General features: G+C 70.1%; 43 protein-coding genes and 1 riboswitch. Of the genes, 38 read left to right on the top strand and 5 right to left on the bottom strand.

The features are described 5' to 3' along the window. Positions 1 to 191 precede the first annotated feature (191 nt). Positions 192 to 377, top strand: coding sequence for a 50S ribosomal protein L28 (gene rpmB / locus U9R90_RS09170; RefSeq protein WP_030195073.1), 186 nt, complete (start codon positions 192 to 194; stop codon positions 375 to 377). 143 nt (positions 378 to 520) lie between these two features. Beyond that, entirely contained in the window at positions 521 to 1,387 is an 867-nt protein-coding gene (gene mutM, locus U9R90_RS09165; protein WP_411055899.1) for a bifunctional DNA-formamidopyrimidine glycosylase/DNA-(apurinic or apyrimidinic site) lyase, read from the top strand. Between the two features lie 70 nt (positions 1,388 to 1,457). On the opposite strand, the gene U9R90_RS09160 is transcribed toward mutM, so the two are convergent. After that, positions 1,458 to 2,411 carry a CAP domain-containing protein gene (locus tag U9R90_RS09160; RefSeq protein WP_411055898.1) on the bottom strand — a complete coding sequence of 318 codons (954 nt, stop codon included), beginning with the start codon at positions 2,409 to 2,411 and terminating at the stop codon, positions 1,458 to 1,460. A gap of 131 nt (positions 2,412 to 2,542) precedes the next feature. Here U9R90_RS09160 and U9R90_RS09155 point away from each other — a divergent pair, with 131 nt between their 5' ends. From U9R90_RS09155 to U9R90_RS09140, 4 genes are all read left to right on the top strand, one after another. Then, entirely contained in the window at positions 2,543 to 2,824 is a 282-nt protein-coding gene (locus U9R90_RS09155) for an acylphosphatase (protein WP_411055897.1), read from the top strand. A gap of 415 nt (positions 2,825 to 3,239) precedes the next feature. Then, positions 3,240 to 3,449 carry a hypothetical protein gene (locus U9R90_RS09150; protein ID WP_411055896.1) on the top strand — a complete coding sequence of 70 codons (210 nt, stop codon included), beginning with the start codon at positions 3,240 to 3,242 and terminating at the stop codon, positions 3,447 to 3,449. 248 nt (positions 3,450 to 3,697) lie between these two features. Continuing rightward, positions 3,698 to 7,912 carry a chromosome segregation SMC family protein gene (locus U9R90_RS09145; protein WP_411055895.1) on the top strand — a complete coding sequence of 1,405 codons (4,215 nt, stop codon included), beginning with the start codon at positions 3,698 to 3,700 and terminating at the stop codon, positions 7,910 to 7,912. A gap of 228 nt (positions 7,913 to 8,140) precedes the next feature. Then, complete coding sequence (locus U9R90_RS09140; protein ID WP_411055894.1) at positions 8,141 to 9,568, top strand: sugar porter family MFS transporter; 1,428 nt, start codon at positions 8,141 to 8,143, stop codon at positions 9,566 to 9,568. Positions 9,569 to 9,646: 78 nt separating this feature from the next. Here the strand turns inward: U9R90_RS09140 and U9R90_RS09135 are convergent, their stop codons facing one another. Beyond that, positions 9,647 to 10,630: an LLM class flavin-dependent oxidoreductase gene (locus U9R90_RS09135; protein ID WP_411055893.1), complete on the bottom strand. Its 984-nt coding sequence runs from the start codon at positions 10,628 to 10,630 to the stop codon at positions 9,647 to 9,649. A gap of 138 nt (positions 10,631 to 10,768) precedes the next feature. Further along, the gene (locus U9R90_RS09130; protein ID WP_411055892.1) at positions 10,769 to 12,208 is read right to left on the bottom strand and encodes a cytosine permease; all 1,440 of its coding nucleotides are present in this window, start codon (positions 12,206 to 12,208) and stop codon (positions 10,769 to 10,771) included. 200 nt (positions 12,209 to 12,408) lie between these two features. Here U9R90_RS09130 and ftsY point away from each other — a divergent pair, with 200 nt between their 5' ends. Continuing rightward, positions 12,409 to 13,623 carry a signal recognition particle-docking protein FtsY gene (gene ftsY / locus U9R90_RS09125; RefSeq protein ID WP_411055891.1) on the top strand — a complete coding sequence of 405 codons (1,215 nt, stop codon included), beginning with the start codon at positions 12,409 to 12,411 and terminating at the stop codon, positions 13,621 to 13,623. A gap of 64 nt (positions 13,624 to 13,687) precedes the next feature. Here the strand turns inward: ftsY and U9R90_RS09120 are convergent, their stop codons facing one another. Then, positions 13,688 to 14,353: a bifunctional DNA primase/polymerase gene (locus U9R90_RS09120; protein WP_411055890.1), complete on the bottom strand. Its 666-nt coding sequence runs from the start codon at positions 14,351 to 14,353 to the stop codon at positions 13,688 to 13,690. A 441-nt stretch (positions 14,354 to 14,794) separates the two neighbouring features. On the opposite strand from U9R90_RS09120, the gene U9R90_RS09115 reads away from it, so the two are divergent. From U9R90_RS09115 to ftsH, 6 genes are all read left to right on the top strand, one after another. Next, the gene (locus U9R90_RS09115) at positions 14,795 to 16,270 is read left to right on the top strand and encodes a hypothetical protein (protein WP_411055889.1); all 1,476 of its coding nucleotides are present in this window, start codon (positions 14,795 to 14,797) and stop codon (positions 16,268 to 16,270) included. Between the two features lie 305 nt (positions 16,271 to 16,575). Then, positions 16,576 to 17,865 (top strand): ammonium transporter, encoded by a 1,290-nt coding sequence (locus U9R90_RS09110; RefSeq protein WP_411055888.1) that lies wholly within the window; start codon positions 16,576 to 16,578, stop codon positions 17,863 to 17,865. Continuing rightward, complete coding sequence (locus U9R90_RS09105) at positions 17,862 to 18,200, top strand: P-II family nitrogen regulator (protein WP_411055887.1); 339 nt, start codon at positions 17,862 to 17,864, stop codon at positions 18,198 to 18,200. The genes U9R90_RS09110 and U9R90_RS09105 overlap by 4 nt, the downstream gene beginning before the upstream one ends. A 68-nt stretch (positions 18,201 to 18,268) precedes the next feature. Continuing rightward, entirely contained in the window at positions 18,269 to 20,740 is a 2,472-nt protein-coding gene (locus U9R90_RS09100) for a [protein-PII] uridylyltransferase (RefSeq protein ID WP_411055886.1), read from the top strand. 218 nt (positions 20,741 to 20,958) lie between these two features. Then, positions 20,959 to 22,509: a signal recognition particle protein gene (ffh, locus tag U9R90_RS09095; RefSeq protein WP_411055885.1), complete on the top strand. Its 1,551-nt coding sequence runs from the start codon at positions 20,959 to 20,961 to the stop codon at positions 22,507 to 22,509. A gap of 116 nt (positions 22,510 to 22,625) precedes the next feature. Next, positions 22,626 to 24,542: an ATP-dependent zinc metalloprotease FtsH gene (gene ftsH / locus U9R90_RS09090; protein ID WP_411055884.1), complete on the top strand. Its 1,917-nt coding sequence runs from the start codon at positions 22,626 to 22,628 to the stop codon at positions 24,540 to 24,542. Positions 24,543 to 24,678: 136 nt separating this feature from the next. On the opposite strand, the gene U9R90_RS09085 is transcribed toward ftsH, so the two are convergent. Further along, positions 24,679 to 25,551, bottom strand: a complete 873-nt coding sequence (locus tag U9R90_RS09085; protein ID WP_411055883.1) for an SAM-dependent methyltransferase — start codon at positions 25,549 to 25,551, stop codon at positions 24,679 to 24,681. Positions 25,552 to 25,782: 231 nt separating this feature from the next. Between U9R90_RS09085 and proS the strand changes: the two genes are divergently transcribed. From proS to U9R90_RS08960, 25 genes are all read left to right on the top strand, one after another. Then, on the top strand, positions 25,783 to 27,195 hold the full coding sequence (proS, locus tag U9R90_RS09080; RefSeq protein WP_411055882.1) for a proline--tRNA ligase: 1,413 nt from the start codon (positions 25,783 to 25,785) through the stop codon (positions 27,193 to 27,195). Between the two features lie 260 nt (positions 27,196 to 27,455). Continuing rightward, the gene (locus U9R90_RS09075) at positions 27,456 to 28,049 is read left to right on the top strand and encodes a hypothetical protein (RefSeq protein WP_411055881.1); all 594 of its coding nucleotides are present in this window, start codon (positions 27,456 to 27,458) and stop codon (positions 28,047 to 28,049) included. A 202-nt stretch (positions 28,050 to 28,251) separates the two neighbouring features. Then, positions 28,252 to 28,683: a 30S ribosomal protein S16 gene (gene rpsP / locus U9R90_RS09070; protein ID WP_411055880.1), complete on the top strand. Its 432-nt coding sequence runs from the start codon at positions 28,252 to 28,254 to the stop codon at positions 28,681 to 28,683. A gap of 2 nt (positions 28,684 to 28,685) precedes the next feature. Then, a complete protein-coding gene (locus U9R90_RS09065) occupies positions 28,686 to 28,925 on the top strand; it encodes an RNA-binding protein (protein WP_033321114.1) in 240 nt (79 codons plus the stop codon). Positions 28,926 to 29,005: 80 nt separating this feature from the next. Further along, entirely contained in the window at positions 29,006 to 29,560 is a 555-nt protein-coding gene (rimM, locus tag U9R90_RS09060; RefSeq protein ID WP_411055879.1) for a ribosome maturation factor RimM, read from the top strand. Beyond that, positions 29,560 to 30,381 carry a tRNA (guanosine(37)-N1)-methyltransferase TrmD gene (gene trmD / locus U9R90_RS09055; RefSeq protein ID WP_411055878.1) on the top strand — a complete coding sequence of 274 codons (822 nt, stop codon included), beginning with the start codon at positions 29,560 to 29,562 and terminating at the stop codon, positions 30,379 to 30,381. The genes rimM and trmD overlap by 1 nt, the downstream gene beginning before the upstream one ends. 131 nt (positions 30,382 to 30,512) lie before the next feature. Further along, complete coding sequence (rplS, locus tag U9R90_RS09050) at positions 30,513 to 30,863, top strand: 50S ribosomal protein L19 (RefSeq protein ID WP_411055877.1); 351 nt, start codon at positions 30,513 to 30,515, stop codon at positions 30,861 to 30,863. A gap of 45 nt (positions 30,864 to 30,908) precedes the next feature. Beyond that, on the top strand, positions 30,909 to 31,628 hold the full coding sequence (gene lepB / locus U9R90_RS09045; RefSeq protein WP_411055876.1) for a signal peptidase I: 720 nt from the start codon (positions 30,909 to 30,911) through the stop codon (positions 31,626 to 31,628). Beyond that, positions 31,621 to 32,646: a signal peptidase I gene (gene lepB, locus U9R90_RS09040; RefSeq protein WP_411055875.1), complete on the top strand. Its 1,026-nt coding sequence runs from the start codon at positions 31,621 to 31,623 to the stop codon at positions 32,644 to 32,646. Before lepB (U9R90_RS09045) ends, lepB (U9R90_RS09040) begins: the two co-directional genes overlap by 8 nt. Further along, positions 32,594 to 33,682 carry a signal peptidase I gene (gene lepB, locus U9R90_RS09035; protein WP_411055874.1) on the top strand — a complete coding sequence of 363 codons (1,089 nt, stop codon included), beginning with the start codon at positions 32,594 to 32,596 and terminating at the stop codon, positions 33,680 to 33,682. Before lepB (U9R90_RS09040) ends, lepB (U9R90_RS09035) begins: the two co-directional genes overlap by 53 nt. Positions 33,683 to 33,790: 108 nt before the next feature. Further along, on the top strand, positions 33,791 to 34,534 hold the full coding sequence (gene lepB, locus U9R90_RS09030; protein ID WP_411055873.1) for a signal peptidase I: 744 nt from the start codon (positions 33,791 to 33,793) through the stop codon (positions 34,532 to 34,534). Beyond that, entirely contained in the window at positions 34,524 to 35,051 is a 528-nt protein-coding gene (locus U9R90_RS09025; protein WP_411055872.1) for an NUDIX hydrolase, read from the top strand. Before lepB (U9R90_RS09030) ends, U9R90_RS09025 begins: the two co-directional genes overlap by 11 nt. A gap of 55 nt (positions 35,052 to 35,106) precedes the next feature. Further along, complete coding sequence (locus U9R90_RS09020; protein WP_055510545.1) at positions 35,107 to 35,415, top strand: DUF2469 domain-containing protein; 309 nt, start codon at positions 35,107 to 35,109, stop codon at positions 35,413 to 35,415. 116 nt (positions 35,416 to 35,531) lie between these two features. After that, positions 35,532 to 35,909 (top strand): YraN family protein, encoded by a 378-nt coding sequence (locus tag U9R90_RS09015; RefSeq protein WP_411055871.1) that lies wholly within the window; start codon positions 35,532 to 35,534, stop codon positions 35,907 to 35,909. Between the two features lies 1 nt (position 35,910). Then, positions 35,911 to 37,533, top strand: coding sequence for a YifB family Mg chelatase-like AAA ATPase (locus tag U9R90_RS09010; RefSeq protein WP_411055870.1), 1,623 nt, complete (start codon positions 35,911 to 35,913; stop codon positions 37,531 to 37,533). 47 nt (positions 37,534 to 37,580) lie between these two features. Beyond that, positions 37,581 to 38,726 (top strand): DNA-processing protein DprA, encoded by a 1,146-nt coding sequence (gene dprA, locus U9R90_RS09005; RefSeq protein WP_411057687.1) that lies wholly within the window; start codon positions 37,581 to 37,583, stop codon positions 38,724 to 38,726. A gap of 233 nt (positions 38,727 to 38,959) precedes the next feature. Next, on the top strand, positions 38,960 to 39,796 hold the full coding sequence (gene whiG, locus U9R90_RS09000) for an RNA polymerase sigma factor WhiG (protein ID WP_411055869.1): 837 nt from the start codon (positions 38,960 to 38,962) through the stop codon (positions 39,794 to 39,796). 64 nt (positions 39,797 to 39,860) lie between these two features. After that, positions 39,861 to 40,418 carry a TetR/AcrR family transcriptional regulator gene (locus tag U9R90_RS08995; RefSeq protein ID WP_411057686.1) on the top strand — a complete coding sequence of 186 codons (558 nt, stop codon included), beginning with the start codon at positions 39,861 to 39,863 and terminating at the stop codon, positions 40,416 to 40,418. Positions 40,419 to 41,091: 673 nt separating this feature from the next. After that, positions 41,092 to 42,039 carry a 30S ribosomal protein S2 gene (gene rpsB, locus U9R90_RS08990; RefSeq protein WP_411055868.1) on the top strand — a complete coding sequence of 316 codons (948 nt, stop codon included), beginning with the start codon at positions 41,092 to 41,094 and terminating at the stop codon, positions 42,037 to 42,039. A gap of 138 nt (positions 42,040 to 42,177) precedes the next feature. Continuing rightward, positions 42,178 to 43,014, top strand: coding sequence for a translation elongation factor Ts (gene tsf, locus U9R90_RS08985; protein ID WP_411055867.1), 837 nt, complete (start codon positions 42,178 to 42,180; stop codon positions 43,012 to 43,014). A gap of 185 nt (positions 43,015 to 43,199) precedes the next feature. Continuing rightward, positions 43,200 to 43,955, top strand: a complete 756-nt coding sequence (pyrH, locus tag U9R90_RS08980) for a UMP kinase (protein ID WP_411055866.1) — start codon at positions 43,200 to 43,202, stop codon at positions 43,953 to 43,955. Positions 43,956 to 44,078: 123 nt separating this feature from the next. Next, positions 44,079 to 44,636 carry a ribosome recycling factor gene (gene frr, locus U9R90_RS08975; RefSeq protein WP_156721384.1) on the top strand — a complete coding sequence of 186 codons (558 nt, stop codon included), beginning with the start codon at positions 44,079 to 44,081 and terminating at the stop codon, positions 44,634 to 44,636. Continuing rightward, a complete protein-coding gene (locus U9R90_RS08970; RefSeq protein WP_411055865.1) occupies positions 44,636 to 45,679 on the top strand; it encodes a phosphatidate cytidylyltransferase in 1,044 nt (347 codons plus the stop codon). Before frr ends, U9R90_RS08970 begins: the two co-directional genes overlap by 1 nt. Positions 45,680 to 45,785: 106 nt before the next feature. Then, a complete protein-coding gene (rlmN, locus tag U9R90_RS08965; protein WP_411055864.1) occupies positions 45,786 to 46,892 on the top strand; it encodes a 23S rRNA (adenine(2503)-C(2))-methyltransferase RlmN in 1,107 nt (368 codons plus the stop codon). A gap of 19 nt (positions 46,893 to 46,911) precedes the next feature. Next, positions 46,912 to 47,022: riboswitch (TPP riboswitch) on the top strand. A 78-nt stretch (positions 47,023 to 47,100) separates the two neighbouring features. Continuing rightward, the gene (locus U9R90_RS08960; RefSeq protein WP_411055863.1) at positions 47,101 to 48,228 is read left to right on the top strand and encodes a thiamine ABC transporter substrate binding subunit; all 1,128 of its coding nucleotides are present in this window, start codon (positions 47,101 to 47,103) and stop codon (positions 48,226 to 48,228) included. The last annotated feature ends 58 nt before the right edge of the window (positions 48,229 to 48,286 follow it).

Raw genomic sequence — 48,286 nt, 5'->3', positions numbered from 1 at the left:
GCCGCGGGGGGCGGGGGGCGAGGGGGCCATGGTAGTTTCGTTCTACCGAAGCAGTCGTTGTATGCTGCTCCGGTTGCTCGATAGCTCTTGATGGCTACCGGGCCACTATTCCCCTGGCACCGCCACTCAGATCACTGAACCCGGCATGCCGGGTTTAACCGTAAGTGCATCTGAAGTCTTTGGAGTGTCCCGTGGCTGCCAACTGCGACGTCTGCGGCAAGGGGCCGGGCTTCGGCAACAACATCTCGCACTCGCACCGCCGTACGCCCCGTCGCTGGAACCCGAACATCCAGCGCGTGCGTGCCGTGGTCGGTGGGACGCCGAAGCGGCTCAACGCCTGCACCTCGTGCATCAAGGCCGGCAAGGTCTCGCGCTGACGTAACTTCCTCCGCTCCTAGGAGCAGGGGAGTCCCACCGCGCGGCCACCTAGCTGGTTGCTGAACAGCCGGTCCACCTCAGGGTGGGCCGGCTGTTCTGTTTCCCCATCCTTGACCCCGTCCAGCGCCCTGGAGGAGAAGCCGTGCCCGAGCTGCCCGAAGTCGAGGTCGTACGCCGCGGACTCGAAAACTGGGTCAGTGGCCGGACCGTCGCCGATGTGCGGGTGCTTCATCCGCGTGCCGTACGTCGGCATCCGGCGGGCGGCGCGGACTTCGCGGCCCGCCTCACCGGGCACCTCGTCGGCCCCGCCCGGCGCCGCGGCAAGTACCTCTGGCTGCCGCTCGCGGACTCTGCGTACCCCTCGTATTCCGTACTCGCCCACCTCGGCATGAGCGGCCAGCTCCTGGTCCAGCCGACGGACGCGGCCGACGAGCGGCATCTGCGGATCAGGGTCGGCTTCGACGACGCACTCGGCACCGAGCTGCGCTTCGTCGACCAGCGCACCTTCGGCGGACTCTCGCTCCACGAGAACACCGCGGACGGCCTCCCGGACGTCATCGCGCACATCGCGCGCGACCCGCTGGACCCGCTCTTCGACGACGCCGCCTTCCACACGGCGCTGCGCCGACGCCGTACGACGGTCAAGCGCGCCCTGCTGGACCAGTCACTGATCAGCGGGGTCGGCAACATCTACGCGGACGAGGCCCTGTGGCGCACCAGGCTGCACTACGAACGCCCCACCGCGACGCTCACCCGCCCCAAGACCACGGAGCTCCTGAGTCACATCCGGGACGTGATGAACGAGGCGCTCGCCGTCGGCGGCACCAGCTTCGACAGCCTCTACGTCAATGTGAACGGCGAGTCCGGCTACTTCGAGCGGTCCCTGGACGCCTACGGGCGCGAGGACGAGCCCTGCCGCCGCTGCGGTACGCCGATGCGCCGCCGCCCGTGGATGAACCGCTCCAGTTACTACTGCCCGCGCTGCCAGCGCCCGCCTCGCCCCCGCTAGTACGGGAAGGCGTGGAGTACGGGAAGGGGCTGGTCGAGCGCGGGAAGGGGCTGAGTGCGGGAAGGCGTTGCTAGAAGCCGAAGTTCTGGGTCCACCACGGGCCGCCGGACGCGAAGTGCGCCCCCACGCCGAGGGTCTTGTAGTCGCAGTTGAGGATGTTCGCGCGGTGGCCCGGGCTGTTCATCCAGGACTCCATCACGGCCCGCGCGTCGGCCTGTCCCCTGGCGATGTTCTCGCCGCCCAGGTTCCCGATCCCGGCCTTGTCGGCGCGGTCCCACGGGGTGTTGCCGTCCGGGTCGGTGTGGTCGAAGAAGCCGCGGTCGGCCATGTCCTGGCTGAAGTTCCCGGCGAGAGTGGCCAGCTGGGCGTCCGCGCTCACTGGGGCGCAGCCCGCCTTGGCCCGCTCCTGGTTCACCAGCGAGAGCACCTCGGCCTCGGCCGCCGACGCCGCACCGGTCGCCTGACTCGGCGCGGGCGCCGGCACATCGGGCTTGGCGGGCTCGGTACGGGGCGGGCTGCCCCTGTCCTTGTCCTTCGCCTTCTCGCTCTTGTCCTCGCCCTTGTCCTTGGCGTCGTCCTGCGCGCCGGAGCCGGGCTCCTTGGTGGACTGCTCCTTCTTGTCCTTCGCGTCCTTCGACGGTGTCGCCGAGGGCTTCGCGGAGGACTCCGACGGGGACGGCGCCGACGGCGTGGCACGGTCGGCACCCCGGCTGGCGGGGGTCTCCTCGCGGTCCGGCAGCACGGTGGCACCGCCCTGGGCCCGCGCGTCGGGCACGCCGTCGGCCTGCACCTTGCCGTCGTCGCCACCGAGCTTGAAGGTGTCGCCGCCCGGAAGGAGGCCCGACGTGACGGCCAGGGCGCCCATCGCCACCGCCGCGGAGACACTGAGCAGGCCGGTCCGCACGGGGGCGGCCGCCGCCCGCTTCCTGCGCCGGTGCGAGCTCGTACCGTGCGGGCTCGCGTCGCCTGCCAGGTGCTGCTCGCCGACGGCGCTTGGGGCGTCGGAGCGTCGGTGGCGTCCCATGTACAGGCCTTCCTCAGTACTTACCGGCAACGTGCTTCACCCATACGGGTGAGGCTCATCGGACGCGACTGTAGCCGATGACGCATGGGGGAGAAGTGCCTCCAGGGCAATTGGCCGGTTAGCTTGCACACATGCAAGACGATGTGCGGTTCACCGCTTGGGTACGCGGGCGAGTACAGGGAGTGGGCTTTCGCTGGTTCACCAGGGCGGCAGCTCTGGAGATCGGCGGGCTCATCGGTTTCGCCCTCAATCTGGATGACGGTCGGGTGCAGGTGGTGGCCGAAGGTCCGCGTGCGGAATGCGAGCGTCTGCTCGACTGGCTGCGGCACGGCGACACGCCCGGCAGGGTCGACGGGGTCACTGAGATCTGGGCCACGCCGCGTGGCGGCTACGACGGCTTCGCCATCCGCTGAGCCTGCCACGGGGGAGCGGTCGCGAGCAGATGCCCCTGGCAACCACGTATGGCACCTCGGGAGGGCAGAAACGACCTGGTGGTTGCCAAGAACGGCCGCTCGTGCCAGGCTGCGGACGTAAGGATGATCTCCATGCCCCCGCATCGTCCTATCATGGGACACATGGGACAAAGTGGCCCCGCAGAAGAGGCTGCGCCGCACGTTTTGCTGCCGCGCGCCCCCGGGTTGCCCGCCAATACGGGGCGTGATCGTGTTGACCGTCAAACTTTTTGGTGAGACGCTGAAAGCCCCGCGCACCCTAGCTGTTTGGCATGTGGGAACGGCAGTAAGTCATAAGTAGTGCCAATCACCGCGGGTGCTTCCCTCACGACCCACACCGCTTCGGTCGGTCACTCAGTGTGGAGGACCATCCATCATGGCAAAGGCGCTTCTCGGTTACGTCGGCGGTTCCGACCCGCGACTCCTCGCCGAGATGCGACGGCTTCAGCAGCGCGTCCAGGACCTGGAATCCGAGCTTGTACGCATCCAGGCCGAGAACGACGCGCTGGCTACCGCTGCCGCTTCTCACCCCGGAGAACTCCTCGAGAGCATCGACGTATCCCAGGCGGAGCCTGCGCTTACCTGACCCGGATCTGTAGAACGACGGTCAGGCTGCTCACGTCAACCGCTTGAGAAGAAGAACTGCAAGGGGCGCCTAGGCGTCCCTTCACTCTTTCCACCCGTTCCCCCTTGCTCCACCAGCGTTTCTTGCGTCTCCCGCGTTCGACCTGCCCGGACCCGCCGCGCTTACCGTCTGATGTGCCCTGCACCTTCCTCCGTGAAACCGGATGGCTCGCAGGGTGAGACCGCGCCCAGGCAGTAAAGTCCGGGGGCGTGCACCTCAAGGCCATGACCCTTCGTGGGTTCAAATCCTTCGCCTCCGCCACGACGCTGCGGTTCGAACCCGGCATCACCTGCGTCGTGGGGCCCAACGGTTCCGGCAAGTCCAACGTCGTGGACGCGCTGTCCTGGGTCATGGGCGAGCAGGGTGCCAAGTCGCTGCGCGGCGGCAAGATGGAGGACGTCATCTTCGCCGGCACGACCGGGCGGCCGCCGCTCGGGCGGGCCGAGGTGTCCCTCACCATCGACAACTCCGACGGCGTGCTGCCCATCGAGTACGCCGAAGTCACCATCACGCGGATCATGTTCCGCAACGGCGGCAGCGAGTACCAGATCAACGGGGACACCTGTCGGCTCCTGGACATCCAGGAGCTGCTCTCCGACTCCGGTATCGGCCGCGAGATGCATGTCATCGTCGGCCAGGGGCAGCTGGACTCCGTACTGCACGCCGACCCGATGGGGCGCCGGGCCTTCATCGAGGAGGCCGCGGGAGTGCTCAAGCACCGCAAGCGCAAGGAGAAGGCGCTGCGGAAGCTCGACGCGATGCAGGCCAACCTGGCGCGGGTGCAGGATCTCACCGACGAGCTGCGGCGCCAGCTCAAGCCGCTCGGACGGCAGGCCGCGGTGGCGCGGCGGGCCGCCGTCATCCAGGCCGATCTGCGCGACGCGCGGCTGCGACTGCTCGCCGACGACCTGGTCCGGCTCCGCGACGCACTACGGACCGAGATCGCCGACGAGGCCGAGCTGAAGCGGCGCAAGGACGCGGCCGAGGCCGAGCTGAAGGCGGCGCAGGCGCGCGAGTCCGCCCTGGAGGACGAGGTACGGCAGCTGACGCCGAGGCTCCAGCGCGCCCAGCAGACCTGGTACGAGCTGTCGCAGCTCGCCGAGCGGGTGCGCGGCACGATCTCGCTGGCCGAGGCACGAGTGAAGAGCGCGAACAGCGCTCCCGAGGAGGAGCGGCGCGGCCGCGACCCCGAGGACATGGAGCGCGAGGCCGCCAGGGTCCGGGAGCAGGAGGCCGAGCTGGAGGCGGCTCTGGAGGCCGCCCAGAACGCGCTGGAGGACACCGTCGCGCACCGGGCCGAGCTCGAGCGCGCGCTCGCCGACGAGGAGCGGCGGCTCAAGGACGTGGCGCGGGCCATCGCCGACCGCCGCGAGGGTCTGGCCAGGCTGAACGGCCGGGTCAACGCGGCCCGCAGCAGGGCCGCTTCGGCCCAGGCGGAGATCGGCCGGCTCGCGTCCGCGCGGGACGAGGCGCAGCAGCGGGCGGCCGCCGCGCAGCGGGAGTACGAGCAGCTCCAGGCCGAGGTCGACGGCCTGGACGCCGACGACTGTGAACTCGGCGAGCGGCACGACGCCGCCAAGCGCGCGCTCGCTGACGCGGAGGCCGCACTGACCGCCGCCCGCGAGTCGGCCACGGGCGCTGAGCGCAAGCGCGCCGCGGTCGCCGCCCGGCATGAGGCACTCGCGCTCGGCCTGCGCCGCAAGGACGGTACGGGCGCGCTGCTCGCCGCCCAGGACCGGCTGACAGGACTGCTCGGGCCCGCCGCCGAACTGCTCACCGTGGCACCGGGTTTCGAGATCCCGGTGGCGGCGGCGCTGGGTGCGGCGGCGGACGCCGTCGCGGTGGCCAACCCGGCAACGGCGGCCGAAGCCATCCGCCTGCTACGCAAACAGGACGCGGGCCGCGCGGCCCTGCTCCTGGCCGGCCCACCGGAGACCGGCCCTGCCATGCCGGGCAGCGCCCCGGAGCGCCACGGCGCGGCACGGCACAACCAGGACGCGGGGAGGCCCGATCCGGGCGGCGTACCCGCGTCCGCGCCGAGCGGCCGAGCCGTGGCCGGTGGTGCCGGGCGCGAGGGCGGTGCGGTGGTTGGTGGGGCCGGGGGCGAGCGGGTCGTCCGTGACGGCGGCGCGGCTGACGGCACTGGGCCCGATGCCCCTGCCGGGACCGATTGCGGCGGACCCGACGCGGGTGCGCTTGGCGGTGCCGCGCGTGCCGGTGGTGCCGGGCACGAGGGCGGTGCGGTGGTCGGTGGCGCCGGCTCCGATGGTGGTCCGCGTGACCGCGGTGCGGTTGATGACGCTGGGCGCGATGGCACGGCCGTGGCCGACTGCGGCGGACCCGACGCGGGCGCGCTTGGCGGCGCCGCGCGTGCCGGTGGCGCGGCCGGTGACACCGGCCGCGATGGCATGGCGTACGGGGCTGGGCCCGACAGCGCTCCCCGTGACGGAGGCGCGGCCAACGGTGCCGGGCTCGACGGTGCCGTGGCTGGCGGCGCCGCAGTCGACTCCGGTAAGCCCGCCCGCAGCGAGCCCGATGCGGGCGCGCCTGGCGGCGCGACACCCGGCAGCGCCACATCCGCCCCCGGCCCCGTACCGCCAGAGCCGTCCGAGTCGCGGACCGGGCCGCCATCCGCCGCGGACCTCGTGCGCGGTCCCGACGAGCTGATGCCCGCCGTGCGGCGGATGCTGCGCGGCGTCGTGGTCGTCGGCACCCTGGAGGACGCCGAGGACCTGGTGTATGCGCACCCGGAGCTGACGGCCGTGACGGCCGAAGGGGACGTGCTGGGAGCGCACTTCGCCCAGGGCGGCTCCGCGGGGGCGCCGAGTCTGCTCGAAGTGCAGGCGTCGGTGGACGAGGCCGCCGCCGAGCTGGCGGAGCTGGCCGTACGCTGCGACGAGCTGGCTCAGGAGCAGCACGCGGCGGGCGAGCGGCGCACCGAGTGTGCCGCGCTGGTCGAGGAGTTGGGGGAGCGGCGGCGGGCCGCCGACCGGGCCAAGTCGAGCGTGTCCCAGCAGCTCGGGCGGCTCGCCGGACAGGCCCGCGGCGCCGCGGGCGAGGCCGAGCGTACGACCGCGGCGGCGGCCAGGGCCCAGGATGCCCTGGACCGGGCGGCCGAGGAGGCCGAGGAGCTGGCCGAGCGGCTGGCCGTCGCCGAAGAGGCCCCGGTCGAGGAGGAGCCCGACACCGCCGTACGGGACCGCCTCGCCGCCGACGGTGCCAACGCCCGGCAGACCGAGATGGAGGCCCGCCTCCAGGTGCGTACCCACGAGGAGCGGGTGAAGGGCCTCGCGGGACGGGCCGACAGCCTCGACCGCGGCGCACGTGCCGAACGCGAGGCACGCGCGCGTGCCGAGCGGCGAAAAGCCAGGCTGCGCCACGAGGCCGCCGTCGCGGAGGCGGTGGCGTCGGGCGCCCGACAGCTCCTGGCGCACGTCGAGGTGTCCCTCGTACGGGCCGAGGAGGAGCGGGCCGCGGCCGAGGGCGCCAAGGCCGAGCGTGAGCGTGACCTGGTCGCCGAGCGGAACGCGGGCCGCGACCTGAAGGCGGAGCTGGACAAGCTGACCGACTCGGTGCACCGCGGCGAGGTGCTCGGCGCCGAGAAGCGGCTGCGGATCGAGCAGCTGGAGGCCAAGGCGCTGGAGGAACTGGGCGTGGAGCCCGCCGGGCTGATCGCGGACTACGGGCCTGACCAGCTGGTGGCCCCGTCGCCGCCCGCCGAGGGCGAGGAACTCCCCGAAGACCCGGAGCACCCACGTAATCAGCCCGTCCCGTTCGTCCGCGCCGAGCAGGAGAAGCGGCTCAAGGCAGCCGAGCGGGCCTACCAGCAGCTCGGGAAGGTGAACCCGCTGGCTCTTGAGGAGTTCGCGGCGCTGGAGGAGCGGCACAAGTTCCTCTCCGAGCAGCTCGAAGACCTGAAGAAGACCAGGACCGACCTGCTGCAGGTGGTCAAGGAGGTCGACGAGCGGGTGGAGCAGGTCTTCACGGAGGCCTACCGGGACACCGCCAGGGAGTTCGAGGGCGTCTTCTCGCGGCTCTTCCCCGGCGGCGAGGGGCGGCTCGTCCTCACCGATCCCGACAACATGCTGACCACCGGTGTGGACGTCGAGGCGCGGCCGCCCGGCAAGAAGGTCAAGCGGCTCTCGCTGCTCTCCGGCGGCGAGCGGTCACTGACCGCGGTCGCCATGCTGGTGTCCATCTTCAAGGCGCGGCCCAGTCCGTTCTATGTGATGGACGAGGTCGAGGCCGCGCTGGACGACACCAACCTGCAGCGGCTCATCCGGATCATGGAGGAGCTGCAGGAGTCCTCGCAGCTGATCGTGATCACGCACCAGAAGCGGACGATGGAGGTCGCCGACGCGCTGTACGGCGTCTCCATGCAGGGTGACGGTGTCTCCAAGGTGATCAGCCAGCGGCTTCGCTGAGTCCGTAGCAGCCCGCCGCGCACCCTTACTTACAAGAGTTGAATTCAAGGGGGCAAAGCTGTGCCTCCAAAGTCACAGCTCTTCACCTATTGACTTCGAAACTTGAAGGCATAGTCTCTGCAACGCAGTCTTTACCTTCAAGTGGTGGGTGGCCCCAAGGTATGCGCCACTTGAAGGGCCCCGCCCCCACATGCCAGGACGTCGAGGTCCTGCTCTGTAGGAGACACCGTGACCACCACAGCGAAGCTGAAGCCGACCCCCGCGGGCGGCGGTCGGCCCGAACACCTCAGCCATGTCATCTTCATCGCCGCGACGGCGGCACTGGGCGGCTTCCTGTTCGGCTACGACAGCGCGGTCATCAACGGCGCCGTGGAGGGCATCCGCGGGAAGTTCGACGTCGACTCGGCCACCCTGGGCACCGTGATCGCCATCGCGCTGCTCGGCGCGGCGCTCGGCGCCATGGTCGCGGGCCGTCTCGCCGACCGCATCGGCCGTATCCGGGTGATGCAGATCGCCGCCGTACTCTTCGCGATCAGCGGCCTCGGCTCGATGCTGCCGTTCGCCCTGTGGGACCTGGCGCTGTGGCGGACGCTCGGCGGCGTCGCCATCGGTATGGCGTCGGTGATCGCCCCGGCCTATATCGCCGAGGTAGCACCCGCCGAGTACCGCGGCCGCCTGGCCTCCTTCCAGCAGGCCGCGATCGTGCTCGGCATCGCCATCTCGCAGCTGGTCAACTGGGTGGTGCTGCAGTTCGCCGACGGCGACCAGCGCGGCTCGCTGCTCGGCCTGGAGGCCTGGCAGATCATGCTCGGCATCGAGATCGTCCCGGCCCTGCTGTACGGCCTGATGTCGCTGCGGATCCCCGAGTCCCCGCGCTACCTGATCGCCCAGGGCCGTATGGCCGAAGCACGGGCCGTGCTCGCCGACGTCGAACCGCGCGGCACCGACCTGGACGCCAGGATCGCCGAGATCGACGCAAAGATGCACATGGAGCACAAGCCGCGCCTCAGCGACCTGATGGGTGGCCGGGCCGGACTGCTGCCGATCGTCTGGGTGGGCATCGGGCTCTCGGTCTTCCAGCAGCTGGTCGGCATCAACGTGATCTTCTACTACAGCTCCTCGCTGTGGCAGTCCGTCGGCATCGACCCGTCGAGCTCCTTCTTCTACTCCTTCACCACGTCGATCATCAACATCATCGGCACCGTGATTGCGATGATCTTCGTCGACCGGCTGGGGCGCAAGCCGCTCGCGCTGATCGGCTCGGCCGGTATGGCCGTCTCGCTGGGGCTCGCCGCCTGGGCCTTCTCGTACAAGGAAGGTACCGGCGGCAACATCACGCTGCCCGACGCGCAGGGCACCGTGGCGCTGGTCGCGGCCCACTCCTTCGTGCTCTTCTTCGCGCTCTCCTGGGGCGTGGTGGTCTGGGTCATGCTCGGCGAGATGTTCCCCAACCGCATCCGCGCCGCCGCGCTCGGAGTGGCCGCGTCCGCCCAGTGGATCGCCAACTTCGCGATCACCAAGACCTTCCCGAGCATGTCGGACTGGAACCTGTCCGCGTCCTACATGATCTACACAGCCTTCGCGCTGCTCTCGATTCCCTTCATCCTCAGGTTCGTTCCCGAGACGAAGGGCAAGACCCTGGAGCAGATGGGCTAAACCCCCCGCTGCCCCTCTCTCCAGGAGGCCGCCCCTGCCCGGATCCCCGGGCGGGGGCGGCCTTGTACGTTCCGGGGCTCACTCCGCCAGACGCGGCAGCACCTGCTCCGCGAACAGATGCAGACTGCGCCACCCCTCGTCGACCGGCATGCCGCCGCACAGCGGATGCAGGATCAGGCTGCTGTCGGGGCGGTCATCGGCCAGGGCCACACACGCGTCGGGCGTGAGCACCCGGTACACGCCCTCGGCGCGCAACTCGTCGACGGTGGTGGCGCGCGAGCGGACCGCGGAGCGGATGTCCTTGGACTGCCACGAGGCGTACGTCCGCGCCTCGTGCAGGAAGTACCGTCCGTACTCGGCCCAGGTGCGGTCCGGGTCGTCGGAGGCATGCAGCAGCGGGGTCTCGGCCGCGGGCATCATCACCCAGCCCTCGGTCCCGTACTCAGCGCGCTTGTCCTGGTAGTACGCCTCCAGTTCGGGCAGATGCGCGCTCGGGAAGAACGGCAGCCCGAGCCGGGCCGCACGCCGCGCCGCGGCCCGCGACGACCCGCCGACCAGGAGCAGCGGGTTCGGCTGGGTGAGGGGGCGCGGGGTGACCCGGACCGTGCGGCCGCGGAAGGTGAAGGGCTCGCCGGTCCACGCCGCGAGCAGGGTCTCCAGCAACTCGTCCTGGAGTTTGCCCCGGTTGCCCCACTCGACGCCGAACGCCTCGTACTCCTCGGGCCGGTAGCCGATCCCCGCCACCGTGACCAGGCGGCCGCCGCTCAGCAGGTCCAGTACGGCGATCTCCTCGGCCAGCCGCAGCGGATCGTGCAGTGGGCCGATGACCGCCGACACCGTGACCGCGAGGCGCCGGGTGGCACCGAAGACCGCACCCGCGAAGGCGAAGGGCGACGGCAGCCAGTTGTTGACCGCACCGTGGTGCTCCTCGGTCTGCACCGTGCTGATGCCGCGGTCGTCGCCGTACGCGGCCATCTCGATGGCGGCGCGATAGCGGGCAGAGAGCGCGTCGGGCGTCGCGTCGGGGTCGACGAGGTTGAAGCGTACGACCGTGACGGGCATGGCCAGGTCCCCCTTCACCGGGTGGATGCGGTGCAGGGGGACGGTAGTTGACGTTGCGTCAGGTGGCCAGAGGGGTGGCCGTACGGTTCAGGCGGACGCCGGGTTCAGGCGGACATCGGGTTCAGACGGGCACCGGGTTCAGACGGACACCGGTTCGGCGTCCTTCGCGCGCGGCGCCTCGACGGCGGGCTTCGGCAGGGCGAGGTAGAGCAGGCCCGAGACCACGATGGTCGCGATCCAGCCGAGGCCGTACTCGCCGATCGGGTTGTTCGCCGCCAGCGGGCCGGTGAACCAGTCCGACGTGGTGAACAGCAGGCCCACCACCAGGGACACACCCCAGGCGATCACCGCGGCCGGGGCGAAGCCGCCCTTGTACCAGTAGGCGCTGGTGCGCGTGGTGTCGAGCAGGGCCTCGCCGTCGTACTCCGTGCGCCGCAGCATGTCCGCGCCGAAGACGCCGATCCAGGCCGAGAAGGCCACCGCGAGCAGCGACAGGAAGGCGATGAAGGAGCCCATGAAGCTGGTGGCGACCAGCATCAGGATGCCGCCGAAGATCAGCGAGATGACGGCGTTGACCGACACGGCCCAGTGGCGGGCGATGGTGAAGCCGAGGGTCTGCGCGGTGAAGCCGGCCGAGTACATCGACATCGCGTTGATCAACAGCATGCCGACCAGCGCGATCAGCAGATACGGGACCGCGATCCACAGCGGCAGGATCTCGCCGAGGAAGGAGACCGGGTCCTTGGCCGAGGCCAGATCCGGCGTGGAGACCGCCATGGCCGCGCCCATCAGCACCATCGGCAGGACGACGATCCCGGCGCCGCCGATGGAGTTGCCGACCATGGCCTTGGCGGACGCCGTACGCGGCAGATAGCGGGTGAAGTCGGGGGCCGAGGGAATCCAGCTGACACCGCCCGCGGCGATCATGCCGATACCCGCGACCATCATCGCCGTACTTCCGGCCGGGCGGTCGAAGACGGCGCCCCAGTCGGAGCTGACGATCAGATAGACCAGGACCAGGACCGAGAACCCGCCGAACAGATACGTCGCGTACTTGTTGCACTTCTGGACGGCGTGGATGCCGAGGCCGGATATCGCGAAGGTCGCGACCACGAAGAGCAGCAGCGTGACGATGATCAGCGGGGTGTTCTGCTTGATGCCGAAGACGATGTCCAGCACGGTGAGCAGGGCGTAGGCGCCGGTTACCGCGTTGATCGTCTCCCAGCCCCAGCGGGCGATCCAGATCAGCGAACCGGGCAGCAGGTTGCCGCGCTGCCCGAAGACCGCGCGGGACAGGGCCATGCCGGGGGCGCCGCCGCGCTTGCCCGCGATGCCGAACAGGCCGACCAGGCCGTACGACAGGCTGGGTGCGGCGATCGCGACGACGATGGCCTGCCAGAAGTTGAGCTGGAAGGCCACGACCAGGCTCGCGCCCATGGTGAGCAGCAGCACACTGATGTTGGCGGCTACCCAGGTGGGGAAGAGTTCGCTGACCTTGCCGGTGCGCTCACTGTCGGGCACGGGTTCGAGACCACGGGTCTCCAGGGCGGTGCCTTCGGCTTCGGCGGTGTTGCTCATAGGTGGGGATGTCCAGACCTCGTACGCGGCTCGACGGTGAGCCGCCTGGGGTGGGAGACGGGCAGCGCTGACTCTACGCGCGTTGATACGGCCCTCACCATCGTACTTTGATCTGAGTAGTGCCCTGCAGGGGCTTATGTCCTTTGGCGGAAGCCACAACCGGTGAGGGAGCGCGGGCGATGGCTGATACTGGGGCTGTTATGGAAATCGTCATCCTTGCTGTAGTCATCGCCCTGGTCGCGATCGGCGTCGTCAGCGGGCTCGTGATCGGCAGCCGCAAGAAGAAGCAGCTGCCGCCCACGGCGCCCTCGGCCACGCCGACCATCACCGCGCCCCCGGCCGAGCCGCATGTCGGCGAAGAGGCCGAGGAGCCGCGCGAAGAGCCACGCCGCACGATCGAGGAGGTAGAGCTCCCCGAGGCGGCCGCGCCCGCCGCCCCGGTCGTCGTCGAGGAGCCCGAGGCTCCCGCCGCGCCCGAAATCGAGGTCCCCGAGCCCACCGCGGGCCGACTGGTCCGGCTGCGTGCCCGACTGTCCCGCTCCCAGAACGCGCTCGGCAAGGGGCTGCTCACGCTCCTCGCGCGCGAGCACCTCGACGAGGACACCTGGGAGGAGATCGAGGAGATCCTCCTCACCGCCGACGTCGGTGTCGCCCCCACCCAGGAGCTCGTGGAGCGGCTGCGCGAGCGGGTGAAGGTGCTGGGCACCCGCACCCCCGAAGAGCTGCGCGCCCTACTGCGCGAGGAGCTGCTGCACCTCGTCGGCACCGACATGGACCGGGTCGTGAACACCGAGTCCGACACCGAGGCCCCCGGCATCGTGATGGTCGTCGGGGTCAACGGCACCGGCAAGACCACCACCACCGGCAAGCTCGCCCGGGTCCTGGTGGCCGACGGCCGCTCGGTGGTGCTCGGCGCGGCCGACACCTTCCGTGCCGCCGCCGCCGACCAGCTGCAGACCTGGGGTGAGCGGGTCGGCGCCCGTACGGTGCGCGGTCCCGAGGGCGGCGACCCGGCGTCGATCGCCTTCGACGCCGTCAAGGAGGGCATCGAGGAGGGCGCGGACGTCGTCCTCATCGACACCGCGGGCCGACTGCACACCAAGACCGGGCTGATGGACGAGCTCGGGAAGGTCAAGCGGGTCGTCGAGAAGCACGCGCCGCTGGACGAGGTGCTGCTGGTCCTGGACGCCACGACCGGGCAGAACGGCCTGGTGCAGGCGCGGGTCTTCGCCGAGGTCGTGGACATCACCGGCATCGTGCTCACCAAGCTCGACGGCACGGCCAAGGGCGGCATCGTGGTCGCGGTCCAGCGGGAGCTGGGCGTACCGGTCAAGCTCGTCGGTCTCGGCGAGGGCGCGGACGATCTGGCGCCGTTCGAGCCGGAGGCGTTCGTGGACGCGCTCATCGGAGACTGAGCGCCTCAACGGCCAATGGATGGAAGGACCCGCCCCAGGGTGCAGCTGGGGCGGGTTGTTTCTTTTACGGCGCGGGGTGCCGGTGTGACGCGTACGCCAACGCGCCCAGCAGCAGCCGCGCCTGCGGCGGGTGTGTCGCAGAGTCCAGGGCCGGGGCGCGGAGCCAGCGGACCGGGCCGAGGCCGCCGCGGTCCGACGGCGGGGCCGTGACGTACTCGCCGGGGCCGATGCCGCGCAGGTCGAGGTCGGCGTCGTCCCAGCCCATGCGGTAGAGCAGCGCGGGCAGTTCGGCCACGGCGCCGGGGGCGACGAAGAACTGGGCGCGGCCCTGAGGGGTCACCGCCACCGGTCCGAGCGGGAGGCCCATGCGCTCCAGGCGGACCAGGGCGCGGCGCCCCGCGGCCTCCGAGACCTCCAGGACGTCGAAGGTGCGACCGACCGGCAACAGCACCGCAGCACCGGGGAACTCCGCCCAGGCCAGAGTCACTTCGTCGAGGGTGGCCCCGGCCCGGATCTCCGCGGTGCGGTCCAGCGGGTGGGCGCCCGGCGCCGTACAGCCGGAGTCCCCGCAGGAGCACACGCCCCCGGCGGCGCGCGCGCCCGGAACCGCGTCCCAGCCCCACAGGCCGGTGAACTCCGCCACCACGGTGCACTCCGAGGTGCGCCCGCGGCGGCGCGCGCCAGGCCTGATCTCCCGCAGTCCGCGGCTGCCGCCGATCGTGAAGCCCATGCCCCCTCCAACGGGTCGAGCGCGTCGGTGGTTACGTGCCGAAGTGGAGCCGTGACCCACGGTGTTCCTCCCCTGTTCTGATGGCGCCCGGGGGTGTCACGGGTGGTGCGCCCGGATGCGTGCGCCCCGGCGTGCATCGCTCCGCCCACTTGCGGCTGTCCCGTGTCAAGTGAATCGCGTGTAGCCGTTCATGAGTTCATTCGAAGGGGTGGCGAATGGTGGCGTTTCCGAGAACCCCCTCGCCGGAGGGGTGATCGTAGGATTACTTTCAGTGCACGAGCCCAGGGGATGTGCGTGCTCGTGGGTATGCCGGAGGCAAGTCGTTTTCCTGTTCGACGAGTGACAAGCAGCGGACGGGAGACCGTAAGTCACGGCATTCTGTTAGGACTTCGCGTATCGGCGCGCGGTGGCTTTCGAAGCTTGAGGGATGGGGGTGTTCCAGTGGGCGGCACCGGCGACAGCGTGGGAAACGCTGACAAGCGCCCCAACGAGCAGCTGACTTCGTGGTTCGTGCGCAGCGGCTGGTCCAAGGGTGAACTGGCTCGCCAGGTGAACCGCAGAGCGCGCCAGATGGGCGCCAACCACATCTCCACGGACACCTCGCGGGTGCGCCGCTGGCTCGACGGCGAGCAGCCGCGCGAGCCGATCCCGCGCATCCTGTCCGAACTGTTCTCCGAGCGGTTCGGTGCCGTCGTCGCCATCGGGGACCTCGGCCTGCGCACCGCGCACCAGTCGCCGTCGCTCTCCGGCGTCGACCTGCCCTGGACCGCGCCGCAGACCGTGGAACTGATCGGCGAGTTCTCCCGCAGCGACCTGATGCTGGCGCGGCGCGGATTCCTGGGGACCTCGCTGGCCCTCGCCGCGGGCCCCACGCTGATCGAACCCATGCAGCGCTGGCTGGTGCCCGCACCGGCCGCGCCCACCGCGGCCCAGGAGCCGCAGATCCAGGGGCGCCGCGGATCGCGTCTGTCAGGTCCCGAGCTGGAACTGCTCGAAGCCACCACGGTCATGTTCCGCAAGTGGGACGCCCAGTGCGGCGGCGGACTGCGCCGCAAGGCCGTCGTCGGCCAGCTGCACGAAGTGACGGACCTGCTCCAGGAGCCGCACCCGGACGCCACCGCCAGGCGGCTCTTCAAGATCGCGGCCGAACTGGCCGAACTGGCCGGATGGATGAGCTACGACGTGGGCCTGCAGCCCACCGCGCAGAAGTACTTCGTCCTCGCCCTGCACGCCGCGAAGGAGGCCGGGGACAAGCCCCTGGGCTCGTACATCCTGTCGGGCATGAGCCGCCAGATGATCCACCTCGGACGCCCCGAAGACGCCCTGGAGCTCATCCACCTCGCGCAGTACGGCAGCCGGGACTGCGCCACCGCGCGCACCCAGGCGATGCTGTATGCGATGGAGGCCCGCGCGTACGCCAATATGGGCCAGCCCAGCAAGACCAAACGGGCCGTGCGGATGGCCGAGGACACCTTCGTCGACGCGGACGAGAGTGCCGAGCAGGAGCCCGACTGGATCCGCTTCTTCTCCGAGGCGGAACTCAACGGCGAGAACTCCCACTCCTACCGCGACCTCGCCTATGTGGCGGGCCGCAGCCCCACCTACGCCTCGCTCGCCCACCCGGTGATGGGGCGCGCCGTCGAGCTCTTCGGCAGGGACAAGGAGCACCAGCGTTCGTATGCGCTGAACCTCATCGGGATGGCCACCGTGCACCTCCTGCAGCGGGAGCCCGAGCAGAGCACGGTCCTGGTCGGGGAGGCGCTCGACATCGCCAAGAAGGTCCGCTCCGAGCGGGTCAACACCCGGCTGCGCAAGACCGTCGCCACCGCACTGCGGGACTTCGGCGAGGTGGCCGAGGTCCACGACCTCACCGACCGGCTCGCCGTACAGCTGCCCGAAACCGCGGAGGCGGTCTAGGCCCCAGACCCCGGCCGCGGCCCGCCGTCCCGAACAGCCCGACTCGGCTCCCCCGCCAAGTCACTCGGACGGCCCGGCCGCGGCCGGCCTCACCACACCCTCAGGTGCTGCGCAGAGGGTATGCAGCCGCACCCGCCCCGATCCGCCAGTTCATGGACGCGTAACACGAGCGCCGCCTTCGTCACTGCCCCGAAACATCGAGGGGCATCGACGGAAACGGCGCTGCGCCAGTCTCCTCAGCACAGTCGGCCCACCCCTCCAGGAGCATCCGCACGGGCCGTTCCGAATCACGAGGAGACTCGGCCTTGAATGGCGCAGATACCGCATTTGTACTGATCAGTGCCGCGCTCGTCATGCTGATGACGCCCGGCCTGGCCTTCTTCTACGGCGGCATGGTGCGGGTGAAGAGCGCCCTCAACATGCTCATGATGTCCTTTATCTCGCTCGGCATCGTCAGTGTGCTGTGGGTGCTCTACGGGTACTCGCTGGCCTTCGGCGATGACATCGGCGGCGGGCTGCTGGGCAACTTCGACCACATCGGCCTCAAGGGCATCAGCGCCGAGACGCTGACCGGCGGCGACGAGGGCATTCCGGTCCTCGCCTTCGCGCTCTTCCAGCTGATGTTCGCGATCATCACGCCCGCCCTGATGAGCGGTGCGCTCGCGGACCGCGTGAAGTTCAGCGGCTGGGCGCTCTTCATCGCCCTGTGGGTCAGCATTGTGTACTTCCCGGTCGCGCACTGGGTGTGGCAGGCCGACGGCTGGCTCTACAAGCTCGAAGTGATCGACTTCGCGGGCGGTACGGCGGTCCACATCAACGCAGGTGTCGGCGCGCTGGCAGCGGTCCTGGTCGTCGGTAAGCGGATCGGCTTCAAGAAGGACCCGATGCGCCCGCACAGCCTCCCGCTGGTCGTCCTCGGCGCGGCCCTGCTCTGGTTCGGCTGGTTCGGCTTCAACGCCGGCTCCGCGCTCGCCGCCGACGGCGTCGCCGCCCTGATGGCCTTCAACACCCAGGTCGCCACGGGTGCCGCGATGCTCGGCTGGCTGATCTACGAGCGCATCAGGCACGGCGCGTTCACCACCCTGGGCGCCGCCTCCGGTGCCATCGCGGGTCTGGTCGCCATCACCCCGTCCGGTGCGCACGTCAACGCCTTCGGCGCGATCCTGATCGGCGTCGTCGCCGGTGCCGTCTGTTCCTGGGCCGTCAGCCTCAAGTACAAGCTGGGCTACGACGACTCGCTCGACGTGGTCGGCGTGCACCTGGTCGGCGGTGTCATCGGCACCCTGCTCGTCGGTGTCCTCGCGATCGACGGCGTCGGCGGCGCAAGCCAGCTCGGCAAGCAGGCCATCGGCGCCTTCTCGGTGATGGCGTACTCCTTCGTCGTCTCCTGGATTCTCGCCAAGATCGTCGACTCCACCATCGGCTTCCGGGCCTCCGAGGACGACGAGACCAGCGGCGTCGACCAGGCCTTCCACGCGGAGACGGCCTACGACTTCAGTGCGGTGGGCGGCACCCCGATCAGCCGTACGCTGCCCGCACCGAGCAACGACGAGAACAAGGCGGCCGCGCCGCAGACCAAGAAGGTGGAAGCGTGAAGCTCATCACGGCAGTAGTGAAGCCGCACCGGCTCGACGAGATCAAGGAGGCCCTGCAGGCCTTCGGCGTCCAGGGCCTGACGGTGACCGAGGCCAGCGGCTACGGACGCCAGCGCGGGCACACCGAGGTCTACCGCGGCGCCGAGTACACCGTGGACCTCGTGCCGAAGATCCGGATCGAGGTGCTGGCCGAGGACGATGACGCCGAACAGCTCATCGAGGTCGTGGTCAAGGCCGCCCGCACCGGCAAGATCGGTGACGGCAAGGTCTGGAGCATCCCGGTCGACACGGCCGTCCGGGTGCGCACCGGCGAGCGCGGTCCCGACGCGCTCTGACCGGAACTGCCGGTACTGCCGGTATTGCCGGTACTGATCGAACGCAGATCAACAAGGAGCTGCTGGGCGTGAGTGTGGACGTACGTACGGGAACGGAAGACTCAGGTAGTACAGAACCCAGCGGCTACGCGGCGGCCCGGCTGCGCCTCCTCCAAGGAGAGGCGCAGTCCGGGCCGCCGCGCCGTGCGGCGCTGGCCGAGCTCACCGACGGCTGGCTCACCCGGCTGTTCTCGGCCGCGGCCGCCGACACCCGGGGCATGGCGCTCGTCGCCGTCGGCGGGTACGGGCGCGGCGAGCTGTCGCCGCGCAGCGACCTGGACCTGCTCCTGCTGCACGACGGCAGCGCGGACCCGGGCGCGGTCGCCTCGGTCGCGGACCGCGTCTGGTACCCCGTATGGGACCTGGGGCTCGCCCTGGACCACTCGGTGCGCACCCCGGCCGAGGCGCGCAAGACCGCGGGCGACGACCTCAAGGTGCAACTCGGACTCCTGGACGCGCGGCATATCGCCGGAGACCTGGGGCTGACCGCCGGGCTGCGTTCCGCGGTACTCGCCGACTGGCGGAACCTTGCCCCCAAGCGGCTGCCCGCCCTCCAGGAGCTGTGCGAGGAACGCGCCGAACGCCAGGGCGAGCTGCAGTTCCTGCTCGAACCCGACCTCAAGGAGGCCAGGGGCGGGCTGCGGGACGTCACCGCACTGCGGGCCGTCGCCGCCTCCTGGCTGGCCGACGCCCCGCGCGCCGGGCTCGCCGACGCCACCAGGCGGCTGCTCGACGTACGCGACGCCCTGCACCTGGCCACCGGGCGCGCCACCGACCGGCTCTCGCTCCAGGAGCAGGACCAGGTCGCCGCCGATCTCGGCCTCCTGGACGCCGACGCGCTGCTGCGCCAGGTGTACGAGGTCGCCCGCACCGTTTCGTACGCCAGCGATGTCACCTGGCGCGAGGTCGGCCGGGTGCTGCGCTCGCGGTCGGCCAAGCCGCGGCTGCGGGCGCTGCTCGGCTCGAACAAGGGGGCACCCGAGCGGACCCCGCTGGCCGAGGGCGTCGTGGAGCAGGACGGCGAGGTGGTGCTCGCGCGCACGGCGCGGCCCGAGCGCGACCCGGTGCTGCCCCTGCGCGCCGCGGCCGCCGCGGCGCAGGCCGGTCTGCCGCTGTCCCTGCACGCCGTACGCCGTCTCGCGGGCGCCGTACGTCCGCTGCCGACGCCGTGGCCAGCCGAGGCCAGGGAGCAGCTGGTGACGCTGCTCGGCGCGGGCCGCAGCACCGTCGAGGTGTGGGAGGCGCTGGAGGCCGAAGGCCTGATCACGCGGGTGCTGCCGGACTGGGAGCGGGTGCGCTGCCGCCCGCAGCGCAACCCCGTACACACCTGGACCGTCGACCGGCACCTGGTGGAGACGGCGGTACGCGCCTCCGAGCTGACCCGCCGCGTCGGGCGCCCCGACCTGCTGCTGATCGCGGCCCTGCTGCACGACATCGGCAAGGGCTGGCCGGGCGACCACTCGCTGGCGGGCGAGATCATCGCGCGCGACGTGGCGACGCGGATCGGCTTCGACCGGGCCGACACGGCCCAGCTCGCCTGCCTCGTACGGCACCATCTGCTGCTCGTCGAGACGGCGACCCGGCGCGATCTGGACGACCCGGCGACGGTGCGCGCGGTCGCGGCCGCCGTCGGCTCCGCATCGACGCTGGAGCTGCTGCACGCGCTGACCGAGGCGGACGCGCTGGCGACCGGGCCCGCGGCCTGGTCGTCGTGGCGCGGGTCGCTGGTGGCGGACCTGGTCAAGCGGGTGTCGGCGGTGCTGGCCGGGGACGCGCCGGACGAGCCGGAGCCCGCGGCGCCGACCGCCGAGCAGGAGCGGCTCGCCGTCGAGGCCTTCCGTACCGGGGGCCCGGTGCTTTCGCTGCGGGCCCAGCAGGAGCCCGTGCCGGACGGCGAGTCGGCCGGTGACCCCGAACCGCTCGGGGTCGAGCTGCTGATCGCCGTACCCGACCAGGCCGGGGTGCTGCCCGCGGTGGCCGGGGTGCTGGCGATGCACCGGCTGACCGTGCGGACCGCGGAGGTGCGTGGCCTGGAGCTGCCCGAGGACATGGGCAAGGAAGTACTGCTGCTCGACTGGCGGGTGGCGGCCGAGTACGGGTCGCTGCCGCAGGCCGCGCGCCTGAGGGCCGATCTCGTACGGGCCCTGGACGGCTCCCTCGACATCCCGGCCCGGCTGGCCGAGCGCGAGGCGGCCTATCCGCGCCGCCGGGGCGTCTCGGCGCCGCCGCCCAGGGTGACGGTGGCTCCGGCCGGGTCCCAGCTGGCGACGGTGATCGAGGTACGGGCCCAGGACGCACCGGGGCTGCTGCACCGGATCGGGCGGGCGTTGGAGGGAGCTGGGGTGCGGGTGCGGAGTGCGCACGTGTCCACGCTGGGCGCGAACGCGGTGGACGCGTTCTATGTCACAGACCCGGAGGGGGCGCCGCTGCCGGGGGAGGAGGCGGCATCGGTGGCCCGAGTGCTGGAGAAGGCGCTCAAAGTGAGCCCGTCCGGCGATTGAGGACATCTGTGAGCCCGGCCGGTGAGGCCCGCGGCGGAGGCCGCTAATGTCACAGCCGGGAAGGGGCGGGGTGGGGGACGATGCCCTGACCCGCGCCACCGCGCACCCGCACCGGAACCAGACCAGTACGCCCCGCGGTGGAGACCCCACCACAAGCGGCCAGATACCCTGGAAGGCGATCTGTCAGCCCGCACCCGACCCGAGGATTCGCGACCGCCGTGTTCGACACTCTCTCCGACCGCCTCGCAGCGACATTCAAGAACCTCCGGGGCAAGGGCCGCCTCTCCGAGGCGGACATCGACGCCACGGCACGCGAGATCCGTATCGCCCTGCTTGAGGCGGATGTCGCACTGCCCGTGGTCCGGGCCTTCATCAAGCAGGTCAAGGAGCGGGCCGCCGGCGCCGAGGTCTCCCAGGCGCTGAACCCCGCCCAGCAGGTCATCAAGATCGTCAACGAGGAGCTCGTCGGCATCCTCGGCGGCGAGACCCGCCGCCTGCGCTTCGCCAAGAACCCGCCGACCGTGATCATGCTCGCGGGTCTGCAGGGTGCCGGTAAGACGACGCTGGCCGGAAAGCTGAGCCGGTGGCTCAAGGGCCAGGGCCACTCGCCGCTGCTCGTCGCCTGTGACCTCCAGCGCCCGAACGCCGTGAACCAGCTGAGCGTCGTCGCCGAGCGCGCCGGCGTCGCGGTGTACGCGCCGCAGCCGGGCAACGGCGTCGGCGACCCGGTCCAGGTCGCCAAGGACTCCATCGAGTTCGCCAGGACCAAGGTGCACGACGTCGTCATCGTCGACACCGCGGGACGCCTCGGCATCGACCAGGAGCTGATGCAGCAGGCCGCGGACATCCGCGACGCCGTCAGCCCGGACGAGGTCCTCTTCGTCGTCGACGCGATGATCGGTCAGGACGCGGTCAACACCGCCGAGGCCTTCCGCGACGGCGTCGGCTTCGACGGCGTCGTGCTCTCCAAGCTCGACGGTGACGCCCGTGGTGGTGCCGCGCTCTCCATCGCGCACGTCACCGGCCGCCAGATCATGTTCGCCTCCAACGGCGAGAAGCTGGACGACTTCGACGCGTTCCACCCGGACCGCATGGCGTCCCGCATCCTCGGCATGGGCGACATGCTCAGCCTCATCGAGAAGGCCGAGCAGACCTTCAGCCAGGCCGAGGCCGAGAAGATGGCGGCCAAGCTCCAGAAGGGCCCCAAGGAGTTCACGCTCGACGACTTCCTGGCCCAGATGGAGCAGGTCAGGAAGATGGGCAGCATCAGCAAGCTGCTCGGCATGCTCCCCGGCATGGGGGAGATGAAGAGCCAGATCGACAATCTCGACGAGCGGGACGTGGACCGCACCGCCGCGATCATCAAGTCGATGACCCCGGGCGAGCGCCATGAGCCGACGATCATCAACGGCTCGCGGCGTGCCCGTATCGCCAAGGGCTCGGGCGTCGAGGTCAGCGCGGTGAAGAACCTCGTCGAGCGGTTCTTCGAGGCCCGCAAGATGATGTCGAAGATGGCCCAGGGCGGCGGCATGCCGGGGATGCCCGGGATGCCGGGCATGGGCGGTGGCCCGGGCCGGCAGAAGAAGAAGCAGAAGCAGGCCAAGGGCAAGCAGCGCTCCGGTAACCCGATGAAGCGCAAGCAGCAGGAGCTGGAGGCGGCCAAGCGCCGCGAGCAGCAGGCCCAGGAGGGTGGCGCGTTCGGCCTTCCGGGCGGGCAGCAGCCGAAGGACTTCGAGCTGCCGGACGAGTTCAAGAAGTTCATGGACTGAGCTCAGGATGTACGAGTTGTGCGAGTAAGGGGCGCCCTCCCAGGAGGGCGCCCCTTACTCGTTGCGTTGACTCGCCGGAAATGCCGCGATCGCCCCGTACGCCAATAATGGCCAGCGTGACCAGTCCCGTGCCCCCACGCGACCGCACCGACCAGCCGTGGCGCTCCGAGGGGGCGCCGCCACCCCCGCCGCCCAAGCGGAAGATGCGCTGGGGCGGCCTGATCCTGACCGCGCTGCTCCTCTACCTCGCCACCAACGTGGTGCTGTCCTTCTTCGGTGACGACGAGCCCAAGACGATTTCGTACACCGAGTTCAGCAGCCAGGTCACCGCGGGCAACGTCGCGAAGATCCACGCCAAGGGCGACCAGATCCAGGGTGATCTGAAGAAGGCCGCGGATGTGCCCGGCAGCGACAAGGGCACCTACGACAGGTTCACCACCCAGCGCCCGAGCTTCGCCGACGACAAACTCTGGGACGAGCTGACCGAGCAGAAGGTCGAGGTCGCCGCGGAGCCGGTGTTCGAGGAGCCCAGCCTGCTCAGCAATCTGCTGATCTCGCTGCTGCCGATCCTGCTCCTGGTGGCCCTGTGGGTGTTCGTCGCCCGGCGGATGGCGGCGGGCATGGGCGGCGCGGGGGGCATGCTCGGCCGCAAGGCTCCGCCCAAGCCGATCGAGATGGAGTCCGGCAAGCGCACCACGTTCGCGGACGTCGCGGGTATCGACGAGGTGGAGGGCGAGCTCAACGACGTCGTCGACTTCCTCAAACACCCCGACTCCTACCGCAGGATGGGCGCCAAGATGCCGCGCGGGGTCCTGCTGTCCGGTCTGCCCGGCACCGGTAAGACGCTGCTCGCGCGGGCGGTCGCGGGCGAGGCCCAGGTGCCCTTCTTCTCGGCCTCCGCCTCGGAGTTCATCGAGATGATCGTGGGTGTGGGCGCGTCGCGGGTGCGGGAGCTGTTCGCGGAGGCCCGCAAGGTGGCGCCGTCCATCATCTTCATCGACGAGATCGACACCATCGGCCGGGCCCGCGGCGGCGGCTCCGGGATGGGCGGCCACGACGAGCGCGAGCAGACCCTCAACCAGATCCTCACCGAGATGGACGGGTTCTCCGGCTCCGAGGGCGTGGTCGTCCTCGCCGCCACCAACCGCGCCGACGTCCTGGACCCGGCCCTGACCCGGCCTGGCCGGTTCGACCGTATGGTCCAGGTCAGCCCGCCCGACCGCGGCGGCCGCGAGGCGATCCTGAGGATCCACACCCGCGAGATCCCGATGGCGGACGATGTCGATCTCGCCCAGGTGGCCCGTACGACACCGGGGATGACCGGAGCGGAACTGGCCAACCTGGCCAACGAGGCGGCCCTGATCGCGGTCAAGCGGAACCAGCCCCAGGTCAGTCAGTCCGACCTCTCCAACGCCCTGGAGAAGGTCCAGCTCGGCGCTGAGCGCCCGCTGGTGATGTCCGCCGAAGAGCGCCGTCGTACCGCCTACCACGAGAGCGGCCACGCACTGCTCGGCATGCTGCAGCCGGGCGCCGACCCGGTCCGTAAGATCACCATTGTGCCGCGGGGGCGCGCGCTCGGGGTGACGCTCTCGACGCCGGAGGCCGACAAGTACGCGTACACCGAGGACTATCTGCGCGGCCGCATCATCGGCGCGCTCGGCGGGATGGCGGCCGAGCACGTGGTCTTCGACGTCATCACGACGGGCGCCGAGAACGACCTCGAACAGGTCACCAACATCGCGCGGAGCATGGTGGCGCGCTGGGGGATGAGCCAGCGGGTCGGCCGGCTGTCCGCACTGCCGAACGAAGCGCAGCAGCCCTACGGACTCGCCGCGGCTCCGGCGACGCTCGACGTGGTCGACCACGAGATGCGGCGCATCGTCGACGAGTGCTACGAGAGCGCCTGCGACCAACTCCGGCGGAACCGCGGCAAGCTGGACGCGCTGGCGGCGGCGCTGCTGGAGAACGAGACGCTGGAGGAGGAAGAGGCGTACCGCGCGGCGGGCATCACACGGCTCGGGAAGGACACGTGAACTGACGGGTGAGCAGGGCGCGTGAGCGCGTGCGTGTATCGATGGGCGCGTCGGCGTGCGAGCGCATGCGTGCGTCGATGGGCGCGCTGGCGCAAGAGGTCGTACGTCACCCGACGTGTGCGCCGGGGGATGAACCTCAGCGCGTGCGTGCGATCAGGTACCGGAAGACGTTCGCCATCCACACCGTCCCGTCCCGGCGTTGATGCGGATGCAGCGCCTCCGTCAGCTCCTTCTCCACCTGCGCCGGATCGGTCGCTGTGATCGCCGCCTCGAACAACCCGGTCGACAGCAGCCCGCGTACCGCGCTGTCCAGATCGGCGTACCCGAAGGGGCAGGCGACCCGCCCCGAGCCGTCCGGCCGCAGCCCGGCCCGCTGGGCGACCTCCTCCAGGTCGTCCCGCAGCGCGGGCCGCCAACTGCCCGTGGCACGCAGCGGATCGGCGAGCCGTGCCGCAACGCGCAGCACCGAGGACGTGGTGCAGCGCTCGGGCGGACCCCAGCCCGCCAGCACCACCGGGGTGCCGCGCTCGGTGAGCGGTGCGGCCCGCTCCAGGAGGGCGGCGAGACCCTCGGAGTCCCCAGCCGCGCAGCCGATCGGCTGGAAGGCGGTCACAAGGTTGTACGCGGGCAGGTCCGCCACCGCCGCCTGGTCGGGGCTGCGGTCGAGGAGACGGGCGTCCTCGGCCCGCGGGGCCGGGTCAGGCCCTGGCCGCAGCCGCTCACGGGCCAGCGCGAGCCGCTCCGGGGCGGCCGGCTCGACGCCGGTCACCGCCGCGCCGCGGGACGCCGCGAGCAGCAGCGCGAGCCCGGAACCGCAGCCGAGGCCGAGCAGTCGGGTGCCCGCGCCGACCTCAAGCCGTTCGTACACCGCTTCGTAGAGCGGCACCAGCATCCGTTCCTGGATCTCCGCCCAGTCACGCGCGCGTACGCACGCGTCCGTACATTCCGTACGGGAGGCTGACGCGGAGCCCGGAGTCGGAAGGTGCTGCTGTACGAGCGTGGGTGTCATCGAAAGTGCCCCAATCGACGAGAGGTGACGAGAGGTTCCCCTGGTGTCCTGTTTCTCCGCCCCCGTACGTGTGCGCGCACGCTCCCCCCGTATGCCAGGGAACTCCCCATCTGCCACGGCGTCCAGGGGTTGTTGGGTAATGCTTGGGTGCCCCGGGCGTGCGCCCCTTTCGGGGGCCGTTCTGGGTCGTCGGTTCCCTTTCACAGCAGGCCGAGTCGTACCATTCGCGCCATGGCAAAGGCTCCCGTTCTCACGCCCCAGGCGGACGATTTCCCCCGCTGGTACCAGGATCTGATCAACAAGGCCGAGCTGGCCGACAACGGTCCGGTGCGCGGCACGATGGTCATCCGACCGTACGGCTACGGCCTGTGGGAGCGGATGCAGCAGGAGATGGACGCCCGCATCAAGGAGGCCGGCGCCCAGAACGCGTACTTCCCGCTCTTCATCCCGCAGTCGTACCTGACGAAGGAGGCCGAGCACGTCGAGGGGTTCGCGCCCGAGCTCGCGGTCGTCACACACGGCGGCGGCAAGGAGCTCGAAGAGCCCGTGGTGGTCCGCCCCACCTCCGAGACGATCATCAACGCCTCCTTCTCGAAGTGGATCCAGAGCTACCGCGACCTGCCGCTGCTGATCAACCAGTGGGCGAACGTGGTCCGTTGGGAGATGCGCCCGCGGGTCTTCCTGCGCACCACCGAGTTCCTCTGGCAGGAGGGCCACACCGCGCACGCCACCTACGAGGACGCCAGGGACTACGCCGCGTACATCCACAAGGAGGTGTACGCGGACTTCATGACGAACGTCCTCGCCATGGACGTGGTCCTCGGCCGCAAGACGCCCCAGGAGCGCTTCGCGGGTGCCATCAACACCCTCACGCTCGAAGCGATGATGCGGGACGGCAAGGCCCTGCAGATGGGCACCAGCCACGAGCTCGGCACCAACTTCGCCAAGGCCTTCGGCACCCAGTACCTGTCCAAGGAGGGCAAGCAGGAGCCGGTCTGGCAGACCTCCTGGGGCAGCTCGACCCGGATGGTCGGCGGTCTGATCATGTCGCACGGCGACGACAACGGTCTGCGGGTGCCGCCGCGGCTCGCGTCCGTTCAGGTCGTGGTGATGGCCATCAAGGGCGACGAGGCGGTCGCCAAGGTGCGCGAGCTCGGCGACCGGCTGAAGGCCGCGGGTATCCGTGTCCAGGTAGACGACCGTATCGACACCCCCTTCGGGAGGCGCGCGGTCGACTGGGAGCTCAAGGGCGTGCCAGTACGGATCGAGATCGGCCCGCGCGACCTGGAGGCCGGCACCGCGATGCTGGCGCGCCGCATCCCCGGCGGCAAGGAGCCGGTCGCGATCGACGCGCTGGCCGGATTGCTGCCCCAGGTCTTCGAGGAGGACCAGGCGCGGCTGCTGGCGGAGTCCCGCGAGCGCCGGGAGTCCCGTACGACGGATGTGGCCACGATCCACGAGGCCGCTGAGGCGGCCGCGGCGGGCGGCTGGGCGCGCATCCCGTGGGCCGCGCTCGGCCCCGAGGGCGAGGCGGAGCTCGCCGAGAACGCCGTGACCGTACGGTGTCTGCTCACCGAGGACGGGTCGGTGCCGGACTTCGACGACGCACCCGGTACCGTCGCTCTGGTGGCTCGCGCGTACTGAGACGCCGTACGCCGGGAGTGACGAGGCTGAAATGCCTCTTGCGCATCTGATGAGAACACGTTCCCCGGCGTGTGGACCAGGTCTACGCGCCGGGGCGTACGCGCCGCTACGTACCACCTTGATGCGAACAGCGTGGCTTCTCCGCAGATCAGCGCACACGCCGTCGTCGTGACGCATGAGTAGCAACTGACGGGTACGTGCAAATTATTTGAGATGCCCCGTAATAGGAACACCGAGGGCACCCGGCTCGTTGTCACGACGTGAGCACGACACCACCTGTTCTCGCCGCAGAGCTGGCACAGGCGTGGGCCGACATTCAGCGGCACCACTCCGAGCTGCCGGATCTTGCCGCGCCCGAATCCCTGATCGGAGAGTCGTCGTCCGCCTGTGGCGCCGAGCTCTCCTTCGAGCGACTGCTGCACGAGGCAGTCCACGGCATCGCCGCCGCGCGCGGCGTCCGTGACACCTCGCGCGCCGGCCGCTACCACAACCGCCGATTCCTGGCGATCGCAGAGGAGCTGGGCCTGGACCATCCCGAGGAACCGCACCCGAGTAGCGGCTTCTCGCTGGTCTCGCTCAATCCCGAGGCCAGGAAGCGCTACCGCCCGACGATCGAGCGCCTGCAGCGCGCCCTTCAGGCACACACCGCCGCGACCTCCGAGGACACCGCACGCAGCTTCCGGGGGCCCGCCGCACGGCACGGCTCGTCCGGTGGTGGCGTACGGGTCAAGGCGGTCTGCGACTGCGGACGCAACGTCCGTGTGGTGCCCTCGGTGCTCGCCCAGGCGCCCATCATGTGCGGCGGCTGCGGCAAGCCCTTCCGCATCCCCGAGGCGGTGGGCGCCGCGAGATAGGCCGCACGGGGCAGCGAGCGGGGCGGCCGGCACCGGGGTCGGCCGCCCCGACGACGTATGGCACAATGACTAGCTGTACTCGACAGCCGCACAGGAACCCTCTCATCCTCCGGCTGACGCGTCCATCGGGCACTCGGGTACCGCAACCCCACGTGGCATCTCGTTGTGCCCAACCACGTCAAGACCAGGAGACACCACTCCAGTGGCAGTCAAGATCAAGCTGAAGCGTCTGGGCAAGATCCGTTCGCCTCACTACCGCATCATCGTCGCCGACTCCCGTACCCGCCGTGACGGCCGGGCCATCGAGGAGATCGGCCTGTACCACCCGGTGCAGAACCCCTCGCGCATCGAGGTCGACTCCGAGCGTGCCCAGTACTGGCTGTCCGTCGGCGCCCAGCCGACCGAGCCGGTCATGGCCATCCTGAAGCTCACCGGCGACTGGCAGAAGCACAAGGGCCTGCCCGCCCCGGCGCCGCTGCTGCAGCCCGAGGAGAAGGCCCCGCGCCCGACCTTCGACGCTGTCGCCGTCGCCGACGAGCCCAAGGGTGAGGCCATCACCCAGAAGGCGAAGAAGGCCGACAAGAAGGCGGACGAGGCCGAGAAGGCTGAGTCCACCGAGTCGACCGAGGCCTGAGCATGCTCGAGGAGGCTCTCGAGCACCTCGTGAAGGGCATTGTCGACAACCCCGACGATGTGCAGGTCGCCTCGCGCGATCTGCGCCGCGGGCGCGTCCTCGAGGTTCGGGTGCACCCCGATGACCTCGGCAAGGTGATCGGCCGTAACGGCCGCACCGCACGGGCCCTGCGCACTGTCGTGGGCGCCATCGGCGGCCGTGGTGTCCGCGTCGACCTCGTCGACGTCGACCAGGTTCGCTGAACCATCGCAGCACCGGCTCGGGCCGGGGAGGGCTTTCGAGCCGTCCCCGGCCCGACGTCGTATGACAGGAGAGAACGCAAGTGCAGCTGGTAGTCGCGCGGATCGGCCGTGCCCACGGCATCAAGGGCGAGGTCACCGTCGAGGTACGCACCGATGAGCCGGAGCTGCGGCTCGCGCCCGGCGCCGTACTGGCCACGGACCCGGCCGCCACCGGGCCGCTGACCATCGAGACCGGCCGGGTGCACAGCGGCCGCCTGCTGCTGCGCTTCGCGGGCGTCCGTGACCGCACCGCCGCCGAGGCGCTGCGCAACACCCTGCTGATCGCCGACGTCGACCCCGACGAGCAGCCCGAAGACCCGGACGAGTACTACGACCACCAGCTGATGGACCTGGACGTGGTGCTCACCGACGGCACCGAGGTCGGCCGGATCACCGAGGTCTCGCACCTGGCCTCGCAGGACCTGTTCATCGTCGAGCGGCCGGACGGCACCGAGGTGATGATCCCCTTCGTCGAGGAGATCGTGACCGGGATCGACCTCGACAAGCAGCAGGCCGTGATCGACCCGCCGCCGGGGCTGATCGACGACCGGGCCGAGGTGGCGTCCGCGCGCGAGGCATTGGGAGAAGAAGCCTGATGCGGCTCGACGTCGTCACGATCTTCCCCGAGTACCTGGAGCCCCTGAACGTCTCCCTGGTCGGCAAGGCACGCGCGCGTGGGCAGCTGGACGTCCAGGTGCACGACCTGCGGGAGTGGACGTACGACCGGCACAACACGGTCGACGACACCCCCTACGGCGGCGGCCCCGGCATGGTCATGAAGACCAACCCCTGGGGCGACGCACTCGACTCCCTCCTGGCCGACGGCTACGAGGCCGGGACCGGTGGCCCCGCCCTGGTCGTGCCGACCCCCAGCGGCCGCCCGTTCACCCAGGAGCTCGCCGTCGAGCTCTCGGAGCGCCCCTGGCTGGTCTTCACACCCGCGCGCTACGAGGGCATCGACCGACGGGTCATGGACGAGTACGCGACCCGGATGCCGGTCTACGAGGTGTCCATCGGCGACTATGTGCTGGCCGGCGGCGAGGCCGCGGTGCTGGTGATCACCGAGGCGGTGGCCAGGCTGCTGCCCGGCGTACTCGGCAACGCCGAGTCCCACCGCGACGACTCCTTCGCGCCCGGTGCGATGGCCAACCTGCTCGAAGGGCCGGTGTACACCAAGCCGCCCGAGTGGCGCGGCCGGGGCATTCCGGACGTGCTGCTCAGCGGTCACCACGGCAAGATCGCCCGCTGGCGCCGGGACGAGGCTCTGCGGCGTACCGCGCTCAACAGGCCCGACCTGCTGGAGCGTTGCGACGCGGCCGGCTTCGACAAGAAGGACCGCGAGATGCTGTCCATTCTGGGCTGGGCCCCCGAGCCCGGTGGCCGATTTTGGCGCAAGGTCCCGGACGTGGAAGAATAGGCCGCTGCTGTACGTCCAGCGTGCGCCCCTGCCACAGGGGGACACGACGCCCGCCCGACGCTGTCAGCACCCCGAAACTCATCACGATATTCCGCTGATGACCTGTGGCATCAGCGAGGAAGTAGACGATCATGGCTCACCTGCTCGACTCCGTCGACGCCGCATCGCTGCGGACCGACATCCCGTCCTTCCGCCCGGGTGACACGGTCAACGTGCACGTGCGCGTCATCGAGGGCAACCGCTCGCGTGTGCAGCAGTTCAAGGGCGTAGTCATCCGTCGCCAGGGCGCCGGTGTCCGCGAGACCTTCACGGTCCGCAAGGTCTCGTTCTCCGTCGGCGTCGAGCGCACCTTCCCGGTGCACACCCCGATCGTCGAGAAGATCGAGCTCGTCACCAAGGGTGACGTCCGCCGCGCCAAGCTGTACTACCTCCGTGACCTGCGCGGCAAGGCCGCGAAGATCAAGGAGAAGCGCGAGAACTGATCTCGCGCACGTCCGTTCGGGGCGGCCGGTTAGGCTCAGTTCCCGATGGACAGCGAAGCACAGTACACGGAGCGCGATCGCTCTCCCGAACCCGCCGACAGCGCGGGGGACGGAGAGGGGTCGCGCTCCGTGCGCGTATCCCGGTACCTGTCGTGCCGTGTCTCCCGACGCGGGCCGTGGCTCTCCTGGCGTGCCGCCGCCACGGTAGGCGCCACCTGTGTGGTCTTCCTGCTGCTCTTCAGCTTTGTGGTGCAGCCGTTCCTGATCCCCAGCAGCTCCATGGAGCCCACGCTCTGGGCCGGAGACCGAGTGCTGGTCAACAAGTTGGCGTACCGTTTCGGTTCCGAGCCCCAGCGGGGTGATGTCGTTGTCTTCGACGGCACTGACGCCTTCGGTGACTCCGACTACATCAAGCGTGTCGTCGGGGTCGGCGGTGACCGGGTGGTCTGCTGCGGCAAGGAGGGGAGCCTCAAGGTGAACGGCGAGCCGGTGGACGAGCGCGAGTACCTCTACCCGAGGGACGAGCCGTCGTCCGTGCCGTTCGACGTCGTCGTACCGAAGGGCACACTTTTCGTCCTCGGTGACCACCGCGCGGCCTCCAGCGACTCGCGCGACCGCCTCGGCAAGCCCGGTGGCGGCATGGTGCCCGTCGACACCGTGATCGGCAGAGCCGACTGGATCGGCTGGCCCTTCGACCGCTGGACATCCCTGGACCGCCCGCGGAGCTTTGAGCGGGTGCCCGCGCCGGACGGCGCGCATGGGTAGCCGCGGACGCCCGCGGACCGACCGGCACGCCGACACCCGGCTGCCCACCGGTACGCGGCCGACCAGTAGCCCCGTACCGCCGGGGCGGGCCGATCGGCGCAAGCTGGCCCGCAGGGTGAAACGCCGCCGACGGCGTTCCGCGCTCCGCGAGATACCCCTGCTCGTCGGCGTCGCGGTGCTGATCGCCCTGGTCCTGAAGACCTTCCTGATCCAGGCCTTCGTCATCCCCTCGGGATCGATGGAAGCGACGATCAACGTCGGCGACCGGGTACTCGTCGACAAGCTGACCCCGTGGTTCGGCTCGAAGCCGCAGCGCGGTGACGTGGTCGTCTTCAGGGACCCGGGGGGCTGGCTCGAAGGCGAGCAACAAGGGCAGAGGAAGGACGACCCGGTCGGCGTCAAGCAGGCCAAGGAGGCTCTGACCTTCATCGGGCTGCTGCCGTCCGACGACGAACAGGACCTGATCAAGCGGGTCGTCGGGGTCGGCGGTGACCGGGTGAAGTGCTGCGACGAGAACGGCCAGGTCACCGTCAACGGCGTCGCACTCAACGAGCCGTATCTCAAGCAGAACCAGCCGCCCCGTACGTTCGACGTGACCGTGCCCGAGCGCCGCCTCTTCGTCCTGGGGGACCACCGGGACAACTCCGCGGACTCCCGCTTCCACCTCACGGAGGCCTTCAACGGCACGGTCTCCGAGGACGGTGTCGTCGGTACGGCGAAGGTCATCGCCTGGCCCGTCGGCAACTGGCGCACTCTGGAGGAACGCGAGACCTACGCCTCGGTCCCGGATGCCGCGGACGCGCGTGGCGAGTCGGCCGCCGCCCTCGGCGCGTCGCATAGGGTGGCCACCGATGAATTGACCACGAAGATCCCCCTCCCGACTCCTGCGGAACTCCCGCTCGTTATGGGAGTGGTAGGCCTGCGTCGCGCATGGGACAGGCAGTGGCACGGAACGAGGAGTGGATGTGGGGGATTTGGCCGTCGGCGCACGATCAGGACACGACGAACCCGAGGATGAACGCGAAGTGATCAGCGGCGGCTCCGGGGACGCGGACGGAGACGGTGCCCCCAGGAACGGCTCGGGCCCGGGCGGCGGCTCGAACGGCGCGGCTGGCTCGGGTGGCGGTTCTGACGAGGGTCCCCGGAGTGCGGACAGCGGGGGCGATGCCGCCTCCGAATCCAAGAAACCCGAAGCCGAGAGGCCTGAATCCCAGAAGTCCGAAGCCGAGAGGCCCGAAGCCAAGAAGCCCGAAGCCAAGAAGCATCGCTCCTTCTGGAAGGAGCTGCCGCTGCTCATCGGTATCGCCCTGGTCCTCGCGCTGCTGATCAAGACCTTCCTGGTCCAGGCCTTCTCCATCCCGTCGGACTCCATGCAGAACACGCTGGAGCGCGGCGACCGGGTGCTGGTCGACAAGCTGACCCCGTGGTTCGGCTCGGAGCCCGAGCGCGGCGAGGTCGTGGTCTTCCGCGACCCGGGGGACTGGCTCCAGGGCGAGCCGACCCCTGATCCCAACGCGTTTCAGACGGTGCTGAGCTTCATCGGTCTGATGCCGTCAGCCGAGGACAAGGACCTGATCAAGCGGGTTGTCGGGGTCGCCGGCGACACCGTGGAGTGCAAGGGCACCGGGCCGCTGACCGTCAACGGCAAGGCGCTGGACGAGAAGTCGTACGTCACCATGGGCACGCCGTGCACCGACATCAATGACGGCGGTACGTTCAAGGTCACGGTGCCCGACGGCAAGCTCTGGGTGATGGGCGACAACCGCCAGAACTCCAGCGACTCGCGCTACCACCAGCAGGAGCCGGGCGGCGGCTTCGTCCCCGTCGAGAACGTCGTGGGCCGCGCGTTCGTCAAGGCCTGGCCGATCAACCGCTGGGACACCCTGCCGGTGCCGGACACCTTCGAGCAGTCGGGCATCAACGCAGCTGGGGCCGGTGACACGGCGGTGGGCGCGGTGGCGGCCGCGGCGCCCGGGGCGCTGGGGCTGGCCGGTGCGGTGCCGTTGGTGCTGTGGCGCAGGCGGCGGCTTTCTGGCGGCAGTACCGCCGGGTAGGGTGCCGTCCCAGATCGCCGATCTTCCTGGTGTACGGCGCGGGCGTGACGCTCGCGCCGCCGCGCTAGGGGGATCGATTCTCCGATGTGGGGCACGGGACGGGACGGCATGAGCAGAACGGGACGTACGGGCGAGGGCCGCGGTCGGCTCGGCAGTGTGCTGTCGGGAGTCGCCGTGGCCCTCGGCTGTGTGCTCTTCCTCGGCGGCTTCGTCTGGGGCGCGATCGCGTATCAGCCGTACAGCGTGCCGAGCGACTCGATGTCCCCGACGATCAAGAACGGCGACCGGGTGCTGGCCCAGCGGATAGACGGCGGTGAGGTGCGCCGTGGCGATGTCGTGGTCTTCCGCGAGCCGAGCTGGGGCAATGGCGATCTGCCGATGGTCAAGCGCGTCGTCGGCATCGGAGGCGACACGGTCGCCTGCTGCGACGCGGGCGGACGGCTGACCGTTAACGGCAAAGCCGTCGAAGAACCGTATCTGCGCCCGGGCTCGGAGGCCTCGGCGACCGGGGGGATACCCCCGACCACCGTCCCCAAGGGGCGGCTCTTCGTGCTCGGCGACGAGCGCGCCAACTCGATGGACTCCAGCGCCCGCCTGCAGCAGGCCATGAAGGGGTCCGTAGCGCGCAGCGCGGTGGACGCCAGGGTCGATGCCGTGGCCTGGCCGATGGACGGCCTGCTGGAGCGGCCCAGCGGCTTCGAGGAGCTCGGCGCCGTCTCCAGCCCCGGGCCGCTGAGGCTGGTCTTCGGTGCGGCCGTGGCCGGGGCGGTGCTGATCCTGGGCGGAGCCGCGTACGGGCCGGTTGCGGGGTTCTTCGGCAGGCGGCGGGAGGTGCACTCGCGTGCCCGTTGAACCCAAGGAGCCCGCGCAGGCGCTGCGCAAGGTGGCCCGAGTGGTGCTGCTCGACCCGCAGGACCGCATCCTGCTCCTGCACGGGCACGAGCCGGGGGACACCGCCGACGACTGGTGGTTCACGCCGGGCGGCGGCCTGGAGGGCGGCGAGAGCCGGGAACAGGCCGCGCTGCGGGAACTGGCCGAGGAGACCGGCATCACGGATGTCCAGCTCGGCCCGGTGCTCTGGCAGCGGATGTGTTCCTTCCCGTTCGCCGGGCGCCGCTGGGATCAGGACGAGTGGTACTTCCTGGCCCGTACGGCACAGACCGCGCCTGCCGCGACGCCCGTGACGGTCGGCGACGGGCTGACCGAGCTGGAGCGGAGCAGTGTCGCCGGACTGCGGTGGTGGACGTGGCAGGAACTCGCGTCCTGCCATGAGACGGTGTATCCGACCAGGCTCGCCGAGTTGCTCCGCAGGCTGCTCGACGAGGGTCCCCCGAGCAGTCCCGTGGTCCTGGACACCGAAATCGTCTAGGGACGCGCGGGGCTGGCGCACAATAGGGGGACGCACGGCTGAAGGGGAACATGCCATGAGCGCCGAGGACCTCGAGAAGTACGAGACCGAGATGGAGCTCAAGCTCTACCGGGAGTACCGCGACGTCGTCGGTCTGTTCAAATACGTGATCGAGACCGAGCGGCGCTTCTACCTCACCAACGACTACGAGATGCAGGTGCACTCGGTGCAGGGCGAGGTGTTTTTCGAGGTCTCCATGGCCGACGCCTGGGTGTGGGACATGTACCGGCCGGCCAGGTTCGTGAAGCAGGTCCGGGTGCTCACCTTCAAGGACGTGAACATCGAGGAGCTCAACAAGAGCGACCTCGAACTCCCCAGCAGCTGACCCCCGCGCCGCCCACCCCCCAGGGGTGACGGAGTTATCCACAGCTGACGGGTTGTCCACCAAGATCAACTCGTCGGCCGGGGATGCGTCACATTCGGTGCCGGAGGTGGTGCCGAATGAACGCACAGGGGGCACTCGGCAAGTACGGCGAGCAGCTCGCCGCCCGACGGCTGGTCGAGACCGGAATGACCGTCCTGGCCCGCAACTGGCGCAGCGGCCGGGGCGGCGAGATCGACATCGTCGCGCTGGACCGCGATGTGCTGGTCATCTGCGAGGTCAAGACCCGAAGAGCGGGACCCGACGAGCGGCGTCCCTTCGAACATCCCATGGCGGCCGTCACGCCGATAAAGGCAGACCGCCTGCGCGGCCTGGCCGAGCGCTGGCTGGCGCAACACGGCGGACCGCCGCCGGGCGGGGTACGGATCGACCTCGTGGGCGTCCTGCTCCCGCGGCGTGGGGCACCCGTCGTCGACCATGTACGGGGGGTGGCCTGACATGGGCTTCGCACGCACCTGCTCGGTGGCCCTGGTCGGCGTCGAGGGCGTCGTGGTCGAGGTACAGGCGGACCTGGAGCCGGGCGTGGCCGCGTTCACACTGGTCGGGCTGCCCGACAAGAGCCTGACCGAGAGCCGGGACCGGGTCCGCGCCGCCGTCGTCAACTCCGACGCCGAATGGCCCCAGAAGAAACTCACGGTGGGCCTCAGCCCCGCCGCCGTGCCCAAGGCGGGCAGCGGCTTCGACCTCGCGGTGGCCTGCGCGACCCTCGGCGCGGCCGAGCGGATCGACCCGCGGGTCCTGGCCGACATCGTCATGATCGGCGAGCTGGGCCTGGACGGCCGGGTGCGGCCGGTGCCCGGGGTGCTCCCCGCGGTACTGGCGGCGGCCGAAGCGGGCTACGAGAAGGTGGTCGTCCCGGAGCGCACGGCGGCCGAGGCGTCCCTGGTACCCGGGGTCTCGGTCCTGGGCGTGCGGAGTCTGCGGCAGCTGATCGCGGTGCTCACGGACGCACCGGTGCCCGACGAGGAGCCCGACGAGGTGGGGCGCCCTGATCCGTCGCTGGCCGGACTCAGTGTGCCGGGCGCCGGGGCGGGCGCGGGCTTCGGCGTCCAGGCGGGGGACCGGGAGCACCAGCAGGACCTCGCGGACGTGGTGGGCCAGGGCCCGGCCAGGGCGGCGATCGAGGTCGCCGCGGCGGGCGGGCATCACCTCTTCCTGTCCGGACCGCCCGGCGCTGGCAAGACGATGCTCGCGGAGCGGATGCCGTCCGTCATGCCGCCACTGACCCGGCAGGAGTCCCTGGAAGTGACCGCCGTCCACTCGGTGGCGGGCATACTGCCGCCGGGCCGACCCCTGGTCGAGACCCCGCCGTACTGCGCCCCGCACCACTCGGCCACCATGCAGTCGCTGGTCGGCGGCGGGAACGGCCTGCCGCGCCCCGGCGCCGTCTCGCTCGCACACCGAGGCGTGTTGTTTCTGGACGAGGCGCCGGAGTTCGGCTCCAAGGCACTGGACGCGCTCAGACAGCCCCTGGAGGCCGGACAGGTCATCGTGGCGCGGGCCGCTGGCGTGGTGCGGCTGCCCGCGAGGTTCCTCATGATCCTGGCGGCCAATCCCTGCCCCTGTGGCAGATTCACCCTGGTCGGCGAGGCCTGTGACTGTCCGCCCTTCGTGATCCGCCGCTACCAGGCCCGGCTGTCGGGGCCGCTGCTCGACCGGGTGGACCTCAAGGTCGCCGTCGAACCGGTCACCCGCTCGGAACTCAGCGGCCTGGTGGGACAGGGCGAGTCCACCGAGACCGTGGCGCACCGAGTGCGGGAGGCCAGGGAGCGGGCCGCTGCCCGGCTGACGGGCACGCCCTGGCGGACCAACAGTGAAGTGCCCGGGCATGAACTGCGGACCCGTTGGCACGCCGAGCCCGGCGCGCTCGCCGAGGCCGAGCGTGACCTGGAGCGGGGGCTGCTCACCGCCCGCGGCCTGGACCGGGTGCTGCGGGTCGCGTGGACGATCGCCGACCTGGCCCAGCACGCCAGACCGGACGCACACGATGTGACGCTGGCGCTCCAGCTGCGCACGGGCGTGTCACGCGGAGTGCCGATGGCGATCGGAGGCAGGGGATGACGGGGCCGGAGGCGCCGCAGGGCACTCGGTCAGCGGAGGTGTCGGCTATCGCTGACGAGGAGCGGCTGGCCAGGGCCGCACTGACCCGGGTTCTGGAACCCGGCGACGAGGCGGGCGGTCAGTGGCTGCGCTCGTACGGCGCGAGCGGGCTGATACAGCGGCTCAAGGAGGGGGGCGAGCTGTTTCCCCGGGTGACGTCCGCGCGCCGGGAAGGGCTGCGCGGGCGGGCCGTAGCGGCGCGGCCCGAGCGGGACCTGGAGCAGGCGCGCGCGGCCAGGGCGAGGTTCGTCTGCCCAGGCGACCCCGAGTGGCCGGCGCAGCTGGACGACCTGGGCCACGCGCGGCCCATCGGGCTCTGGATCAGAGGTCAGGCATCGCTGCGGCTGTGGGCGCTGAGGTCGGTGGCCGTGGTCGGCTCCCGAGCCTGCACGGAGTACGGAGCGCAGATGGCGGCGCGGCTCGGCGCGGGGCTCGCGGAGCGCGGCTGGGTCGTGGTGTCCGGCGGGGCCTACGGCGTGGACGGCGCCGGGCACCGGGGAGTGCTCGGCGCGGGCGGGGCCACCGTGGCGGTGCTCGCCAGCGGGGTCGACGTGCCCTATCCGCGCGGACACCACAGACTGCTCGACCGGATCGCCGAACAGGGTCTCCTGGTCGGCGAGTTACCACCCGGCGACCATCCCACCGCGTACCGCTTCATCCAGCGCAACCGGGTCATCGCCGCGCTCACCCGGGGCACGGTCGTCGTCGAGGCCGCCTGCCGCAGCGGTGCACTGGTGACCGCGCGCAGGGCCCAGTCGCTGGGCCGTCACACGATAGGAGTACCCGGTCCGGCCACCAGCGGACTCTCGGACGGGGTGCATCAACTCCTGCGTGGTGAAGGGGTACTGGTCACCAGCGCCGCCGAAGTCGTGGAGCTGGTGGGGGCCATCGGCGACCTCGCGCCGGAGCGGCGCGGCCCCGTCGTGCCCAGGGACCTGCTCGGCCCGCAGGCCGCACGGGTGCTCGCCGTTCTACCGGCCACCGGCGCGCTGACCGTGCGGGACATCGCGCACGGCGCCGCGACCACCCCGGATGACGCCGTCGGCAGTCTGTACGAACTCCAGTCACTGGGGTTCGTCGAACGACACGGCGACGGCTGGCAGTTGACACGCCAGACGACACAGACTGTCTTTTCGTCGAATGAAAGGTGGTGACCAGAGGCGTTCCGCCGTCCGGATGATCCCCGATGACCTTGGCAGATGGCCTTTCGGTCGCAGCGGCCCACGGGGGAAACGGCACGGTGGGCCGACCAGCTGAACGTATCTGCCCATGCCAGATCCCCTACTCTTCGCAGACCGCGACGCTCCAGTCACGCTACGCTCACATGGCTTCCGACCCCCCACCACGACCTCACCCCAGTTCACAGCAGGACGACTCAAGGCGACGAATGCCCCAGCACACCTCCGGGTCTGACCGGGCGGCTGTTCCGCCAGCTGCCCGCGGCAGCGTACGGCCGCCCGCACCCTCGTCGCTCGACGAGCTGTGGCGCTCGTACAAGGCGACGGGTGACGGGCGGTTGCGCGAGCAGCTGATCCTGCACTACTCGCCGTTGGTGAAGTACGTCGCCGGCCGGGTGAGCGTGGGGCTGCCGCCCAACGTCGAACAGGCGGACTTCGTCTCCTCCGGGGTCTTCGGACTGATCGACGCCATCGAGAAGTTCGACATCGAGCGGGAGATCAAGTTCGAGACGTACGCGATCACCCGCATCCGCGGGGCGATGATCGACGAACTCCGGGCCCTGGACTGGATTCCGCGATCGGTGCGGCAGAAGGCACGCAACGTCGAACGCGCGTACACGACACTCGAAGCGCAGCTGCGACGCACCCCGTCGGAAGGGGAGGTCGCCGCCGAGATGGGCATCGCGCTGGAGGAACTGCACACGGTCTTCAGCCAGTTGTCGCTGGCCAACGTGGTGGCTCTGGAGGAGCTGCTGCATGTGGGCGGCGAGGGAGGCGATCGGCTCAGCCTCATGGACACCCTGGAGGACACCTCCGCGGACAACCCCGTGGAGGTCGCCGAGGGCCGCGAGCTGCGCAGACTCCTCGCGCGGTCGATCAACACCCTCCCCGAACGCGAGAAGACCGTGGTCACCCTCTACTACTACGAGGGGCTCACGCTCGCCGAGATCGGCCATGTGCTCGGGGTGACCGAGAGCCGGGTCAGCCAGATCCACACCAAGTCGGTGCTCCAGCTCAGGGCGAAGCTGGCGAGCTTCGGACGCTGAATCGGTCCTGCCTGCGGCGTCGGCTCCGTAGAGTGGAAACGTGCCAAGGATTCGAGCGGCCTCTGTGGCCGAGCACCGGTCGATGCAGCGCGGCGCCCTGTTGGACGCCGCGCGTTCCCTGCTGTCCGAAGGCGGTACGGACGCGCTGACGTTCCCCGCGCTCGCCGAGCGCACGGGCCTGGCCCGGTCCTCCGTCTACGAGTACTTCCGCTCCCGCGCGGCGGTCGTGGAGGAACTCTGCGAGGTGGACTTCCCCGTCTGGGCGGCGGACGTCGAGACCGCGATGCAGCAGGTGCAGTCCCCCGAGGCCAAGGTGGAGGCCTACGTGCGGGCGCAGCTCGCGCTGGTCGGCGACCAGCGGCACCGTGCCGTGGTCGCGATCTCCTCCAGTGAGCTGGACGCGGGCGCCCGCGAGAAGATCCGGGCCGCGCATGGGGGACTGGTTGCCATGATCGTCGAGGCGCTCGATGCCCTGGGGCACTCGCAGCCCCGCATGGCGGCGATGCTTCTGCAGGGCATCGTCGACGCGGCGGTCCGCCGCATTGAGCTCGGTGCGGCGGAGGATCCGGCCGTCATCACCGACGCGGCGGTATCCCTCGCGCTCCGAGGAATACGCGGCTAACCCGCCGCGCGGAGGGTATGCACGGTGCCCCGTGCCGGGGTGAGGGTGCCCTTCGGGCTTGTCTTCACGGTGCGCCGTGACGGGGTGAGGGTGCCCCTCGGGCTTGGTTGAACGGCGCCCCGCGGCGGGGGGAGGGTGTTGCCCTCCGGGCTTGGTGGAACGGGTGCACCCGTGGCGAGGGGTTGTGCCCACCCTCCCCCANCTCCCCACCCTCAACCGCACCAGCAACCCCACCCAAGACCAGCGCCGCGCACAACATCACGATCAGCAGCACCACGATCGGCAGCACCACGATCAGCCGCACCGCAAGCAACCGCACCACGACCAGCCGCACCCCCGCACCCACACTCCGTTTCATCCCAGAACCGTGGCACCACCGCCCCCACCCCCGCTGATCACGGCCCGGATCTGTGGACAACCGACCGGTTGTGGACAGCGGCGTCACCCGGTACCCCGCGGGTCCCGTACACTTCTTGTGGCGATCCGGGTCACCGGGTCGACTTCGCACGCCCCGACGTCGAGGTCGTGAGCAGCGGCTCATCAGGAGCGGCAGTTCATCAGCACCGACGTCAGCGTCCCTCGGTCCCATATGCGGCTAGCCCTCATGTGTGGCACGGCGCGCGCCGGGGTGTCAGGACTTAACCGAGAACCTAGAACAACAAGGAGTACGGCCATGGCCGTCGTCACGATGCGGGAGCTGCTGGAAAGCGGCGTCCACTTCGGTCACCAGACCCGTCGTTGGAACCCGAAGATGAAGCGGTTCATCTTCACGGAGCGCAACGGCATCTACATCATCGACCTGCTCCAGTCGCTGTCGTACATCGACCGCGCCTACGAGTTCGTCAAGGAGACCGTCGCCCACGGCGGCACGGTCATGTTCGTCGGCACGAAGAAGCAGGCCCAGGAGGCCATCGCCGAGCAGGCCACCCGCGTGGGCATGCCCTACGTGAACCAGCGCTGGCTCGGCGGCATGCTGACCAACTTCTCGACCGTCTACAAGCGCCTGCAGCGCCTGAAGGAGCTCGAGCAGATCGACTTCGAGGATGTGGCCGCCTCCGGCCTCACCAAGAAGGAGCTCCTGGTCCTCTCCCGCGAGAAGGCCAAGCTGGAGAAGACCCTCGGCGGTATCCGCGAGATGCAGAAGGTGCCCAGCGCCGTCTGGATCGTGGACACCAAGAAGGAGCACATCGCGGTTGGTGAGGCCCGGAAGCTCAACATCCCGGTCGTCGCCATCCTCGACACCAACTGCGACCCCGACGAGGTCGACTACAAGATCCCGGGCAACGACGACGCGATCCGCTCCGTCACCCTGCTCACCCGCGTGATCGCCGACGCTGTCGCCGAGGGCCTCATCGCCCGTTCCGGTGGTGCCGGTGAGGGCAAGGGCGAGAAGGCCGCCGGCGAGCCGCTGGCCGAGTGGGAGCGCGACCTGCTCGAGGGCGAGAAGAAGGCCGACGAGGCCGAGAAGCCCGCCGAGACCCCGGCCGCCGAGGCCGAGAAGCCGGCCGAGGCCGAGAAGCCCGCCGAGGCCGAGAAGCCCGCCGAGGCCCCGGCCGCCGAGGCCCCGGCCGCCGAGGCCGCTGCCGAGGCTCCGGCCGCGGACGCCGCCGAGCAGGCCTGACCTCCCCAGAAAATCCCGGGGAACCGGTCACAGATGCGGTAGTTGACGGCGGGGGCAGGCAATGCCCCCGCCGTCCACCCGTAGATCTGTCCACCCGTAGATCTTCAGACTTCGCTTCGAGAGAGAATTCCGAGAATCATGGCGAACTACACCGCCGCTGACGTCAAGAAGCTCCGCGAGCTCACCGGCGCCGGCATGATGGACTGCAAGAAGGCGCTGGACGAGGCCGAGGGCAACGTCGACAAGGCCGTCGAGGCCCTGCGCATCAAGGGCCAGAAGGGCGTCGCCAAGCGCGAGGGCCGCTCCGCCGAGAACGGCGCCGTGGTCTCCCTCATCGCCGACGACAACACCTCCGGCGTCATCGTCGAGCTGAAGTGCGAGACCGACTTCGTCGCCAAGGGCGAGAAGTTCCAGGCCGTCGCGAACTCCCTCGCCGCGCACGTCGCCAAGACCTCCCCGGCCGACCTCGAGGCGCTGCTCGCCTCCGAGATCGAGCCCGGCAAGACCGTCCAGGCGTACGTCGACGAGGCCAACGCCACCCTCGGCGAGAAGATCGTCCTGGACCGTTTCGCCCAGTTCACCGGTGGCTACGTCTCCGCGTACATGCACCGCACCATGCCCGACCTGCCCCCGCAGATCGGTGTCCTGGTCGAGTTCGACAAGGCCGACGCCGAGGTCGCCAAGGGCATCGCGCAGCACATCGCCGCCTTCGCGCCGAAGTACCTCTCCCGTGAGGACGTCCCGGCCGAGGTCGTCGAGGCCGAGCGTCGCGTCGCCGAGGAGACCACCCGCGCCGAGGGCAAGCCCGAGGCCGCCCTGCCGAAGATCGTCGAGGGCCGCGTCAACGGCTTCTTCAAGGACGCCACGCTCCTTGGCCAGCCGTACGCGCTCGACAACAAGAAGTCCGTCCAGAAGGTCCTGGACGAGGCCGGCGTCACCCTGAAGCGCTTCTCGCGCATCAAGGTCGGCATCTGAGTCCGTACCGCGATCGACTGAAGGCCCGCTAGGGTCTACAGCAGCCGTCCGGCGACGACATCGCGTACGGACCCTCGTACGCGCCGGACGACCGCAGATCTGACGAGGAGGCCATTGCCGCTGAGGGACTATTGAGATCCCACCGGCAATGGCCTCTTTGCATGTGCACCACGAGGAGATCCCCCATGACCAAGTCCGACAACGGCGGCGACGGCAAAAAGACCGGCCGCTATCTCCTGAAGCTCTCCGGCGAGGCGTTCGCCGGCGGCGGCGGTCTGGGCGTTGACCCGGACGTGGTGCACGCCATCGCCCGGGAGATCGCGTCCGTCGTACGTGACGGAGCCCAGATCGCGGTCGTACTCGGCGGCGGCAACTTCTTCCGCGGCGCCGAACTGCAGCAGCGCGGCATGGACCGGGCGCGCTCCGACTACATGGGCATGCTCGGCACCGTCATGAACTGCCTGGCCCTCCAGGACTTCCTGGAGAAGGAGGGCATCGACTCCCGGGTCCAGACCGCCATCACCATGGGCCAGGTCGCGGAGCCGTACATCCCGCTGCGCGCCGTACGGCACCTGGAGAAGGGCCGCGTCGTGATCTTCGGCGCCGGTATGGGCATGCCGTACTTCTCCACCGACACCACCGCCGCCCAGCGCGCCCTGGAGATCGACGCCGAGGCGATGCTGATGGGCAAGAACGGCGTGGACGGGGTCTACGACTCCGACCCCAAGACCAACCCGGACGCCGTCAAGTTCGACGCACTCGGGTACGGCGAGGTCATCACCCGCGACCTGAAGGTCGCCGACATGACCGCCATCACCCTGTGCCGGGACAACAAGCTGCCCATCCTCGTCTTCGAGCTGCTCGCCGCAGGCAATATCGCGCGCGCGGTCAAGGGTGAGAAGATCGGCACGCTCGTGAGCGACCAGGGCACCCGGGCCTGATCCGGGGGACCTCCCCGAGGGATAGACAAAGCCCTGCCGGTCGGACACCGTGCAGGAAAGAGACGCGACGCAGCCGGCCGCCCCGTGCAAGCCGGGCCCACTCAAGACACGCAGGAGCAAGTGGTGATCGAAGAGACCCTCCTCGAGGCCGAGGAGAAGATGGAGAAGGCCGTCGTGGTCGCCAAGGAGGACTTCGCCGCGATCCGCACCGGTCGTGCGCACCCGGCGATGTTCAACAAGATCGTGGCGGACTACTACGGTGCGCTGACGCCGATCAACCAGCTGGCGTCGTTCTCGGTACCCGAGCCGCGGATGGCCGTGGTGACCCCGTTCGACAAGACCGCACTGCGCAACATCGAGCAGGCGATCCGCGACTCGGACCTGGGCGTCAACCCGAGCAACGACGGAAACATCATCCGGGTGAACTTCCCCGAGCTCACCGAAGAGCGCCGCCGGGACTACATCAAGGTCGCCAAGTCCAAGGCCGAGGACTCCAAGATCTCGATCCGCTCGGTGCGCCGCAAGGCCAAGGAGGCCATCGACAAGGCCGTCAAGGACGGCGAGGTCGGCGAGGACGAGGGCCGCCGTGCCGAGAAGGAGCTCGACGACACCACCGCGAAGTACGTCGCGCAGGTGGACGAGCTGCTCAAGCACAAGGAATCCGAGCTCCTCGAGGTCTGATGAACGACTCTTCCTGGGGGGCTCCGCCGCAGGCCGGCCACTGGAGACCGCCCGAGATGGGCCCTGTCCAGGGGCCTGCGTCGGCGGGTCCCGCCTACGATGAGCCCGCGGCGCAGCAGACTCGGCCCATGCCGATCGTGCCCGAGGTGCCTGACGCCGGTGACGGTGAACCCATGCCCAGCACGCCGTCACCCCAGCAGCCCGCGCAGCCGCACAAGGCCCCGCGCAAAAAGCGCGCGGGCCGTGACCTGCGCGCGGCGATAGGGGTCGGCGTCGGCCTCGGCGTGGTCATCGCCGCGTCGCTGTTCATCGTGAAGGCCGCCTTCATCGGCGTCATAGTGATCGCCGTCGTGGTCGGACTGTGGGAGCTCACCTCACGGCTCGCGGAGCGCAAGGAGATCAAGGCCCCGCTGGTGCCGCTCGCGGTCGGCGGGACGGCGATGGTCGTGGCCGGGTACGTACGCGGCCCCGAGGGCGCCTGGGTGGCGATGGCACTCACGGCGCTCGCGGTGCTGGTCTGGCGGATGGCCGAGCCGCCGGATGGCTACCTCAGGGACGTCACGGCCGGGGTGTTCGCGGCGTTCTACGTGCCGTTCCTGGCGACCTTCGTGGCGCTGATGCTCACCGCCGACGACGGTCCGCAGCGGGTGCTCACCTTCCTGCTGCTGACCGTGGTCAGCGACACCGGTGCGTACGCGATCGGCTGGCGCTTCGGCAAGCACAAGCTGGCTCCGCGCATCAGCCCCGGCAAGACCCGTGAGGGGCTGCTCGGCGCGGTCTCCTTCGCGATGGCGGCCGGTGCGCTGTGCATGCAGTTCATGATCGACGACGGCACCTGGTGGCAGGGGCTGCTGCTCGGGCTCGCGGTCGCGGCCAGTGCGACGCTCGGTGACCTCGGGGAGTCGATGATCAAGCGGGACCTCGGCATCAAGGACATGGGGACCCTGCTGCCGGGCCACGGCGGCATCATGGACCGCCTGGACTCGCTGCTGCCGACGGCTCCGGTGGTGTGGCTGCTGATGGTGATCTTCGTAGGTTCTTGACCTGCGGTGCGTTCCTGTAGTTCTTGACCTGTGGTTATACGAAGCGGGGCCCGTTGTCCACAGGACGGCGGGCCCCACTTCGTACATCTGCGACACTGGATGAACCATGCCCAAGCCCGGAGAACTCACTTTCGTCGCGCCCCGCGGAGCCAAGAAGCCCCCGCGGCATATCGCCGACCTCACGCCCGCCGAGCGTAAGGAGGCTGTCGCTGCCGTCGGCGAGAAGCCCTTTCGCGCCAAGCAGCTCTCGCAGCACTACTTCGCGCGGTACGCGCACGACCCGGCCGAGTGGACCGACATCCCCGCGGCGTCGCGGGAGCGGCTTCGGGAAGCGCTGCTGCCCGACCTGATGTCGGTGGTGCGGCACATCAGCTGTGACAACGACACCACCCGCAAGACCCTGTGGAAGCTGCACGACGGCACGCTCGTCGAGTCCGTGCTGATGCGGTACCCGGACCGGGTCACCATGTGCATCTCCTCGCAGGCCGGCTGCGGGATGAACTGCCCGTTCTGCGCGACCGGGCAGGCGGGTCTCGACCGCAACCTGTCCACCGCCGAGATCGTGCACCAGATCGTGGACGGCATGCGCGCGCTCAGGGACGGCGAGGTCCCCGGCGGGCCCGCCCGGCTGTCGAACATCGTCTTCATGGGCATGGGCGAGCCGCTCGCCAACTACAACCGCGTCGTCGGCGCCATCCGCCGACTGACCGACCCCGAGCCGGACGGCCTGGGCATCACCCAGCGCGGCATCACCGTGTCCACGGTCGGTCTGGTCCCCGCGATGCTGCGGCTCGCCGACGAGGGCCTCAAGTGCCGCCTCGCGGTCTCGCTGCACGCACCCGACGATGAGCTGCGGGACACCCTCGTCCCGGTCAACACGCGCTGGCAGGTGCGGGAGGTACTCGACGCGGCCTGGGAGTACGCCGACAAGTCCGGGCGCCGGATCTCCATCGAGTACGCGCTGATCCGCGACATCAACGACCAGGCCTGGCGTGGTGACCGGCTCGGCCGCCTGCTCAAGGGCAAGCGGGTGCATGTGAACCTGATCCCGCTGAACCCGACACCGGGGTCGAAGTGGACGGCCTCCAGGCCGGAGGACGAGAAGGCCTTCGTCGAGGCGATCGCCGCCCACGGCGTGCCGGTCACCATCCGCGACACCCGCGGCCAGGAGATCGATGGAGCGTGCGGGCAGCTCGCCGCGGCCGAACGGTAGTCTGGCTCCGTACATCTTCATATTCCGACAGGGGAGCGCCACAGCGCTGAGAGTGCGGCACCGTCCAGGCCGCAGACCCTCTGAACCTTGCCCCGGTCATTCGGGGTAGGAAGTTCGGTCATCACCTCATGCTGTTGCGCCCTGCCCGAAAGCCAGCCAAGGCTTCGGGCAGGGCCGCGTCTCTTCCTGGTCACCCAGGAGGAATCCAGTGAGCACCATCAAGAAGGCCGCGGCGCTCGCCGTGGTCACCAGCCTCGGCCTGGTCACTCTCTCCGCGTGTGGGAGCGAGGACGGCGACTCCGGCTCGTCCCAGAGCGGCTCCAAGACCGTGACCCTGGTCAGCCACAGCTCCTTCGCCGCGTCCAAGGACGTACTCAAGGAGTTCGAGAAGGAGTCCGGCTACAAGGTCAAGGTCCTCAAGGGCGGCGACGCGGGCGAGGCCGTCAAGAAGGCCGTCCTGGTCAAGGGCAACCCGCAGGGCGACGTCTTCTTCGGCGTCGACAACACCCTGCTGTCCCTCGCGCTCGACAACGACCTCTTCACGCCGTACGAGGCCAAGGGCCTGGACCGCGTCCCCGATGAGCTCCAGCTCGACCGGGACAAGCACCGGGTCACGCCCATCGACACCGGCGAGATCTGCGTCAACTACGACAAGAAGTACTTCGCCGACAAGAAGCTGGCGCCGCCGAGCTCCTTCGACGACCTGGTTAAGCCGGAGTACAAGAACCTGCTGGTCACCGAGAACGCCGCGACCTCGTCGCCCGGCCTCGGCTTCCTGCTCGGCACCGCCGCCCAGTACGGCGAAGGGGGCACCTCCCGCTCGAGCGAAGCCGAGAGTGGGGGAGGCTGGCAGGACTACTGGAAGAAGCTGAAGGACAACGGCGTCAAGGTCGTCGACGGCTGGGACCAGGCGTACAACGAGGAGTTCTCCGGCTCCGCGGGCGGCAAGAAGGCCAACGGCGACCGGCCGCTGGTCGTCTCGTACGCCTCCAGCCCGCCGGCCGAGGTGTACTTCGCCGAGCCGCAGCCGAAGGAGGCGCCGACCGGGGTCGCGACCGGCACCTGCTTCCAGCAGACCGAGTTCGCGGGGCTGCTGGACGGCGCGAAGAACGAGGCGGGCGGCAAGGCCCTGCTGGACTTCCTGATCTCCAAGAAGTTCCAGGAGGACATGCCGCTGAACATGTTCGTGAACCCGGTCGTCAAGGACGCCGAGCTGCCCGAGGTGTTCACCGAGTTCGGCGCGAAGGCCGACGACCCGCAGACCATGGACCCCAAGAAGATCGCCGACAACCGTGAGGCCTGGACCAAGTCGTGGCAGTCGCTGGTCCTGAAGTAGAAGGAGAAGGAGAAGGAGACGAGCGCCGGACAGGGCCTTCGGCGGGCGACCGTACGAA

Origin of the sequence: Streptomyces sp. E11-3, assembly GCF_046540415.1 — a bacterium.
Taxonomy (GTDB): domain Bacteria; phylum Actinomycetota; class Actinomycetes; order Streptomycetales; family Streptomycetaceae; genus Streptomyces.
This window is presented reverse-complemented; position numbering and strand designations above follow the sequence as displayed.

Excerpts from the sequence above, each read along its gene's own strand:
- U9R90_RS09160 (WP_411055898.1), bottom strand. The coding sequence starts at position 2,411 with ATGGGACGCCACCGACGCTCCGACGCCCCAAGCGCCGTCGGCGAGCAG.
- U9R90_RS09155 (WP_411055897.1), top strand. The coding sequence starts at position 2,543 with ATGCAAGACGATGTGCGGTTCACCGCTTGGGTACGCGGGCGAGTACAG.
- U9R90_RS09150 (WP_411055896.1), top strand. The coding sequence starts at position 3,240 with ATGGCAAAGGCGCTTCTCGGTTACGTCGGCGGTTCCGACCCGCGACTC.
- U9R90_RS09135 (WP_411055893.1), bottom strand. The coding sequence starts at position 10,630 with ATGCCCGTCACGGTCGTACGCTTCAACCTCGTCGACCCCGACGCGACG.
- U9R90_RS09130 (WP_411055892.1), bottom strand. The coding sequence starts at position 12,208 with ATGAGCAACACCGCCGAAGCCGAAGGCACCGCCCTGGAGACCCGTGGT.
- ftsY (WP_411055891.1), top strand. The coding sequence starts at position 12,409 with ATGGAAATCGTCATCCTTGCTGTAGTCATCGCCCTGGTCGCGATCGGC.
- U9R90_RS09120 (WP_411055890.1), bottom strand. The coding sequence starts at position 14,353 with ATGGGCTTCACGATCGGCGGCAGCCGCGGACTGCGGGAGATCAGGCCT.
- U9R90_RS09085 (WP_411055883.1), bottom strand. The coding sequence starts at position 25,551 with ATGACACCCACGCTCGTACAGCAGCACCTTCCGACTCCGGGCTCCGCG.
- proS (WP_411055882.1), top strand. The coding sequence starts at position 25,783 with ATGGCAAAGGCTCCCGTTCTCACGCCCCAGGCGGACGATTTCCCCCGC.
- U9R90_RS09065 (WP_033321114.1), top strand. The coding sequence starts at position 28,686 with ATGCTCGAGGAGGCTCTCGAGCACCTCGTGAAGGGCATTGTCGACAAC.
- trmD (WP_411055878.1), top strand. The coding sequence starts at position 29,560 with ATGCGGCTCGACGTCGTCACGATCTTCCCCGAGTACCTGGAGCCCCTG.
- rplS (WP_411055877.1), top strand. The coding sequence starts at position 30,513 with ATGGCTCACCTGCTCGACTCCGTCGACGCCGCATCGCTGCGGACCGAC.
- lepB (WP_411055876.1), top strand. The coding sequence starts at position 30,909 with ATGGACAGCGAAGCACAGTACACGGAGCGCGATCGCTCTCCCGAACCC.
- lepB (WP_411055875.1), top strand. The coding sequence starts at position 31,621 with ATGGGTAGCCGCGGACGCCCGCGGACCGACCGGCACGCCGACACCCGG.
- lepB (WP_411055873.1), top strand. The coding sequence starts at position 33,791 with ATGAGCAGAACGGGACGTACGGGCGAGGGCCGCGGTCGGCTCGGCAGT.
- U9R90_RS09020 (WP_055510545.1), top strand. The coding sequence starts at position 35,107 with ATGAGCGCCGAGGACCTCGAGAAGTACGAGACCGAGATGGAGCTCAAG.
- U9R90_RS09015 (WP_411055871.1), top strand. The coding sequence starts at position 35,532 with ATGAACGCACAGGGGGCACTCGGCAAGTACGGCGAGCAGCTCGCCGCC.
- U9R90_RS09010 (WP_411055870.1), top strand. The coding sequence starts at position 35,911 with ATGGGCTTCGCACGCACCTGCTCGGTGGCCCTGGTCGGCGTCGAGGGC.
- whiG (WP_411055869.1), top strand. The coding sequence starts at position 38,960 with ATGCCCCAGCACACCTCCGGGTCTGACCGGGCGGCTGTTCCGCCAGCT.
- rpsB (WP_411055868.1), top strand. The coding sequence starts at position 41,092 with ATGGCCGTCGTCACGATGCGGGAGCTGCTGGAAAGCGGCGTCCACTTC.
- tsf (WP_411055867.1), top strand. The coding sequence starts at position 42,178 with ATGGCGAACTACACCGCCGCTGACGTCAAGAAGCTCCGCGAGCTCACC.
- pyrH (WP_411055866.1), top strand. The coding sequence starts at position 43,200 with ATGACCAAGTCCGACAACGGCGGCGACGGCAAAAAGACCGGCCGCTAT.
- U9R90_RS08970 (WP_411055865.1), top strand. The coding sequence starts at position 44,636 with ATGAACGACTCTTCCTGGGGGGCTCCGCCGCAGGCCGGCCACTGGAGA.
- rlmN (WP_411055864.1), top strand. The coding sequence starts at position 45,786 with ATGCCCAAGCCCGGAGAACTCACTTTCGTCGCGCCCCGCGGAGCCAAG.